This is a genomic window from Campylobacter sp. RM9333 (assembly GCF_020137705.1).
GTDB lineage: Bacteria > Campylobacterota > Campylobacteria > Campylobacterales > Campylobacteraceae > Campylobacter_E.
Genome location: NZ_JACGAY010000003.1, coordinates 57,672 through 115,342, shown reverse-complemented (window position 1 = coordinate 115,342; position 57,671 = coordinate 57,672). Strand labels below are relative to the sequence as shown.

The 57,671-nt window shown below is 28.5% G+C and carries 64 protein-coding genes, 4 tRNA genes and 1 pseudogene (2 of these 69 cut by a window edge); 37 read left to right on the top strand and 32 right to left on the bottom strand.

The genetic code is table 11. The features are described from left to right. On the top strand, window positions 1–197 hold the final stretch of the coding sequence (upp, locus tag AVBRAN9333_RS02465) for a uracil phosphoribosyltransferase (protein WP_214117776.1). The gene continues 427 nt to the left of window position 1, outside the view; only the last 197 of its 624 coding nucleotides appear in the window; its start codon lies beyond the left edge, outside the window; the stop codon is at window positions 195–197. Between the two features lie 2 nt (window positions 198–199). Then, entirely contained in the window at window positions 200–592 is a 393-nt protein-coding gene (locus tag AVBRAN9333_RS02460) for a rhodanese-like domain-containing protein (protein WP_214117775.1), read from the top strand. A 37-nt stretch (window positions 593–629) separates the two neighbouring features. Here the strand turns inward: AVBRAN9333_RS02460 and AVBRAN9333_RS02455 are convergent, their stop codons facing one another. From AVBRAN9333_RS02455 to AVBRAN9333_RS02445, 3 genes are read right to left on the bottom strand one after another with little or no spacing between them, the layout of a single operon-like run. After that, window positions 630–884, bottom strand: coding sequence for a heavy-metal-associated domain-containing protein (locus tag AVBRAN9333_RS02455; protein ID WP_239803081.1), 255 nt, complete (start codon window positions 882–884; stop codon window positions 630–632). Then, window positions 881–1,153 carry a hypothetical protein gene (locus AVBRAN9333_RS02450; protein ID WP_214117773.1) on the bottom strand — a complete coding sequence of 91 codons (273 nt, stop codon included), beginning with the start codon at window positions 1,151–1,153 and terminating at the stop codon, window positions 881–883. Before AVBRAN9333_RS02450 ends, AVBRAN9333_RS02455 begins: the two co-directional genes overlap by 4 nt. Beyond that, window positions 1,150–2,217: a transglutaminase-like domain-containing protein gene (locus tag AVBRAN9333_RS02445; protein ID WP_239803080.1), complete on the bottom strand. Its 1,068-nt coding sequence runs from the start codon at window positions 2,215–2,217 to the stop codon at window positions 1,150–1,152. The genes AVBRAN9333_RS02450 and AVBRAN9333_RS02445 overlap by 4 nt, the downstream gene beginning before the upstream one ends. 117 nt (window positions 2,218–2,334) lie before the next feature. Here AVBRAN9333_RS02445 and infA point away from each other — a divergent pair, with 117 nt between their 5' ends. The 12 genes from infA to AVBRAN9333_RS02385 all read left to right on the top strand — a co-directional run bounded on the left by infA (window position 2,335) and on the right by AVBRAN9333_RS02385 (window position 10,315). Continuing rightward, window positions 2,335–2,553, top strand: coding sequence for a translation initiation factor IF-1 (gene infA / locus AVBRAN9333_RS02440; protein WP_214117771.1), 219 nt, complete (start codon window positions 2,335–2,337; stop codon window positions 2,551–2,553). A 94-nt stretch (window positions 2,554–2,647) separates the two neighbouring features. Further along, window positions 2,648–3,496: a hypothetical protein gene (locus AVBRAN9333_RS02435; protein WP_336609366.1), complete on the top strand. Its 849-nt coding sequence runs from the start codon at window positions 2,648–2,650 to the stop codon at window positions 3,494–3,496. 1 nt (window position 3,497) lies between these two features. Continuing rightward, window positions 3,498–3,731: a hypothetical protein gene (locus AVBRAN9333_RS02430; RefSeq protein ID WP_336609365.1), complete on the top strand. Its 234-nt coding sequence runs from the start codon at window positions 3,498–3,500 to the stop codon at window positions 3,729–3,731. Between the two features lie 471 nt (window positions 3,732–4,202). Further along, complete coding sequence (gene rpmJ, locus AVBRAN9333_RS02425; RefSeq protein ID WP_214117768.1) at window positions 4,203–4,316, top strand: 50S ribosomal protein L36; 114 nt, start codon at window positions 4,203–4,205, stop codon at window positions 4,314–4,316. 3 nt (window positions 4,317–4,319) lie between these two features. Continuing rightward, complete coding sequence (gene rpsM / locus AVBRAN9333_RS02420) at window positions 4,320–4,685, top strand: 30S ribosomal protein S13 (protein WP_214117767.1); 366 nt, start codon at window positions 4,320–4,322, stop codon at window positions 4,683–4,685. A gap of 9 nt (window positions 4,686–4,694) precedes the next feature. After that, window positions 4,695–5,087, top strand: coding sequence for a 30S ribosomal protein S11 (gene rpsK, locus AVBRAN9333_RS02415; protein WP_214117766.1), 393 nt, complete (start codon window positions 4,695–4,697; stop codon window positions 5,085–5,087). A 29-nt stretch (window positions 5,088–5,116) separates the two neighbouring features. Then, a complete protein-coding gene (rpsD, locus tag AVBRAN9333_RS02410; protein WP_214117765.1) occupies window positions 5,117–5,743 on the top strand; it encodes a 30S ribosomal protein S4 in 627 nt (208 codons plus the stop codon). Between the two features lie 13 nt (window positions 5,744–5,756). Then, window positions 5,757–6,758, top strand: a complete 1,002-nt coding sequence (locus tag AVBRAN9333_RS02405; protein WP_214117764.1) for a DNA-directed RNA polymerase subunit alpha — start codon at window positions 5,757–5,759, stop codon at window positions 6,756–6,758. A 3-nt stretch (window positions 6,759–6,761) separates the two neighbouring features. Then, window positions 6,762–7,112: a 50S ribosomal protein L17 gene (gene rplQ, locus AVBRAN9333_RS02400; RefSeq protein WP_214117763.1), complete on the top strand. Its 351-nt coding sequence runs from the start codon at window positions 6,762–6,764 to the stop codon at window positions 7,110–7,112. Between the two features lie 29 nt (window positions 7,113–7,141). Beyond that, a complete protein-coding gene (locus tag AVBRAN9333_RS02395; protein WP_214117762.1) occupies window positions 7,142–7,618 on the top strand; it encodes a cysteine permease in 477 nt (158 codons plus the stop codon). Between the two features lie 9 nt (window positions 7,619–7,627). Next, the gene (locus AVBRAN9333_RS02390) at window positions 7,628–9,334 is read left to right on the top strand and encodes a M24 family metallopeptidase (protein WP_336609364.1); all 1,707 of its coding nucleotides are present in this window, start codon (window positions 7,628–7,630) and stop codon (window positions 9,332–9,334) included. A 48-nt stretch (window positions 9,335–9,382) separates the two neighbouring features. After that, window positions 9,383–10,315, top strand: a complete 933-nt coding sequence (locus AVBRAN9333_RS02385; RefSeq protein ID WP_336609363.1) for a Cj0814 family flagellar-dependent secreted protein — start codon at window positions 9,383–9,385, stop codon at window positions 10,313–10,315. Here AVBRAN9333_RS02385 and AVBRAN9333_RS02380 read toward each other — a convergent pair whose 3' ends face one another. Next, a complete protein-coding gene (locus AVBRAN9333_RS02380; RefSeq protein WP_214119561.1) occupies window positions 10,316–10,966 on the bottom strand; it encodes a DNA alkylation repair protein in 651 nt (216 codons plus the stop codon). A 177-nt stretch (window positions 10,967–11,143) separates the two neighbouring features. Between AVBRAN9333_RS02380 and AVBRAN9333_RS02375 the strand changes: the two genes are divergently transcribed. Continuing rightward, window positions 11,144–16,675 (top strand): hypothetical protein, encoded by a 5,532-nt coding sequence (locus AVBRAN9333_RS02375; protein WP_336609362.1) that lies wholly within the window; start codon window positions 11,144–11,146, stop codon window positions 16,673–16,675. Window positions 16,676–17,065: 390 nt separating this feature from the next. On the opposite strand, the gene AVBRAN9333_RS09545 is transcribed toward AVBRAN9333_RS02375, so the two are convergent. The 5 genes and pseudogenes from AVBRAN9333_RS09545 to rpmB form a co-directional block, all read right to left on the bottom strand. Beyond that, window positions 17,066–17,380, bottom strand: a complete 315-nt coding sequence (locus AVBRAN9333_RS09545; protein ID WP_239803735.1) for a CZB domain-containing protein — start codon at window positions 17,378–17,380, stop codon at window positions 17,066–17,068. A gap of 126 nt (window positions 17,381–17,506) precedes the next feature. Continuing rightward, window positions 17,507–17,770: pseudogene (locus tag AVBRAN9333_RS09540) on the bottom strand (methyl-accepting chemotaxis protein); the annotation flags it as partial. Between the two features lie 395 nt (window positions 17,771–18,165). After that, window positions 18,166–18,387, bottom strand: coding sequence for a YdcH family protein (locus tag AVBRAN9333_RS02365; RefSeq protein WP_214117038.1), 222 nt, complete (start codon window positions 18,385–18,387; stop codon window positions 18,166–18,168). A gap of 75 nt (window positions 18,388–18,462) precedes the next feature. Continuing rightward, a complete protein-coding gene (locus AVBRAN9333_RS02360; protein WP_214117036.1) occupies window positions 18,463–19,587 on the bottom strand; it encodes a potassium channel family protein in 1,125 nt (374 codons plus the stop codon). A gap of 18 nt (window positions 19,588–19,605) precedes the next feature. After that, entirely contained in the window at window positions 19,606–19,800 is a 195-nt protein-coding gene (gene rpmB / locus AVBRAN9333_RS02355; RefSeq protein ID WP_214117022.1) for a 50S ribosomal protein L28, read from the bottom strand. Window positions 19,801–19,918: 118 nt separating this feature from the next. Here rpmB and rpe point away from each other — a divergent pair, with 118 nt between their 5' ends. Both rpe and AVBRAN9333_RS02345 read left to right on the top strand, forming a co-directional pair. After that, the gene (gene rpe / locus AVBRAN9333_RS02350) at window positions 19,919–20,566 is read left to right on the top strand and encodes a ribulose-phosphate 3-epimerase (protein ID WP_214117019.1); all 648 of its coding nucleotides are present in this window, start codon (window positions 19,919–19,921) and stop codon (window positions 20,564–20,566) included. Then, window positions 20,566–21,339: a 3'-5' exonuclease gene (locus tag AVBRAN9333_RS02345; protein ID WP_214119567.1), complete on the top strand. Its 774-nt coding sequence runs from the start codon at window positions 20,566–20,568 to the stop codon at window positions 21,337–21,339. The genes rpe and AVBRAN9333_RS02345 overlap by 1 nt, the downstream gene beginning before the upstream one ends. A gap of 32 nt (window positions 21,340–21,371) precedes the next feature. Here AVBRAN9333_RS02345 and AVBRAN9333_RS02340 read toward each other — a convergent pair whose 3' ends face one another. From AVBRAN9333_RS02340 to coaE, 7 genes are all read right to left on the bottom strand, one after another. Next, window positions 21,372–21,539, bottom strand: coding sequence for a hypothetical protein (locus AVBRAN9333_RS02340; protein ID WP_336606730.1), 168 nt, complete (start codon window positions 21,537–21,539; stop codon window positions 21,372–21,374). 147 nt (window positions 21,540–21,686) lie between these two features. Beyond that, window positions 21,687–24,344 (bottom strand): autotransporter outer membrane beta-barrel domain-containing protein, encoded by a 2,658-nt coding sequence (locus AVBRAN9333_RS02335; RefSeq protein ID WP_336609361.1) that lies wholly within the window; start codon window positions 24,342–24,344, stop codon window positions 21,687–21,689. Window positions 24,345–24,838: 494 nt separating this feature from the next. Then, a complete protein-coding gene (infC, locus tag AVBRAN9333_RS02330; RefSeq protein ID WP_214117012.1) occupies window positions 24,839–25,363 on the bottom strand; it encodes a translation initiation factor IF-3 in 525 nt (174 codons plus the stop codon). Then, window positions 25,360–27,162, bottom strand: coding sequence for a threonine--tRNA ligase (thrS, locus tag AVBRAN9333_RS02325; RefSeq protein WP_214117010.1), 1,803 nt, complete (start codon window positions 27,160–27,162; stop codon window positions 25,360–25,362). The genes infC and thrS overlap by 4 nt, the downstream gene beginning before the upstream one ends. Window positions 27,163–27,164: 2 nt before the next feature. Next, the gene (locus tag AVBRAN9333_RS02320) at window positions 27,165–27,866 is read right to left on the bottom strand and encodes a dUTP diphosphatase (RefSeq protein WP_420707988.1); all 702 of its coding nucleotides are present in this window, start codon (window positions 27,864–27,866) and stop codon (window positions 27,165–27,167) included. Continuing rightward, window positions 27,860–28,609, bottom strand: a complete 750-nt coding sequence (dapF, locus tag AVBRAN9333_RS02315; protein WP_214119573.1) for a diaminopimelate epimerase — start codon at window positions 28,607–28,609, stop codon at window positions 27,860–27,862. The genes AVBRAN9333_RS02320 and dapF overlap by 7 nt, the downstream gene beginning before the upstream one ends. Next, window positions 28,596–29,228 carry a dephospho-CoA kinase gene (coaE, locus tag AVBRAN9333_RS02310; protein WP_239803072.1) on the bottom strand — a complete coding sequence of 211 codons (633 nt, stop codon included), beginning with the start codon at window positions 29,226–29,228 and terminating at the stop codon, window positions 28,596–28,598. Before coaE ends, dapF begins: the two co-directional genes overlap by 14 nt. 127 nt (window positions 29,229–29,355) lie before the next feature. Between coaE and AVBRAN9333_RS02305 the strand changes: the two genes are divergently transcribed. The 6 genes from AVBRAN9333_RS02305 to AVBRAN9333_RS02280 all read left to right on the top strand — a co-directional run bounded on the left by AVBRAN9333_RS02305 (window position 29,356) and on the right by AVBRAN9333_RS02280 (window position 38,325). Continuing rightward, window positions 29,356–29,553: a twin-arginine translocation signal domain-containing protein gene (locus AVBRAN9333_RS02305; RefSeq protein ID WP_214116989.1), complete on the top strand. Its 198-nt coding sequence runs from the start codon at window positions 29,356–29,358 to the stop codon at window positions 29,551–29,553. An 18-nt stretch (window positions 29,554–29,571) separates the two neighbouring features. Beyond that, window positions 29,572–32,424: a formate dehydrogenase subunit alpha gene (locus AVBRAN9333_RS02300; RefSeq protein ID WP_336609360.1), complete on the top strand. Its 2,853-nt coding sequence runs from the start codon at window positions 29,572–29,574 to the stop codon at window positions 32,422–32,424. A 2-nt stretch (window positions 32,425–32,426) separates the two neighbouring features. Then, on the top strand, window positions 32,427–33,002 hold the full coding sequence (fdh3B, locus tag AVBRAN9333_RS02295; protein ID WP_214116984.1) for a formate dehydrogenase FDH3 subunit beta: 576 nt from the start codon (window positions 32,427–32,429) through the stop codon (window positions 33,000–33,002). A 15-nt stretch (window positions 33,003–33,017) separates the two neighbouring features. Beyond that, complete coding sequence (locus AVBRAN9333_RS02290) at window positions 33,018–33,920, top strand: SPFH domain-containing protein (protein ID WP_336609359.1); 903 nt, start codon at window positions 33,018–33,020, stop codon at window positions 33,918–33,920. Beyond that, a complete protein-coding gene (locus AVBRAN9333_RS02285) occupies window positions 33,917–34,309 on the top strand; it encodes an NfeD family protein (RefSeq protein WP_214120579.1) in 393 nt (130 codons plus the stop codon). The genes AVBRAN9333_RS02290 and AVBRAN9333_RS02285 overlap by 4 nt, the downstream gene beginning before the upstream one ends. 647 nt (window positions 34,310–34,956) lie before the next feature. Then, window positions 34,957–38,325, top strand: coding sequence for an autotransporter outer membrane beta-barrel domain-containing protein (locus AVBRAN9333_RS02280; RefSeq protein ID WP_336609358.1), 3,369 nt, complete (start codon window positions 34,957–34,959; stop codon window positions 38,323–38,325). A gap of 22 nt (window positions 38,326–38,347) precedes the next feature. On the opposite strand, the gene AVBRAN9333_RS02275 is transcribed toward AVBRAN9333_RS02280, so the two are convergent. From AVBRAN9333_RS02275 to AVBRAN9333_RS02205, 15 genes are all read right to left on the bottom strand, one after another. Next, window positions 38,348–38,785, bottom strand: coding sequence for a PH domain-containing protein (locus tag AVBRAN9333_RS02275; protein WP_214120264.1), 438 nt, complete (start codon window positions 38,783–38,785; stop codon window positions 38,348–38,350). A gap of 300 nt (window positions 38,786–39,085) precedes the next feature. Further along, window positions 39,086–39,162 (bottom strand) — tRNA-Asp (locus AVBRAN9333_RS02270). A 16-nt stretch (window positions 39,163–39,178) separates the two neighbouring features. After that, a tRNA-Val gene (locus AVBRAN9333_RS02265) sits at window positions 39,179–39,254 on the bottom strand. A gap of 1 nt (window position 39,255) precedes the next feature. Then, window positions 39,256–39,331 (bottom strand) — tRNA-Glu (locus AVBRAN9333_RS02260). A 21-nt stretch (window positions 39,332–39,352) separates the two neighbouring features. Then, a tRNA-Lys gene (locus AVBRAN9333_RS02255) sits at window positions 39,353–39,428 on the bottom strand. A gap of 234 nt (window positions 39,429–39,662) precedes the next feature. Further along, on the bottom strand, window positions 39,663–40,649 hold the full coding sequence (locus tag AVBRAN9333_RS02250; protein WP_336609357.1) for a beta-ketoacyl-ACP synthase III: 987 nt from the start codon (window positions 40,647–40,649) through the stop codon (window positions 39,663–39,665). Further along, window positions 40,627–41,616: a phosphate acyltransferase PlsX gene (gene plsX, locus AVBRAN9333_RS02245; RefSeq protein ID WP_214150181.1), complete on the bottom strand. Its 990-nt coding sequence runs from the start codon at window positions 41,614–41,616 to the stop codon at window positions 40,627–40,629. Before plsX ends, AVBRAN9333_RS02250 begins: the two co-directional genes overlap by 23 nt. Window positions 41,617–41,621: 5 nt before the next feature. Continuing rightward, the gene (gene rpmF / locus AVBRAN9333_RS02240) at window positions 41,622–41,768 is read right to left on the bottom strand and encodes a 50S ribosomal protein L32 (RefSeq protein WP_214116941.1); all 147 of its coding nucleotides are present in this window, start codon (window positions 41,766–41,768) and stop codon (window positions 41,622–41,624) included. Between the two features lie 10 nt (window positions 41,769–41,778). Then, complete coding sequence (locus tag AVBRAN9333_RS02235; RefSeq protein WP_336609356.1) at window positions 41,779–42,129, bottom strand: hypothetical protein; 351 nt, start codon at window positions 42,127–42,129, stop codon at window positions 41,779–41,781. Between the two features lies 1 nt (window position 42,130). Beyond that, a complete protein-coding gene (gene ndk / locus AVBRAN9333_RS02230; protein ID WP_214116937.1) occupies window positions 42,131–42,544 on the bottom strand; it encodes a nucleoside-diphosphate kinase in 414 nt (137 codons plus the stop codon). Window positions 42,545–42,598: 54 nt separating this feature from the next. Next, entirely contained in the window at window positions 42,599–44,209 is a 1,611-nt protein-coding gene (gene dsbD, locus AVBRAN9333_RS02225) for a protein-disulfide reductase DsbD (RefSeq protein ID WP_336609355.1), read from the bottom strand. After that, window positions 44,206–44,868: a hypothetical protein gene (locus AVBRAN9333_RS02220; RefSeq protein ID WP_214116933.1), complete on the bottom strand. Its 663-nt coding sequence runs from the start codon at window positions 44,866–44,868 to the stop codon at window positions 44,206–44,208. The genes dsbD and AVBRAN9333_RS02220 overlap by 4 nt, the downstream gene beginning before the upstream one ends. Next, a complete protein-coding gene (locus tag AVBRAN9333_RS02215; protein WP_214120267.1) occupies window positions 44,858–45,421 on the bottom strand; it encodes a recombination protein RecR in 564 nt (187 codons plus the stop codon). The genes AVBRAN9333_RS02220 and AVBRAN9333_RS02215 overlap by 11 nt, the downstream gene beginning before the upstream one ends. Continuing rightward, entirely contained in the window at window positions 45,418–46,638 is a 1,221-nt protein-coding gene (locus AVBRAN9333_RS02210) for an ArsS family sensor histidine kinase (protein ID WP_214116929.1), read from the bottom strand. Before AVBRAN9333_RS02210 ends, AVBRAN9333_RS02215 begins: the two co-directional genes overlap by 4 nt. Continuing rightward, entirely contained in the window at window positions 46,638–47,309 is a 672-nt protein-coding gene (locus AVBRAN9333_RS02205) for a response regulator transcription factor (protein ID WP_214116928.1), read from the bottom strand. Before AVBRAN9333_RS02205 ends, AVBRAN9333_RS02210 begins: the two co-directional genes overlap by 1 nt. A gap of 78 nt (window positions 47,310–47,387) precedes the next feature. Here AVBRAN9333_RS02205 and dnaJ point away from each other — a divergent pair, with 78 nt between their 5' ends. Beyond that, window positions 47,388–48,479, top strand: coding sequence for a molecular chaperone DnaJ (gene dnaJ, locus AVBRAN9333_RS02200; protein ID WP_214116926.1), 1,092 nt, complete (start codon window positions 47,388–47,390; stop codon window positions 48,477–48,479). 52 nt (window positions 48,480–48,531) lie between these two features. On the opposite strand, the gene miaA is transcribed toward dnaJ, so the two are convergent. Beyond that, window positions 48,532–49,401 (bottom strand): tRNA (adenosine(37)-N6)-dimethylallyltransferase MiaA, encoded by an 870-nt coding sequence (gene miaA, locus AVBRAN9333_RS02195; protein WP_336609354.1) that lies wholly within the window; start codon window positions 49,399–49,401, stop codon window positions 48,532–48,534. Between the two features lie 56 nt (window positions 49,402–49,457). On the opposite strand from miaA, the gene AVBRAN9333_RS02190 reads away from it, so the two are divergent. The 13 genes in view from AVBRAN9333_RS02190 to AVBRAN9333_RS02130 are tightly spaced (at most 57 nt apart) and all read left to right on the top strand, a layout consistent with a single transcriptional unit that may run on beyond the window. Beyond that, window positions 49,458–50,321, top strand: coding sequence for a UbiA-like polyprenyltransferase (locus AVBRAN9333_RS02190; RefSeq protein WP_336609353.1), 864 nt, complete (start codon window positions 49,458–49,460; stop codon window positions 50,319–50,321). Beyond that, window positions 50,321–50,809: a hypothetical protein gene (locus AVBRAN9333_RS02185; protein ID WP_336606709.1), complete on the top strand. Its 489-nt coding sequence runs from the start codon at window positions 50,321–50,323 to the stop codon at window positions 50,807–50,809. The genes AVBRAN9333_RS02190 and AVBRAN9333_RS02185 overlap by 1 nt, the downstream gene beginning before the upstream one ends. Next, window positions 50,799–51,311, top strand: a complete 513-nt coding sequence (locus tag AVBRAN9333_RS02180; protein ID WP_214116919.1) for a helix-turn-helix domain-containing protein — start codon at window positions 50,799–50,801, stop codon at window positions 51,309–51,311. Before AVBRAN9333_RS02185 ends, AVBRAN9333_RS02180 begins: the two co-directional genes overlap by 11 nt. 9 nt (window positions 51,312–51,320) lie before the next feature. Next, on the top strand, window positions 51,321–52,289 hold the full coding sequence (gene moaA / locus AVBRAN9333_RS02175; protein ID WP_214149883.1) for a GTP 3',8-cyclase MoaA: 969 nt from the start codon (window positions 51,321–51,323) through the stop codon (window positions 52,287–52,289). Beyond that, on the top strand, window positions 52,286–53,020 hold the full coding sequence (locus tag AVBRAN9333_RS02170) for a 7-carboxy-7-deazaguanine synthase QueE (RefSeq protein WP_336609352.1): 735 nt from the start codon (window positions 52,286–52,288) through the stop codon (window positions 53,018–53,020). The genes moaA and AVBRAN9333_RS02170 overlap by 4 nt, the downstream gene beginning before the upstream one ends. After that, the gene (locus tag AVBRAN9333_RS02165; RefSeq protein WP_214149885.1) at window positions 53,017–53,595 is read left to right on the top strand and encodes a 6-pyruvoyl trahydropterin synthase family protein; all 579 of its coding nucleotides are present in this window, start codon (window positions 53,017–53,019) and stop codon (window positions 53,593–53,595) included. The genes AVBRAN9333_RS02170 and AVBRAN9333_RS02165 overlap by 4 nt, the downstream gene beginning before the upstream one ends. Continuing rightward, window positions 53,595–53,981: a hypothetical protein gene (locus AVBRAN9333_RS02160; RefSeq protein WP_336606707.1), complete on the top strand. Its 387-nt coding sequence runs from the start codon at window positions 53,595–53,597 to the stop codon at window positions 53,979–53,981. Before AVBRAN9333_RS02165 ends, AVBRAN9333_RS02160 begins: the two co-directional genes overlap by 1 nt. Before the next feature lie 12 nt (window positions 53,982–53,993). Beyond that, complete coding sequence (locus AVBRAN9333_RS02155; RefSeq protein WP_214116907.1) at window positions 53,994–54,383, top strand: hypothetical protein; 390 nt, start codon at window positions 53,994–53,996, stop codon at window positions 54,381–54,383. Next, window positions 54,367–55,026: a 16S rRNA (uracil(1498)-N(3))-methyltransferase gene (locus AVBRAN9333_RS02150; protein WP_214116905.1), complete on the top strand. Its 660-nt coding sequence runs from the start codon at window positions 54,367–54,369 to the stop codon at window positions 55,024–55,026. The genes AVBRAN9333_RS02155 and AVBRAN9333_RS02150 overlap by 17 nt, the downstream gene beginning before the upstream one ends. Window positions 55,027–55,083: 57 nt before the next feature. Continuing rightward, window positions 55,084–55,284 (top strand): 50S ribosomal protein L31, encoded by a 201-nt coding sequence (rpmE, locus tag AVBRAN9333_RS02145; protein WP_214116903.1) that lies wholly within the window; start codon window positions 55,084–55,086, stop codon window positions 55,282–55,284. Beyond that, window positions 55,284–56,096, top strand: coding sequence for a 16S rRNA (cytidine(1402)-2'-O)-methyltransferase (rsmI, locus tag AVBRAN9333_RS02140; protein ID WP_214116901.1), 813 nt, complete (start codon window positions 55,284–55,286; stop codon window positions 56,094–56,096). Before rpmE ends, rsmI begins: the two co-directional genes overlap by 1 nt. Continuing rightward, complete coding sequence (locus tag AVBRAN9333_RS02135; protein WP_214116899.1) at window positions 56,093–56,779, top strand: TrmH family RNA methyltransferase; 687 nt, start codon at window positions 56,093–56,095, stop codon at window positions 56,777–56,779. Before rsmI ends, AVBRAN9333_RS02135 begins: the two co-directional genes overlap by 4 nt. Next, window positions 56,772–57,671, top strand: the 5' portion of a protein-coding gene (locus tag AVBRAN9333_RS02130; RefSeq protein WP_336609351.1) for a hypothetical protein. Its footprint extends 126 nt past the window's final position; only the first 900 of its 1,026 coding nucleotides appear in the window; it begins with the start codon at window positions 56,772–56,774; the stop codon falls past the right edge of the window. Before AVBRAN9333_RS02135 ends, AVBRAN9333_RS02130 begins: the two co-directional genes overlap by 8 nt.

Genomic DNA, 57,671 nt, shown 5'->3' with positions numbered 1-57,671 from the left:
TAAAATCAATTGGTGTCAAAAAAATAATTTTTGCAAGTATCATTGCAACTCCTGAAGCAAGAGATAGAATGAAAAAAGCTCATCCTGATGTAGCATTAATTACTGCTTGTTTGGATAAAGGGCTGAATGAAAAAGGATATATTATCCCAGGTCTTGGAGATGCTGGAGATAGGATATTTAATACTTTAAAGGCTTAAAAATGAAAAAAATATTATTGGGTTTAAGTTTATTTGTTTGTTTAAATGCTGAGGTAATCACACAAAATATCAAGGAATTTGATTTTACTAATAGTGATTATGCTGTAATTGATGTTAGAATGCCTAGTGAATACGCTGCAACAGGTGTTGTAAATAAAGCAAAATTGATAACATTTCTAAACGAAAATGGAAGTATTAATCCTGATTTTTTGAATGAAATTAGTAAAAATTATTCAAAAGATAGCAAAATAGCAATTATGTGTAGAAGTGGTAAAAGAAGTGCAATGGTAACTAAAATGCTTGAGCAAAACGGCTTTACTAATATAATAAATCTTGATGGTGGAATGAACGAATTATTAAAGACAGATATTAAATTAGTTCCATATCAAAATTAATTTTTAATCCTATTTTAAATTCTTTTTAAAATAGGATTTATTTAAGTATTCCTTGATAGCCTGTATTAAAAAGCGCTTGATTTATTATGCTTTCGTTAAGTTCTTTATCGCTTTTAATTATCGCTGTTTTATTTTCTAAACTAACATTTACTTTATTTACTCCATCAATTTTTAGTAGTGCCTTTCTAACAATTGCCGTGCATAATGGACAATGTATTTTAGGAATTTCTAAAGTGTATTCATAAGCATTTAAAACACTTAAAAATAAGCTTAACAATAATACTTTTTTCAAATCATTGCTCCTATAATTTCAGGATAAAATACGATAAATAATAATGCAAGTCCTATTAAAAATAATCTGATTTTATTTTTTTGATTTAGTTTTTTATAGACGAATATGCAATATAAAATACAGGTTGCAATCCCTAAATATACTCTAAAAGGTGCTAAAAAATCAAAATTAACAAGGCTTACTCCAAATATCAAAAAGCTAATAGCTCCAACACAACAAAGGCTAGAGCTAATAGCTAAGATAAACATTGATATTAAATATTTTTTCATATTTGTTTTGAAGTGTATTCATATACAAATTCATTAGGTGAATAATAATCAATAGTATTTGAATCAACTTCAGCATATACATAGCCAAAATTATTAAGCGGTGCTTGAGCTGGGCGTGGAATTAGCACGAAATCTCTTTTGGTATTAAACTCGCACCAACACATTTCCCAATTACCGAATTGAAATTCTCTTAATTTTTGTATACCACTATCATTATTATCTAGGTTTAAAGATAATTTAACTTTAGCTACATCAGCAGGATCGCAAGGAATCCACCCATAGCCTTTTAGATAAAACTCCGCCCTACAATGTTGAGCTTTTGTTATATTTTCTTTACTACCCATTGCAGCATAAAATCTACTCGCACCTAAACGAATTCCAAAGCACTCTCTAGCAGGAATATTAATACTTCTTAAAAGTGCTACAAAAACAGAGCTAATATCAGTGCATTTGCCATAAAGTTTTTTACTTTCTAAAATAGCCTTAGCATCACCAATTCCACACCCAATTACACTCTCATCACGAGTAAAATTAAGTACTACCCAATCATAAATAGCTTTTGCTTTTTCTAAATCGCCTTTTATACCTTTTGTAATTTTTAGTGCATATTCTTTTACTATTCCACTAGTAAAAATATGTTCGCTTGGTTTTAAATATTGTGCGATACTTTCGTCTAATTTCTCGTTTTCATTAAAATTAACTTTAGAAAAATCAGTAATTCTATCGTGAGTTTTAATGCTAAATTGTGTTATTAATTCAGCTTTTACATTAGAAAAACTTGCATATAAACTATTAGTTTCAAAATCACTTAAATAAATTTCATTGTAATTTCCACTATTTACAATATCACTTGTAAGGTATTGATATGAGCGTGATTTTGGTAATGGAAGCCATATTTTGCTAACTTCGCCTAATTCGCTTAAATTATGTTTTAAGCTTACAATGTATTCTTTACTATCGTCTTTTGTTGCTTGAGTATTATTTACTAAAGGTGTTTCATTCGCACTTAGTAAAGTGTTTGCTGCAACTGCAGACGACAAAGTTAAAAATGTTCTTCTTTTCATAACTTTATCCTTGTGTGAAATAAACTTTTATTTTAAATTATTTTATTTAATAATAAATTTAGTTTTTTAATAGTTTTTATGTTATTATTGACCTTTACATTTTTACAAAGGAAAATTATGGCTAAAGATGATGTAATAGAAATTGACGGCGAAGTTATTGAAGCTTTACCAAATGCAACTTTTAAAGTTGAGCTTGATAACAAACACGTAATTTTATGCCACATTGCGGGTAAAATGAGAATGCACTATATTAAAATTATGCCAGGAGATAGAGTAAGAGTTGAGCTAACTCCTTATAGTCTTGATAAAGGACGCATTACTTATAGACACAAATAATTTAGCACTTTTTATGGTGCTAAACTTCTAAATTATTTTTTACCATTCATTTATCTTGGGGGGGGGTATAATCACTCTTTTGAAAGGAGATTAAATGAGTGATTTAACAACAAATGAAAATCAAAATGAAGACAAATATGATTTGTTTAATGGAGTTTTATTAGTAGATGTTGGTGCCGTAACGCAATATAGCTTAATTCATATGAGTGAATACGAAATAACTGCCGAGTCTAGTATTAATTATGAAGATGCAGAAAAGTCATTAAAAAATTTAGCTAGTTCTTTAGGCTTTAACTGTGTTTTAAATGTAGTAAGAAGCAATTATACTACAGGCAGTAGAACTACGGAGACTATGTATACAGAAGGTAGTTCAACAGGTAGTATTAATAAGGGTTTTTTTAACACTTATAATACTACATCTACAACTAATTCTACAACTACAGTCAATTCAAACACTAAGGTATATAATACTTTTATTATAAAGGGTATTCTTGCAATCATCGGTAAGCTAAGTCCTAGTGGAGAAATAATTAGTATAAATGCTATTTTAGAAAGAGAAAAAATGGCTCATGAATATATCAATGTTGTTAAAAATATCTACAATGCTAATTATAAGATGAATGATATACCTCGTGATGAATCTAAGATGATGTTATTTAGTTTTATATTTGTAGTACTTCTTTTACAATTAACTCCATATGTCGGACACTTGTTTTTTGCAATGGCTATATATGGTTTGTTTTATTATCCTAGTGTGTATAATGATGGTAGCATTGATATGGTTAAAAAAAATATTAAAGAATCAAACGATATTTATAATATTTATGAATCAAAACTTAAAAATCTTGTATCAATATATGGTTATGATGGTGTTTTAAATATTTATAGATTAACAAGAACCGGTGCAATTTACAACACATCAATTAAACACATAGGGGCATAAAATGAATAATTTAGAAAAAATAAATAATTTAGACAATCTTAAATGTGGTGAATTTTCAAGAGCATTACATAAAATTGCTGTGGATAATACATCAGATATTAATGAAATATTAAAGTATGCACAAAATGACCCACTTGAAGTAGTAACAAAAAGAGCAAGAGATAATATACCTTTTTATCGTTTAATATTAATAATAGTTGTTATAGTTGATATATGGTATTATATTTTTTATTAATACCTAATAGTAATTATAGACATTGCTTTTGTGAGTTTTGAGTAAATCATCTTAATATTAAAAGGAATTTTAAAATTTCTTTTAATAAATTCTTAAATAATTTTTATAATATGTTCTATTTTATTTTTATCTAGTATTTTTGAAACTTCGCTTATATTGGGATATTTCACATACTTTAAAAGTTATCTAAAACTTTATGAATTAAAAAAGTAAAATCTATAAATTAATTCTTAAATAATAGTTTGAGATTAGATTGCTAAGAAATTTTTAGAATTATCAAAGACAAATAAATTTAATATTTAAACCTATATTAATTTTGTTTTGATAATATTAGCACTTTTGCAATTTATCTGTGTGAAGAAGTAATATTTGAGTGAATTTTCCACCATTTAAATATTAGTTGGTAATTCGTGATACCTAAAAATGCAGATTGTAAAAAAGTGGAAAGCAAATTATTTTTTAGGAGACAAGATGAAAGTAAGACCATCTGTTAAGAAAATGTGCGACAAATGTAAAGTCGTTATGAGAAAAGGCGTTGTTCGTATTATTTGCGAAAATCCAAAACACAAACAAAGACAAGGATAAGGTATGGCTCGTATTGCAGGTGTTGATTTACCAAAGAAAAAAAGAATTGAATATGGCTTAACTTATATCTATGGTATAGGTTTATTTACTTCACGCAAAATTTTAGCAGCAGTTGGAATAGATCCAAACAAGCGTGTATATGAATTAAGCGAAGATGAAGCAGCAAATATTCGTAAAGAAATCCAAGAACATTATTTAGTTGAGGGTGATTTAAGAAAACAAGTTGCTATGGACATTAAAGCTTTAATGGATTTAGGTTCATATCGTGGTTTAAGACATAGAAAAGGTTTACCAGTGCGTGGTCAAAAAACTAAAACAAATGCTAGAACTCGCAAAGGTAAGAGAAAAACCGTTGGTGCAAAAGCGTAAGGATAGATAATGGCTAAGAGAAAAGTAGTTAAGAAAAAAGTAGTTAAAAAGAATATTGCTAAAGGTGTAGTATATATTAGTGCAACTTTTAACAATACAATGGTAACAGTTACAGATGAAATGGGAAATGCAATTGCATGGAGTAGTGCAGGTGGTTTAGGATTTAAAGGTTCTAAAAAATCAACTCCATTTGCTGCTCAACAAGCGGTTGAAGATGCTTTAAATAAAGCTAAAGAACACGGAATTAAAGAAGTTGGTATTCGTGTTCAAGGTCCTGGTAGCGGTAGAGAAACTGCTGTTAAGAGTGTTGGTGCAGTTGAAGGTATTAAAGTTACTTTCTTAAAAGATATTACACCATTAGCACATAATGGTTGCAGACCACCAAAACGCCGTCGTGTATAATATAAGTATAGGAATATAGGAGAAATAGTATGGCAAGATATACTGGACCAGTAGAGAAAATTGAAAGAAGATTAGGCGTTAGCCTTGCAATGAAGGGTGAAAGAAGACTAGCTGGTAAGAGTGCTTTAGATAAAAGACCTTATGCACCAGGTCAGCATGGTCAAAGAAGAGGTAAAATTAGCGAATACGGCTTACAATTAAGAGAAAAGCAAAAAGCTAAATTTATGTATGGTGTAAGCGAAAAGCAATTTAGAAAATTATTCCAAGAAGCTGCTAGAAAAGATGGAAATACAGGTTCTATTTTAATTCAATTCTTAGAACAAAGACTTGATAATGTTGTTTATAGAATGGGTTTTGCTACAACTCGCCGTTTTGCAAGACAACTTGTAACTCACGGACATATTTTAGTAAATGGTAAAAGAGTAGATGTTCCAAGTTATAGAGTATTACCAGGCGCTAAAATTGAAGTTGTAGAAAAAAGCAAAAACAATCCTCAAATAGTAAGAGCAGTTGAACTTACAAATCAAACAGGTATTGTTGAGTGGGTTGATGTTGAAAAAGATAAAAAATATGGAATTTTCACAAGAAAACCTGAGAGAGAAGAAGTTGTCATTCCTGTTGAGGAAAGATTCATAGTAGAGCTATACTCTAAGTAATAAGGAGTAGCAAATGAGAAAAGTAGTTACAACAGCTCATATGCCAAATGATTTTACTATTGAAAATATCGGCGAAAATAAAGCACGCATTAGTGCTTGGCCTTTTGAAATTGGTTTTGGCATTACATTAGCACATCCACTGCACAGGCTTTTACGCCTTAGTGCAATTGGCTATGCAGCAACTGCTATTAAAATTGATGGAGTAAGTCATGAATTTGATAGCAAAAGAGGTATGGTAGAAGATATTTCTTTATTTATTATTAATATCAAAAATATGCGTTTTAAAATTAAAAACGAAGATAGTAAAAGAGAAGAAGTAAGCTTTAGCTTTAAAGGGCCAAGAGAAATTAAAGGTAGTGATTTAGCTAATAATGTAATTGAAGTTGTAAATCCTGATAACTACATTGCTACTATAAATGAAGACACTGAATTAGACTTCACATTAATTATTGAAAAAGGTATTGGCTATGTAGCAAGCGAAGATTTAAGAGAAAAAACTGATAGTAGTTTTATAGCTCTTGATGCGTTTTTTACACCAGTTAGAAATGCAAATTATTCAATAGAAAAGGTATTACACGAAGATAATCCTGATTATGAAAAAATTGTATTTGAAATAACAACTGATGGTCAAATTACACCTGAAGATGCGTTTAAAAATGCTTTAGATGCTATGTATCAACAAATGATGGTATTTAATAAAATTGCAACTACAAGTCCTAGATTAATAGGGGAAGAAACAACTGAAGAAATTGATTTATCTCCTTTATTAAAAAGCGTTAAGGAACTTGGTTTAAGCGTAAGAAGTAATAATGGTTTAGAAAAAGCTGGCATTGAATTTATAGGCGAATTAGCTTTAATGAGTGAAAGCGATGTAAATAATTTAAAAAATGTTGGTAAAAAATCAGTGGATGAAATTACTACTGCTATGAAAGAAATAGGCTATCCGATAGGTTCAAATTCTGTAGATGCTTATAAAGATAAACTTATTGAAAAAATAAAAGAAATTAAAGGATAATAAATGAGACACGGACATGGATATAGAAAGCTAGGTCGTACTAGCACTCATCGTGCAGCTTTACTAAAGAATTTAAGCATTGCAATTATCAAAAATGGTAAGATTGAAACAACTTTAGAAAAAGCTAAAGAATTAAGATCATACATTGAAAAACTAATCACTCGTGCAAGAGTTGGAGATTTTAATGCTCATAGAGCAGTATTTGCAGCTTTACAAGACAAAGAATGCACAAATAAATTAGTAAATGAAATAGCTCCAAATTACAAAGAAAGAAATGGTGGCTATACAAGAATTATTAAAACAAGAACTCGCCGTGGTGATGCGGCTACTTTAGCTTATATTGAGCTAGTATAATAATTGAGTGCTTCGGCACTCAAAATATTATGAATAAAATAACACTTCCAAATAATCAAACTTTAGAAAACTATATATTAAACAAAGAACTTTTTACCCTAGCTGATATTTCTCAAAATGCTTATAAATTTTGGAAAAATATAAAATACGCACAATATCCAAATTCTAGAATTGTATTTTTAGATAAAAATACAATAGCTAAAAAATATGAGAATTTAATCCCTAAATGCTCTAATTTAAGTGGATTAGTATTAGCTAGTGCATTTTGTTCTATGAGTAATCTAGCGCCATCACATTTAAATCCAAATAATAATTCAAATCTTTTAAATGTAATAAAATTAGTAGAGATTGCAGGGATAAAATTTATTGATTTAAATGATTTTTTTACAAAGTTAAAAATACCTTTAAATTCTCATATTTATATAGAAAAATGTTGTTATTTTGCACCCGAGCCTTTTGAGAAAAAAATCAAACTCACAAACACTTTATGTTTAGGATATTACTAAGGAGATAAAATGCTTACGAAAATAAGAGATATTTTAAAAATCAATAATGCTGATTTTGCTTTAATACTAACGGCTGATTATCACTTGAGTGAGTATATTCCTGAGTATTTTAAACTTAGAGAATTTATAAGTGGATTTAGCGGTTCTGCGGGCTCGCTTTTGATTAGCCTTGATGATGCAATTTTATTTACTGATGGTAGATATTTTTTACAAGCTGAAAATGAGTTAAAAGATAGCATTAGATTAATCAAAAGCCCTGATTACATAGACTATATTAAAAACAATCTAAGTACCAAAAAGGCTTTAATTGATTTAAAAACCATATCTCAAAATAATTATGAAAAGCTAAAAAACCTTGTTAATATAATAGATTATGATAATTTTTATAAAGATTTTTACGATAAACAACTCCCGCAAGAGCCAATCTATAAGCAAAACGAAAAATTCATAAGTGATTTAAGTGCTAATAAAATAAAAAAAGTCCAAGATGAATTAAAAAATAAAAACATTGATTATTGTGTAATCTCAAGCCTTAGCGACATAGCTTATCTTACAAATTATCGTGGTAAAGATGTGGAATTTAACCCCGTATTTTTAAGTTATATGATAATCTCACAAACTAATGCGATTTGTTATATAGAGCCAACAAAGCTTAAAAATATTCAAAAAGATTTAAATATAATTTATAAAAATTACGATGAGTTTTATTCGGATTTATCTAGTTTAAGTGGTAATGTATTGTGTGATTTTGCCAATACGAATGCAAAAATTATTAGCTTAATAAATGCAAATTTAGTAAATGAAATCTTGCCTAGCACCATACATAAAGCTTGTAAAAATGATATAGAAATAAAGCACATAAAACAAGCTCATATAATTGATGCCATTGCATTAACTAAGTTTAATTATTACTTAGAAAATACTAATTTAGACTTGGTTGATGAGCTAAAAATTGATGAAGTTCTAACGCAATTTAGACAAGAAAATGAGTATTTTATCAGTAATTCTTTTGATACTATCGCAGCATTTAATGAAAACGCCGCAATAATTCATTATAAAGCAAATGCAAAAACTTCAAAATTACTTAATAAATCAGGCTTATTATTACTTGATAGTGGGGCTCAATATGAGTGCGGCACTACTGATATTACGAGAGTTTTTAAGATAAAAAACGCAAGTTTAGAGCAAATTAGAGATTATACTTTGGTTTTAAAAGCACATATTGCAATATCAAAAACCATAGCACCCGAAAATATAAAAATGCCTTTATTAGATAGTATTGCAAGAAAAGAATTATGGCAATACGGATTTGATTATTTGCACGGCACAGGACATGGGGTAGGGTATTTTTTAAATGTTCATGAAGGTCCACAAGTTTTATCGCTAAATGCTAATATTAGCGAACATACTAAATTAAAAAGGGGTATGCTAACATCAATTGAGCCAGGTTTGTATCATAATAACAAATACGGAATTAGACTTGAGAATTTAGCAATTAGTAAGCATTGTTTTAGCAGTGAATACGGAGATTTTTTGAGCTTTGATATAGTTACGCTTTATCCTTTTGAGCTTGATTTGATTGATAAAAAATTATTAAATCAAGATGAGATTAATTGGTTAAATGATTATCATAAAAGGGTTTTTGATACCATAAGTGTATTTTTAGATGATGAGTTAAAGCAGTTTTTGGAATTTAAAACGAGAGCATTAAACTAAACTTTAGGAATATTATTTGCTATTAAACAAATAATTAAAGGAGTTTTAATGAAAGTAGAAAATATTGTATTATTTAATGATACTAAAATCAAAAAAAGCAAACAAATATCATCTGAATTTTTTACAAATGAATTAGCCAAAGTTACGACAAAAACTATATCAAATAATACGCCAACTTTACTAAGCATTTTAAATAATAGTATAAAAAATGAGTTTGATTATAAAAACGAATTAAATAAAGCAAAATCTAGCATTCAGTTTGGCTATAGCGTAGATAATGATGGCTTTATGGGTGCTGATTTTAACAAGGCTTCAGGGTTACCAGATGATTTTAAAATCCACTCAAGCACACTAAAAGAAATAGTTAGATTTAATGAAAAAATGAATGTATATTCGGTGATGAAAGATTCGGGCAAGACATTTAGCAATATTGATTTAGCTGATACTATTAAGTATTATTATGATTTATTTACGCAAATTACTCACAACAATCAAGATTATCCAAGTGGTATTAGCATAGATTTTGGTTATAGTAAGGTTAGTTTTGATTATATAAATGATGTTAGCAAATACAAAATCACGAATATTTATAAAAATAACGAAGAATTAGAATATGCAAAAAGCATAAAAGCAGATGGCTTTAGCGTAATAGAACTTAGTTTCGAGCCAAAAAATATTAGCGTTGATAAAGAACTTGCTTTTAGCCCTGATTTTTCTATGTATAATGAAAAAGAAAAGAAATTTATAGGATTTTTACAAAGCATAAATCCATTTGCAAGTGATAGCGGGACAACAAGGCTAAGTAAAGATGCTTTAAAATATGCTTTAGCTATGCAAGATGATTACAATAATATAAATAAAGATATTAACAAGCATAAAGATTTATTAAAAATGGCTGATGAGATTAAGCATTTAGGCATTGATGAATTGCTAAAAACTAATACCGAAGTGGCTAAGTTTTTAGACAAAACTAAGGCTTGATTAGACTAAAATCTGCATTAGTTTTGCTTTATTCTCTTGGCTAATTTGGTAACTATCTTTACATTTTTGTAAAGTCATTTTAAGTGTTTTAGCGTCTAATTTGTGCGAACTTAAAAACGAAATGCCTAATTCAAATTCTTTAGCTAAAACTACTTGAAAATACCAAGCTCTAGCCATATTTATATAATATTCATCACTTTTTATACTAAATATAGCTTTTAACCCATCTTTATAAGCGATAAATTTCATATAACAAATTATCCCAAAACGAATTTTGTATATATGGTTTTCGCAAATTAATTCATTTGCAAAAGCTTTTATATCTTGATTTTTAAAGCTTTTAGGCACTAAAGTATCACAATTAGCCCAATTATCAACGAAATCTAAATAAAGCTTAGTGTATTTTAGTGCTTTTGAGAAGTCTTTTTCATAATTAATCCCATAGGCAATTATTTGTAGATATTCATAAAATTTCTCATCTTTTAAAAACTTATTAAAAAATTCATCAAAGGTATTTTCTTTTTGAAGTTTTTTTGCGTAGTCTTTTAATATATTTGAGCGAACTCCTAAAATTTCATATTTGCTAAAAACTAATTTTTTATGAAATTCTTTATAATTGTTATCAATAAATTTTGTTAAATACTCTTTCAACCTAGCTCCTTTTAAATGCTAATATAAATAATTGGAATTTAAAGATTATATTTTAAATTCTAAAACTAAACTTAAAAAGAAATTACTAATTAACAAATATTTACAAATTTTTATTATTTTCATAGATTTAAAGTTAAATTTTGATAATATTAAAAGATTTTAATTCAAGGAATAATTATGAGAAATAAACTAAGTTTATCTTTATTAACTTGTTTAGCAATCAGCGGGGGGGGGTATTTACACGCTGAAGAATTAAACACTGTATGTAACGACAAGAACCCTTGTAATATTGATGGTAAAACTATAGAAGTTAAAACTCCATACAATACAACTCAAGATATTATTGGTAATGGAGCAACTCTTGATATTACTGGAAGTCTAACTTCTACTGGAAAAGTTGATTTAGTTAATAGTACTTTTAAAAGCAGCAGTGCAAATAGTAAAACTGATGTAGATACTATTATAGGAGATAAGTTAAAATTTAATTTAAGTTCAGCTAACAGCAACTCTTTTAAAGTAAATAATATGATTTTAAAAAATAATTCTACAATAGATGTTGTTGATGGGACACAAGCGATTAAAATAGGTAATTTATCATTAGATAATTCAATTATTAGAAAAAATGGAATAATGGATATTGATGTTTTTGAGTTATCTAATAAATCTAGTTTTACAAATACTTTTCGCAATGCTATTGTTGGTGAATTAAAAATAGATGAAACTTCTACTTTTCATAATTGGCAAGGTGGTTCTACTATAAAAAAAGTTACAAATAATAGCACGAATGGTTCAAATGTTACATTAAAATCTGAGGGTAGTGGTATTACTATAGGAGATTCTTCTAGTAATTTGCAAGGTAATATATCAAAAGTTAATATAGAGGGAACAACTGTTATATTTAGTAATTTATTATTAGATAATACTAGCAAAATAGATGTTAGTGGTAATATAGTTTTGGATAATAAAATTAATATTAATAATATGGATTTATCAAAAACGACTTCCACTCCAACTTCACATAAGATTGTTATAAAAGATGGTGCAAATGTTATAATTACCGATACAAATCTTACTAATCAATCTATAAATGCTAATAGTAAAAGCGATAAAAATGGTTCTTTAACAATTATTGGTGGAATATTCAAAGATGTTAGTATAGGTGGGGCAACGGGAGCTACCAATCTTGCAAATGTTACTTTAGATAAAGTAAATATTGAAAATAGCGGATTAAATAAAGATAACAATATAATAGCTCAAAATGTTACTCTTAATAATATTACAACTTCAAATAATGCAAATATTAATGCAAAAACAAAATTAGATATAAAAAATTCTAAAATAGATAATACAAACAAACTTACAGCAACTAATGCAGAAATAGGAACTTCTACAATAGGTGCAGATATTAATGTAACTAATGAGTTAAAGGCAACAAATGGTGCGAATTTAAACGGCAGTATAACTTCAGGCACTATTATTGCTGAAAATGGTTCTATATTTAATGGGAATACAAAGGCTAATGACAGCATAACTGCTAATAGTGGCTCAAAATTTGTAGGGAATGTAAATGCAACTAACAAAATTACTTCAAGTGGTGCTATATTTAATGGAGAAGTTACAGCAAAAGATTTAGAAAGTTCTAAAAATTCTATATTTAATAACACTATAACAGCAAGTAATTCAATTACTTCAAGTGATACAACATTCGCAAAAAATGTAAGTGCAAATACAATTACTGCAAATAGTGGTTCAGTATTTAACGGCACAACCACTGCAACCGATAGCATAACTGCTAATAGTGGCTCAAAATTTGTAGGAACTACTACAGCAACTAACAAAATTACTTCAAATGGTGCTACATTTGATGGGTTGGTAAATACAAAAGATTTAGAAAGTTCTAAAAATTCTATATTCAATAACAATATAACAGCAAGTAATTCAATCACTTCAAGTGATACAACATTTGCAAAAAATGTAAGTGCAAATACAATCACTTCTACTAATTCAGTGTTTAACGGCACAACCACTGCAACTGATAGTATAACTGCTAATAGTGGCTCAAAATTTGTAGGAAATGTAAATGCAACTAACAAAATTACTTCAAATGGTGCTACATTTGAAAAAGAAGTAAAAACTGCATTCTTAGACGCTCAAAAAGGCTCTATATTTGATACTACAAGCATAGTCAATGCAACAGATATTAATGCAGTAGGTTCTACATTTAATGGAAGCATAGTTAAGAATAATTCAATTACAGCTGATAGTTCAATTTTTGCTAATGCAATTGATACAGCTACTCTAACAGCTAAAAATAATTCAAGCTTTGCAAATGTTACAGCAAATACTATCACTTCTACTAATTCAGTGTTTAACGGCACAACCACTGCAACCGATAGTATAACTGCTAATAGTGGCTCAAAATTTGTAGGAAATGTAAATGCAACTAATAAAATTACTTCAAATGGTGCTACATTTGATGGAGTAGTGGAAGCAAAAGATTTAGAAAGTTCTAAAAATTCTATATTCAATAAAAACATAACAGCAAGTAATTCAATCACTTCAAGTGATACAACATTTAAAGCTATAGTAAATACAGCTACATTAAATGCTAATTCAAATTCTATATTTGATACCACGAGCACAATAAATGCAACAGATATTAATGCAGTAGGTTCTACATTTAATGGAAGCATAGTTAAGAATAATTCAATTACAGCTGATAGTTCAACATTTGCTAATGCAATTGATACAGCTACTCTAACAGCTACAAACAATTCAAGCTTTGCAAATGTTACAGCAAATACAATCACTTCTACTAATTCAATTTTTAGCGGTAGTGTAAATGCAAGTAATTCTATAAACTCTACAAGCTCAACCTTTAAAGCTTTAGTAAATACTTCTAGTTTAACTACTGATACTAATAGTGTTTTTAGTGCTACATCTAAAGTAAATGTAGAGAAATTAATGGCTAATAACACTAATTTTCAAGGTTTAGTGGATATTAATTGTAAAAATGCTGATTGCACTTCAAGTCTTAATAATAGTAAGTTTAATGAATTAAGCATTACAAATGCAACCATAAGCGATACATTTACAGCACACAAACTAACAGCAAATGATAAAGCTACATTTGAAAAAGATATAAAATCAGATTTTATCACGGCAAATAGCGGTTCAGTATTTAACGGCACAACCACTGCAACTGATAGCATAATTGCAAATAGCGGCTCAACTTTTAATGGTTTTGTATCGGCAAATAATATAACTTCAGAAAAATCAGTATTTAATAAAGAAGTTAATGTAAAAGATACTTTAAAGTCTAATAATTCTACATTTAATTCTATAGTTAATGCCAATACAATTGAAGCAGTTTTAGATACTACATTCTCTAAAGATTCAAAAGTTAATGCTAACACTATTAATACGAGTAAATCTATTTTTGATGGCGAAGTTGTAGTAAGCAATCTTAACGCACTTAATACAAAATTTAATGGAGCTACTACAATTGATTGTAAGGATAATACAAATTGTAAGTCAGATATTAAAGCTAGTTATTTTAATGATTTGACTTTAAAAAATAATGCAAAAATTACTCTTGATGAGGGAAGTTCGGCAAATAATTTAACATTACTTGATGATACTACCTACCTAGCACTTAATGGCAAATCTCAAATCACAGGCGATATTAAAAATGAAGGTATTATTGAGATAGTTGATGGGACGATTTCATCAAAAATCACAGGTAATGGGGACTTAATTAGTAATAAAGTTGTTTATACAAACGATGTTGAATTGAGTGATATTAAAGGTAGTGGGGGTAAATTTGGTGGAATAACAACTACTACAAATGATGTAAGCGTAGATAATACAACATTTGAAAAAGATTTAAATGTAGGTAAAACTTTATATGCTAATCAAGGAAATCAGTTCAGTGGTAAAGTTAGTGCTACTGATGCAATCTTTAGCCTTGATACAAGTAAATCTATGGAAAAAGGTAATGTAATTACGGCAAATCAAGTTGATATTACTAAGGATTTAAATATAAAAGATTTAAATGTTACAGCAGAAAATATCAAATCAAATTCTGCACGCATTACAAACTCTACTATCAACTCATCAAATATCAATTCTAATTTAGTAAATATTGCAAACTCTACTATTAATTCTAAGCTTTTAGGCAAAGATGATAGCTCAAGTAATGTATATGACGCTAATATACAAAAAGATAGCGGAACTTACACTACAAAACAATCAGAATTAAATGGCGGCGTAAGGGTTGATAAGCTAGATACAACAAATACTCATATAAAAGGTCAAGTAGCAGTAAATACTTTAGTAGCTAATAATTCTAAGTTTTATATTTATGGTGGTGGAATTGATACTTCATTCCACGATATTTATAGTGGAGCTATAATAGTAAGAGAAGCTATAAGTGGTGCTAACAATACAATACAACTTGCGAATACAAACCTTACTATGCTAAAAGATAAAGAAGGTTTTATCCCTATAGCAATAGTTAATAACACTACTAATTCACAAAGAAGTGATGCAAATTCTCAATCAGGAATTAGCAAGGACTTTTTTAAAGTAACTTATCAAACAAAAGTGGCAAATTATGAATTAGCCGATAGATTTACGCATTTTAATCCTAATGCTAAAGGAAATGCTATTTGGAGCATTGGTATTAAAGGCGATGATTTAATAGATGAGAGTAATGTTGATAGTGTTATTTCGGGTCAAGATTTAGGCAATATAGCAAATGGTGCTAATAGCAATAATGTTAATACTTCTAGTTTAGAAGTTGTTTTAGGTGATATGTTTGATTTAATAGATTTTGATAAAGACGCTGTTGGGACGGCTAATTTCATTCTAACAAGCCCTGATTACATAGCAAATACTAAAAACAATACATTAAACAATAGATTAAGATTGGTAAAAAATCAAAAAGTAGGTAATGGATTTTGGCTAGATAATCAAATGGGATATAACAAATACGAATATAGTTCAATTCGTTATAAGAATTTTAATGTTGGTGCTGATAAGACAAATGAACTTAGCAATTCTAATTTAACTTTAGGTGTGGCTGCTAGTTTTGGAACGGCTGAAACTAAAGGAAATGTAAATGCTAATAGCGATTCAAAAGGCATTGGTTTATATGCTATGAATGTATTTAATAATGGAGTGTTTATAGGTGCTAATGCTTTTTACCACAATATATCAAGCTCTTATGAGGCAGATAAATTAGGAATTAAAGCTGATAAAAGTCATAATGTTTATACAGCTAGTTTTGAAAGTGGGGTTAGATTTGGGGATAAATATTATTTTGAGCCAAGTTTAAGATATGATTTGACTTCTTATAAGCCGACTGCAATTAGCACAAATGGTCTTAGTATAAGTGGGGATAGCCAATTAAAGCATACTTTATCAGCTAAATTAGAAGGTGGAGTTTCTATGCTAGATAGCCTTGAAGGATTTTTATCTGTTGCACTTAGCAAAGAACTAACTAAAAAGCCTGATATGTTGTTAATAGATGAAGTTAAAGAAAATATCATTGAAGGTAAAAAGGGCGATACAAGTGTGAATTTAAATTTTGGTGTAGATTATAAAATCAACCCTAATGCTAGTTTTAATATCAATTTAGGAAGCAATCTTTACACAAATTCTGATAAAGAATTAAAAGGTAGCTTGGGCTTTAGCTATAAATTCTAATGAAGAATTCTAATTCGTAATTGTTATTACGAATTAGAATTTATTTTTACTATCACAATTATTTTCTTTTTTATTTGATATAACTAATAAAGATTTTATTGCTTTAAAATATTTTCAATTAATATATTTTTGAGTTTGTTGGTTGGATATTTTTTTATGTAATTAATTTTTAAATTCTGCTAATTATGTCAAAATGTATATTTTAAACTAAGATATTTTGCCGATAATTTCTAGGAGTAGATAGAACTATAAAAGTTATTTTTAGCTTTATATTGGTATTTTAAAGGGTTGTTAAAATAAAAAATAAAAGTTGATTTTAGTATTAGATGAAGTATAAATTTTGTAAATATACAAGCTTATTAGGGTTAAAACCCTAATAAGATTAGTGAATTATTTTTTAATAAATTCGCCTAATAAATGTCTAAAAATCATAAATAATTCAAGACTTGATTTTTCTGCTTCTTTATAAAGCTCAACAATTTCTTTGCTATTAGACTGCTTGCTTGCAATATATCCAAGTGCTTGATTAATGCTTTCATGAACATTTTTATGCGGAGTATCAATTTTAGAATATAAAGGAAGATGTCCGAACATTTCTTTACCTTCATTTTGATACCATTTACCAAGACGGCAACTAAAATGGTCGCTTAATTTTGTCGGATTTTCACTTAGTGCATTTGCATATCCATTTGCTTTAAATAAGATATGGTCAAGTTTTACTAAAGATGTAAATACTTCGTATTTGATAGCACTCGCATTAAATTTAATATCTTTAGATATATGCGATAATCTATCAAATTGCTCCGAAAATGTTCCAATGTGTGCGTTTGAATCTTGTGATATTTGCTCTACCGATTCGCTTTGCGTAAACATTTCATTAGCGTTTTGTTTTAATAAATTGATATTCATTTCTACTTCAGCTGTTGCTTTTTGGGTTTTTTCTGCTAGTTTTCTAACTTCATCAGCAACCACAGCAAAACCACGACCATGCTCACCAGCACGAGCTGCTTCAATAGCTGCATTTAAAGCTAGCAAATTGGTTTGGTCTGATACATCTTTGATTAAATTAATTACATTTGTAATTTCATCAACGCTTCTATGGAGATTTTGTGCAGTATCACGAGATTTACTTGATGATTCAGTGATTTTTTCAAGTGATGTTATGATACTTTCAGATACTTTTTTAAGATTTACTATCATATCTACACAATCTGCTGAAAGAGTTTCTATTTCTTGAGCTCTTGATAAATCACCCTCAATATCTTTTTGAACAAAAGAAACGCTTTCTTTCATACCTTTTACCATAATGTCAAATAGTGAGAATTTGATTTTATCTTCTTCTTCGTTATTTGCCTTTGCAGTAATTTCATTTTTTAATTTCGCAATTTCAGCTTCTAACTTTTCTTTTTCTGCTATTGCTCTATTTAATTTTTCCTGCAATTCATTTTGGAGGGTGTTATCTTTGTTAAAAAACATAAATACCCCCCCCATCAAGCTTTATTTTTAATAGAATTTAAATAATTATTTAAATCATCTTTTAATTTTAATTTTTCCTTTTTCATTCTAGCTATTTCTAAATCATCTAAATGAATTCTACCTTCTTCAGCATCTTTTATCTTATGATCTAAATCATTATGAGCTTCAAAAAGCTTATCAAAATGTGCGTCTTTACCTTTTAAATTCGTGATTAACTCTCTATGTTCGTGTAACATAACTTCTCCTTAATTTTTAGTAATGTGTATTAATATGGTAACTAAAATAAATTACAAACAGATAACATTTATATTTTATTTTAAACTTTCAGGAGTTTGCTTATTTTTAATAATTTTTTTAACTTCTTTAATACTTTCTGGAGTTCCTATTAACAATAATTTAGTCCCCGTTCCAATCATTGCATCACCTTTTGGCATAGGTAAAAAATTATTATTTGCATCTTTTATTCCGATTACGCTAACATTTGCTAATTGTCTAAAAGCTACATCTTTTAATCTTCTAAATCTAACCCAACTTTCATCAGGAACTTTAACTTCTTCAATATCAATACTTTGGTCTCTTGTGTATAAATATTGCTCTAATAGATTTTCCATTTCAGGTCTTACACTTACAACGCTAAGTCTTTGAGCTGCTAATTTCGTAGCTAATACAACCGTGTTTGCCCCTAGTTTTTTAAGTCTTGCTGCGTCGTGTTCGGAATTTGAAATCGTTATTATAGAATAAGGACTAATTCTTTTTATATCTTTTTCATATAGTCTAGCACTAGCAATTATTGCTATATTATCAGCAGAATTTGGGCTAAGAGAAATAATTCCTTTCGCACTTGATAAATGTGTTTTTAAAAATGCCAAATCACTATGTGGTGGGCATTTAATATAGAATGGATATTTATTTGCTTCAGCAATTTTTTCAAAATCTGGTATATCATCTACTACTACAAAAGGTGTATATGTTTGTTTAAATTGTTTTGCTAATTCTTGGGTAAATTCGTTGTGATAACATATAACATAATGATTTTTTAATCTTGCTATTTTGTATAGCATTCGTTTTTCCTTAATAATTCTTGTTAATTCGCCTTTTTTTAGAACTTCAATCACAATACCTATTGAAAAAGTAAAAGTAACAAAGCCTAATAATACATAGCAAATCGTAAAAAATCTACCAGCAGGAGTGATTGTAGCTACTTCAGTATAACCTAAAGTTGTAAAAGTCATACCTGCTTGATAAATCCCATCAAGTAATGAAAAATTACTAGTAAGCATATAACCAATCGCCCCAAATAGCATCATTACAACAACTGCTATTAATGGGAGACGAAAAGGTTTTAATTGTTCGTAAAACTCGGTATTTATATCAACTTCAGGTTTTCCACTTTCAGCCCAACCGAGCAATTTGCCTAGCTTTTTAAAAAAGCTCATAAAAATTCTTTATAAAAATTAGTTAGCTCTTCTTTTTTTTAGTGTGCGTAATGTTGAAGCTGCAACTCTAATTTTTTTAGTTGTGCCATCGCCTAAATCAATGCGAATAGTGCGTAAATTAGGTAAAAATCTTCTTTTTGTTTTATTGTTAGCGTGGCTAACATTATTTCCTACCATAGGACCTTTACCTGTTAATTGACAAAATTTTGACATCGTAAATCCTTTTTTTGTGTTCTTGTAAAAATAAAAGTATTAATCATAGCATCTTAAGCTTAATTTTTTTTTTAAGTTTTAATGATATTCTATAAAAAATAATTTTAAGGATTAAAAAATGTATGTTGCTCCTAGTTTATTGTCTGCTGATTTTTTAAATTTAGCTGAAGATATTAAAAAAGTTGAGGCTGCTGGTGCTGATTTATTGCATATTGATGTAATGGACGGACATTATGTTCCAAATCTAAGCATTGGAACTTGCACTACAAAAGCTATTGCTAAAGTTGCTACTATTCCTTTAGATGTGCATTTGATGGTAAGAGAAGTTGATAAATTTGTTGATTTATTTTTAGATATAAAACCTAAATTCTTAAGCTTTCATATAGATGCTACTACTCATCCTTTAAGATTGATTGATTATATTAAAAAACACGGCGTAAATCCTTCAATAGTATTAAATCCACACCAGAATTTAAATGAGATTGAATATGTTTTAAGTGAAGTTTCTATGGTGCTTTTAATGAGTGTAAATCCTGGTTTTGGTGGTCAAAGCTTCATACCAAGCACTCTTAGAAAAATCAGTGCCTTAAGAGAAATGATTGATAAGAATAATTATAAATGCTTCATTGAAGTTGATGGCGGAGTAAATGGCTTAAATATTGCAGATATTGAAAGAGCAGGGGCTGATATAGTTGTGGCTGGAAATTATGTGTTTAGTAGTAATGATTACAAGGTCGCAATTAATTCTTTAAAAATGGAATTTTGATGGATTATAACGAGCTTTATAAAAAACAAATTGCTAATTGTGATAAGATTTTAGAAAGGCTACTTACAAGTAGTATTAATTATAAAGATTTAAAAAACCAATACGAAAATGCCTTAAATTTTGAGATAACCTATGAAACTCTTTTAATGCTAGGGCTTGATATTACGCTAAAACAAAATCAAGAAGTATTTTTAAACTCAAGAAATAAATTAATTCAAGATGAGATTTTTTGTGTTGTTGATATTGAAAGCACAGGCTCAATTAGTAACGGGCAAATCATAGAAATTGGTGCTGTTAAGATAAAAAATGGCGAGATTTTAGATGAATTTGAAAGCTTTATTTATGCAAACGAAGTGCCTGAAAATATAGTTGAGCTTACAGGAATTACAACGCAAATGCTAAAAAATGCTCCTAGAAGTGCTAGGGTTTTAGCTGATTTTAGATTGTTTTTAGGTAATGCTATTTTTGTAGCTCATAATGTATCTTTTGATTATGGTTTTATCGCAAAAGAAAGTCTTGAATACTTAAATGCTCCATTGATTAATAGAAAGCTTTGCACGATTATGTTAGCAAGGCGTTGTATTGAATGTGATAAATATGGTCTTGATAGTTTAAAAAATGAATTAGGTATCATTAGCACTCATCATAGGGCTTTAAGTGATGCGAAAGCTTGTGCTGATATTTTGAATTATTGTATTAATTCTTTAAAAGGTTCGCAAATTAAAACAAGTAATGATTTGATTTTATATTCACGCTCTAAGATGAAAAAATAAGAATTTAAAAGTGGCTATTAAAAGCCACTTTATTATTTTTTAGTGCTTTTTGGGGTGCAAAGCATATTAATGTAGCGACCTTCAAATAAAGGTGCTTTATCCATATTTGCAATATCGCTAATTTCTTCATAAATTTTTAAAAGTAATTCTTCGCCTGATTGTGGATTGCTTAATTCACGACCTTTTAAAAATATTGACACAATTGTAATATTTAAACATTTTATGCTTTTTATTAAGCACTTAAAAGATAGCATATTTTTTATTATTAAATTAGAATATAAAGTCAATGTAATTTTTGATGAAAATATTTAAAGAAATCTTTAGCACTAAGGCTAAAGATTTTGTAATTAGAATGTATATCTTACAACAGCGTTAATTTGATTGTCAATATTAAAATCAGCTCCGAAAGTTCTTTCGTAACCTAAGTTTAATCTTAAATTATCATTAAACTTATAATCACCTGTTAGATTTAAGTAAAATTTATTATCTCTTTTACCTTTTATTGTTTCACTTGCTTTGCTTGATTTTGCGATTATTATAGAATCACTTGGCTTATTAACATCTATAATATAACCAGTACCTAGTCTTATATTAGCATTATCATTTACTTTAAATCCTGAGAATACTGCAGGTTTTATATGTAAATTAGAATTAGTCTTACTTGTAATGCTTATAGCGTTATTTTCTAAGTTAGTTTTAGGTGTATAATCAAATATAGCTTCTATGCTAGGCTCAATATAAAATCTATTTAAATCAAATCTTTTACCAAGTTCAAAACTTGCAATAAATCCTGTCTTGCTATCTTTTAAACCTTTTAAAAGCTCTGAATTGTATTTAACATTATAATGATTTGCTTTAATTACTAAATCAGCATATAAATCATTGTTTGAAATATAGCTTGTATATAGACCAAACCCGTAATTATTTCCTTTTAAAACATCACTAGATTTAGAATTAGAAATATTAGCCATAATTCCTGTAATTACATTGCCATCTGCAAAATCATTAGCTTTATCAGCTCCAAATTGAACTTCAAATGAATTAAGTTTTACATCATCTATACTTGCGTTTGTATAATAAGCTCTAGCCCAAACGCCTAATTCCTTATCTAAACATCTAATTTCGCCTAATCTTTTATTCATATTATTCCAAGCAAAAGTATTGATTAGATTTATTCCCTTTGAAATAACTTGAGCTTGAGCTTTAGCGTTTTTGTTGATTTTAATATCTTTTATAAAATCATCTGCTATTTGGTTTTTATCAATTGGATTTGTTACGCCAGTATCAGGTTTGTTATCTGGTTTATTTTCAGGATTTGTTACACCTGTATCAGGATTTGTTACACCAGTATCAGGTTGATTTGGAATTTCATCTGTAGTATTTGATACATAATTGCTATTTGCAAGGTTGTTTAAATATAAGTCTAATACTTCACTATCCATATCACTTGAACTTTGATTTACTAATTTACCTAAAGCACTTGTCTTATCGCCGTTTGCAATGCTAACAATATTATCTGCATTAAGCCCTGTATCACTTACTTTACCATTCTTATTAGTAGTTATCGCATAGGTTAGATAATCTCCTAGCATTGCATTAGCAACATAATCATTATTAATCACATAATCACTTATTCCATCGCTAATCTTATAATCTTTAAAGAAAGTGTTTAGCTCTGCTGTTCCTGTTCCTTTTTTAAGTATTGCTAAGGGTAGATTTGCGTTTATTTTACTTGTATCAAGTTTATTATCACTCATAACATTAAGTAATACTAATTCATTGTTTGCTCCGCTTGTGTTTTCTCTTGAGATTATTGCACCTGTGTAGCTTTCTTTGTTTGCTCCTAGATAATAAGCTGTGTTATTTGAAGTAAGGCTATTTGCTAGAACTCTTTTTGCTACTTTTGAATTTTTTATGTTTAAAATTCCTGCTCTAGCATTATTTGTAGCTACTACATTATCTAATGTTACATTACTATCATTTAAAGCACCATAAAAAGTAGTAGTATTAATAGGCGATACTTTTGTATAATCATCATCTAACAATGATTTTTTTCTAAAGCCTGATATTTGCATATTGATTAAAGAATTACTAATACTACCTTCACCTATAATACTTCCACTTGTATTGTAGTCTTTGCCTGTATCAAGGCTATCAATCTCATATTTTTTAGTTCTAATTGTATTTGATGAATTAAACTCACTTTTTTTACCATTTGCATCTGCTTTAAGTACTAAAGACTCTGTAATAATACTATTTTTAAATTTACTTGCATAAGCTTCTAAATTAGTATAATCGGTCATAAAGCCTTGAACTTCGGTATTATTTAGTATAAATCTATTAAATCTATTGGTAAGTGAACTATCACTACTAGCTTTTATTACTGAATTAGATATGTTTATAACATTATTATTGCCAGAAGTTTCCTTACTTCCTGAAGAATAAATGTTATCTATAATCGCATGATCTACTATACCACTATCGACATATTTAATATTATTTATGGTAATTTTACTATCCACTGTCCCCTTAAGGTCAATATTTTTAGCGTAAGATATTCCACCTATTGTACCCCCATTAGCTATGACATTGTCAACAAAAAATGTGCCATCAATATCACTATTTGTAGAAATTACACTACTAGCATTACTAACCATATTAACCACTTTACTATCATTAAGAACAACTTCATCTATACCAGAAATATTTGATATTTCACTATTTTGTGCTTCAAATTTATCCCCAGCAATACCACCAGCTGCTCCTGAATTAGTCTCGCTAACATAAACTATTTTAGAATTAATTGCTAAAGTGTTAAGATTGCTATATATCTTATCTACATAACTATTTGTAAGAGTAACTTTGCTTTTATTTGCATTAATTGTATCTACAATAGAATTAGTTACATTTACTAAGCCATTATTAGTTAAGGTTGTTACATAGCTATTGGTAATTGTGGTTTTTTTATTGTTTTCTATCGTTAAATTACCAAAAGATTTATCCACACTTACATTATTACTATTTTTAATACTTGCATTTGTATCAAAATATGTATTATTAAAGCTTATATCAAATGCTTTTTGATTGCTTTCAATATTGTAATAAGCATCTTTTATATTAGGAGCGTTTAATTCAATAGAATTAATATTTGTAAGATTGGTTTTAAAATAATTAGCATCTTGATTTGTTCTAAATGGGTTTGTTAAGCCATTATGAGTTTTTGAATTAAATGAATTGACTGCATCAAGATTAACTACGCTAGTAGCACCAAATAAGTTTGAAGAGATACATAGACTTGCAATTAATGAGAGTTTAAATACCCCCCCCCGTGTAAGTAAAATTTTGTTTCATAACATTCCTTTAAAAAAAATTGAAATGCTATTATCTTAAAATCTAACTTAAAGATTAATAAATATAAATGATTTTTTTTAAAAATATCAATAAATTTCAATAATTATTATAAAGATTAAGGCAAATTAATTGCCTTAATGATAAGTTTTTATTTTTTAGTGCTTTTTGGGGTGCAAAGCATATTAATGTAGCGACCTTCAAATAAAGGTGCTTTATCCATATTTGCAATATCGCTAATTTCTTCATAAATTTTTAAAAGCAGTTCTTCACCTGATTGTGGATTGCTTAATTCACGACCTTTTAAAAATACTCTAAATCTAACATGCTTTCCTGATTTTAAAAACTCAATAGCGTGTTTAACTTTATAGTTAATATCATTTTGAGCAATTTTTACAGAAAGTTTGATTTCTTTAACTTCTACTACCTTTTGCTTTTTCTTAGCATCTTTTAGCTTTTTTTCTTGCTGATAGCAAAACTTGCCATAGTCCATAATCTTACAAACAGGTGGCTTAGCATCTTTTGCGATTAATACCAAATCAAGCCCTAAACGATTAGCAAGTGCATTAGCTTCATCGCTACTAATTATGCCATATTGTGCTCCATCATCACCTATACATCTAACCTCTGCTAAATCTATTTCTTCATTTAACAATACATCTTTTTCTTTACTCAAAATACTACCTCGTTTTGTTTTTCTTTAATTAGTTTCAAAAATTCCTCCATTGTAAGTGTTGATTGTTGTTTAGCTCTTCTATCTCTTAAAGCTACTTGATTATTATTTATTTCTTCATCTCCGATTACTGCTATATAAGGCACTTTTAACATTTCTGCATTTCTTATTTTTTTACCTAAAGTATCGTTTTTCTCATTAATATCAGCATCAACTCCAAGCTCTAATAATTCTTTTTGTAATGCTTTTGAATACTCAATATGCTTTTCACCTACTGGTAAAATCATAACTTGAATTGGAGCTATAAAGAATGGTAATTCTCCTGCTGTATGTTCAAGCAATATGCCTAAAAATCTTTCAAAACTTCCAAGTAAAGCACGATGAAGCATTACAGGGCGTTTTTTCTCATTGTTTTCGTCTGTATATTCAAGCTCAAATCTTTCAGGTAGGTTAAAATCTACTTGAATAGTTCCACATTGCCATTTGCGTTTAAGTGCGTCTAGGATTTTAATATCAATTTTTGGACCATAGAAAGCTCCACCACCTTCATCAACTCCGTATTTAATACCTTCTTCATCTAAAGCTTCCATTAAAGCTTTTGTAGCAACTTCCCAAATCTCATCACTTCCTATTGATTTTTCAGGTTTTGTTGAGATTTCTAGTTCCCATTCAAATCCAAAAGTTACCATAATTTTTTTAGCAAAATCTAAAATCTCTTTTACTAAGGTTTTTATTTGACTTGGCATACAGAAAATATGGCTATCGTCTTGAGTAAATTCACGAACTCTTAAAAGTCCGTGTAAAGCCCCACTCATCTCGTGGCGATGAACCATTCCGTATTCAAAGAATTTAATAGGCAAATCTTTATAACTTCTACCTTCACTTTTATAGCAGAATACATGTCCTACGCAGTTCATTGGTTTTATTCCGTATTCTTGCTCATCAATTCTAGTAAAATACATATTTTCTTTATAGTTTGCATAATGTCCGCTTGTTTTCCAAACGCTAGAATTTAGTAATTCAGGGCCACGAACAGGCTCATAAAATCTAACCCTATGAGCTTTATATAAAATATGCTCTAATTTATTTCTAACTCTTGCACCATTTTTAAGCCATAATGGTAAGCCGCCACCAATTTGTTCGCTAAATGTGAATAATTTTAAATCATTTCCTAGTTTTCTATGGTCTCTTTTTTTAGCTTCTTCTATCATTGTTAGATAGTCTTTTAAAGCTTCTTTTGTTGCAAATGCGATACCATAAATTCTAACTAGCATTTCATTTTTTTCATCGCCGCCTAAATAAGCACCTGCTAATTTTGTTAATTTAAAATTCTTAAGCATTTTAGTGTGTGGTAAATGTGGCCCACGACATAAGTCGGTAAATTCACCTTGAGAATATGTGCTAATTTCTCCACTTAAACGACTTAAAACTGCTTGTTTTAATTCATCATTTTTAAACTTTTCACAAGCAGCTTCATAGCTCATCGTATTTTTTATCATAGGAGAGCCTTTTTTTGCAAGCTCTTTCATTTTATCTTCAATTACTTTTAAATCTTCTTCGCTGATTTTTTCATCTACTTTAAAATCATAATAAAAACCTTCATCAACGCAAGGTCCTACGAAAAATTTAGCATTTTTATATAATTGTGTAATAGCTTCAGCTAAAAGGTGAGCACAGCTATGGCGAATGATTTCAAGTGCCATAGGACTATCATCATAGAAAATTGGCTCAAGTCCTGCTCCATCAGTGCTTAAAGTATCATAAATATTTTTATCTTTATCGTAATATCCTATTATTTCCATTATTAATCCTTTAAATTTTTATAAATTTCATTAAGATTTTTATACAAACTATCATAGTTTATATCATTTTGCTCTAGTAGTTCATATAAGATTACATTGTCTTCTTTACCATTCCAAAGTTTTTTATAAGTTCCATTTTTATAGCCGTTATCTTGGCGGAATTTATTTAAGACATTTTTACCAATGTAGATTTTATAAAGTCTTGTAAATTCTAACTCACAACTACACATTAGCTTTAAAAATATTTCTGTAATTTGCGTTATGTTTAGCTCTTTTGCACTACTTGTGTGAATTAATTCTCTTGAAAGTTCTAAAATATCATTTAAATTTTTATTTGTTTTATTGAATTTAAATTCTGAAATCGTGTTTATAAGTTCTTTTTGTTGATTTTGCATAATTGCAAGGCTTAAAATAAAATGCCAAATATCAACTAATTCAATTTGAATATTTTCTAAATCCCAACTAGCATCTATGCTTTTCCAATGTTTCCAAGGCATAGAATCAACGAGTTCAGCACATTCCATATAAATACAACGAGCAAAATCAATCAAGCGATTTTCCTTTGTATAACCTTTTTCCCAACCAATTCCGCAAGTTGCGTTATTTAAAGCTTGTTGTAAGCTTAACATATCATTAGTATATTGTAATTTCATCATCCCTTCTACATCAAAAAATATCAAAATACTAGCAAAATTATTTAACAATCAAGCGTAGTGCTAAAAATTTTTTTAACTTGTGCTTTAAAATATAAATAATCATCTTTAAAACTCACTTCGCAAATATCATTGCTTTTTGGATAAATAGTAGCCTTTTCATCAACTAATTTAAGCATTCTAGCGTAATAAAAACAAGCGTTCATTCCAGTTCCACAAGCTAAAGTTTCTCCAACTCCACGCTCATAAGTTCTAACATACAAAACCCCATCTTTAAAAGTTGCGTAATTTACATTTGCGTCATATTTTTCTCTTAAATATTTAGCATTTTCTTCGTTGTAGTTTTGTACTCCATCAAGAGTTACTAGGTGTGGCACACCTGTATCAATTAGGCAAAATACATTTTGAAATTCCACTAAATTTTCGTGTATAACCTTAGCTTTAGTTAATCTAATTTCTACAAAATCATCATCAAAAATTGTCGCCTTAATAATCCCTGCACCAGTTAAAAAACTCATATTTTTATTTGCTAAATTTTGAGTGTAAGCAAAATGTGCCGCAGCTCTTGCACCATTACCACACATATTAGCTTTTGAACCATCTTGATTGTAAAATCCCCAAGTAAAATCATAATCTTTATCATTTTTTTTGATTGCAATAAGTCCATCAGCACCTATTCCACTATGTCTATTGCATAATTTTATGGCTAATTTACTTAAATAATTTTCATCTAAATTATCAGTTTGAAAAATAATAAAATCATTTCCATTTGCGTAGTATTTATGAAATTCCATGTTTTTCCTTTAGTTTTTGAATAAGTTTTAGCGAGTTATCTTTAAAATCTTCTAAATTACCATCGTTTTTGATTAAATAACTTGCAAATTTTATTTTTTTGTCTATATGTAATTGAGAATTTAATCTTAGTTTTGCTTCAAATTCTGTTAAATTATTTCTATTCATAAGTCTTGTTAAAGATAATTCATAAGGGCAATAAATCACAATTTTATTAAGCAAAAAATTATAATTGCTATTTTCAAAAAACAAGGGAATTTCTACAAAAATTATTTTATTTTTATTTTGTTTGATTTTTTTGAGAATTTCTTTTTTGATTTTTGAGTGCATTATTTTTTCTAATTTTTTCTTAGCTGTTTTGTCATTAAAAATCACATTTGCTACTGCTTGTTTTTTTTCTTTTAAGAATTTGAAATAGGAATTTGAAATATTTAATTTTTTACGAATTTGTTTCCATTTGTAGCAAAAAACTTTTGAAGAAATTTCATCAGCACTAATGCAAAATATTTCATTTTCTTTAGCAATATTTAAAAATGTAGATTTACCACAAGCAATGCTAGATGTTATTACATAAATATTTTTAAAAAATAGGTGTTTTTTTATCTTAATTTTTCTTATCAAAACCGACTCTTTTTATCATTATCATAATATTATTTTTTAGATAATTTTGTTTATTTTCTTAAGCCTAATTTTAAGGCAATAATGTATTATTTAGGTTACTTTTTAAAATTTTAGTAAGGAGGCAGCCATGGAGAACAAAAGAAGAGCTTTTCTTAAAAAAGCATTAAGTGCTGGAGCTACCTGTGCTGTTGCTAGCGTAGGTTTAAATGCAGCAACAAGTAGCGAAAATAATAGCTCTGGTGTAGTATCTGGTCGTGCAAAGAAAAAAGAAGTGTTATATAAAAAGACCCTTCACTGGGAAAAATTTTATAAAATTGCATATTAATTTATAGAAAGGATTTAAATGCGTAATTTAGGTAGAAGAAGCTTTTTAAAACTTGCAGCAGTTGCAGGTGCAAGCACTACCGCATTTGGTGCGACAAACGCAACCTTAAAGGCAGATGAAAAAGTTAAAATGCCTTATGAAGGTAGTAAAAGTGTTCGCACAGTTTGCTCTATTTGTAGTGCTGGTTGTGGTATAGAAGCTGAAGTAGTAAATGGTGTTTGGGTTAGACAAAATAACGCAATAGACCATCCAATTTCACTTGGAAGTCATTGCTGTAAGGGAATTGACCAAATTGATTTAACCAAATCAAAATGTCGTGTTAAATACCCATTAAAAAGAGTTAATGGTAAATGGGAAAGAATTAGCTGGGAACAAGCTGTAAATGAAATCGGCGATAAAATGCTAGATATTAGAAAAGAAAGCGGTCCTGATAGCGTAATGTTTTTAGGTTCAGCTAAGTTTAACAATCAACAAGCATATTATTTTAGAAAATTTGCTGCATTTTGGGGAACAAACTCAATAGATCACGTAGCTAGAATTTGACACAGCGCAACAGTAGCCGGTGTGGCTAATACTTGGGGATATGGCGCTATGACAAATCACTTTGGTGATGTTGTAGGTAATACAAAATGTATGATTATGTTTGGTGCAAACTCAGCAGTTGCAAACCCTATTGGATTTAAGCATATTTTACAAGCTAAAGATAGAAATAATGCTCCTTTAATCGTAGTTGATCCTATTTTTACAAGAAGTGCAGCTCATGCTGATATTTATGTAAGAATTCGTCCAGGAACTGACATTGCATTTGTATATGGAATGTTAAATCTTATTTTTGAAAATGGTTGGGAAGACAAAGAAATAATCAAAAATAGGTCTTATGGAGTTGATTTAATTCGTGAAGAAGCTAAAAAATATACTCCTAGCGAAGTTGCTGATATTTGCGGATGTAGTGAAGAAATTCTAATTCAAGTTACAAAATTATTTGCGACTACAAAACCTGCTACACTATTTTGGTCATTAGGTATTACTCAACATTCAGTTGGTAGTTCAAATACTCGTATTTTAGCTATTTTACAATTAGTGTTAGGAAATATTGGAAAACCTGGTGGCGGAACTAATATTATTCGTGGTCACGATAATGTTCAAGGTGCAACAGATATGGGATGTTTAGCAGACACACTTCCTGCTTATTATGGCTTAGCTGAAGGTGCTTGGAAACATTTTTGCAATTTTTGGGGAGTTAGCTATGAAGATATGCAAAAACGCTTCGTAGATGATAGTGCAAATGGTGGCAAAAAATGGATGCACGAAAAAGGATTTAGTTTATCTCGCTGGTGGCAAGGTGTTAAAGGCGTAGTTCCTTATGGCACGGATACAACTCATTCAAATGCTCCTGTTAGAGTTCTTTGGGTTCAAGGAACTGGAATTACTTCTATGGCTCACACTGTTAAAATTCAAGAAGCACTTAAAAAACTTGATTTAATAGTAGTTGCTGAACCATTTGTAAATGAAGTTGCAGTTTTAGCAGATCGCCCTGATGGAATTTATATACTTCCTGCTTCAACTCAATTTGAAACAGAAGGATATGTAACAGCTACAAATCGTTCTATGCAATGGAGAAGCCAAGTAGTAAAACCAATTTATGAAAGTAAAGAAGACCAAGAGATTATGTTTATGTTTGCTAAGAAATTTGGCTTTTATACAGAATATACTCGTGGTATGAAACTTGAACTTCAAAATCATAAATTAGTTCAGGTAATTCCTGATGATGTTGATGCGAAATGGCCTGATGATGCTACAAGAGAAATGAGTAATGGTTTATTATCAATTGGTCTTCGTGGTATTAGTGCAGAGCGTTTAAGAAAACATCAAGCAAATTGGGCTAATTTTGACCCTGATACTTTAATGGGTATTGGTGGAGATGTAAAAGGCGAATATTATGGCTTACCTTGGCCTGTATGGGATGCAAAACACCCTGGAACTGCTATTTTATGGAACCCAAATGTTCCTTATGAAAAAGGTGGAATGGGCTTTAGAAATAGATTTGGACTTGAGCATAATGGAGTTAGTCAGTTAGCTGATAATTCATTCACTCCTGTTGGTTCTAAGGTTAAAGGTGGTTATCCTGAAATTAAAAAAGATAATATTGAGCAAGTATTTGGTATTACATTAAGTGATGAAGAAAAAGAATTAATGGGTAGTTCTTGGAGCACAGATATTTCAGGAATTATATTAGAAAAATGCCGTGAAAAAAGTGCTTGTTGCTTAGGAAATGCAAGAGCTAGAACTATAGTTTGGGAATTTAGCGACCAAATTCCAAAACATAGAGAGCCAGTGCATTCACCAAGATGGGATTTGGTGCAAAAATATCCAACATTTGACGACCAAACAACTCCAAATTTCCGTGTTACTACAATGTTTAAGAGTGAGCAACAAAAACAAGACTGGAGTAAGGATTTTCCTATTATCATTAGCTCAATGCGTTTAGTAAATCTAAGTGGTGCTGGTATGCTTGAGAGAACTAGTAAATATTTAGCTGATATTACACCTGAAATGTTTGCTAATGTTCATCCAGAGCTTGCAATGCAACACAATATTGGCGATGGAGAAATGATGTGGATACATAGCCCGCAAGGAACTAAGATTAAAGTAAAATGTATTCACAATAGAAGTGTAACTCCAGATAGAATTTGCTTACCTTACAACTTCGCTGGTGTTTTACAAGGAGTTGATTTAAGTCATAACTATCCAGAAGGCACTAAACCTTATACAATAGGCGAAATGTCAAATACGGTTACAAACTATGGTTTTGATCCAAATACACAAATTAGCGAATTTAACGCTGGACTTTGCAAGATAGAAAGGGCATAAAAATGGCTAGAATGAAGTTTTTTGTTGATAAAAATCGTTGTATTGGTTGTTTTGCTTGTCAAGTTGCGTGTTCAAGCGGACATGAAGTTCCTGTTGGTATTAAAAGAAGAAAAGTAATTACTTTAAATGATGGTATTGAAGGCAAAGAAGTGTCAATGACAATAGCATGCCAGCATTGCACTGACGCACCTTGTGCTCAAGTTTGCCCTGTTAAATGCTTTTATATTCGTGAAGATGGTATCGTATTACACGATAAAAAAGAATGTATTGGTTGTGGTTATTGCTTATATGCTTGTCCATTTGGTGCTCCACAATTTCCAAGAGATGGAGCATTTGGAATTAAAGGCGAAATGGATAAATGTACAATGTGTGCAGGAGGCCCTGAAGAGACAAATAGTGATGAAGAAAGAGAGCTTTACGGACAAAACCGCATAAGCGAAGGAAGAGTGCCTATTTGTGCTGCTGTATGTGCTACAAATGCACTTTTAGTTGGAGATGAGAGCGAAGTTTCTAATGTATATAGAAAGCGTGTTTTAACTAAAAATGCAAATGTTAATTTAAGTAATATGTTTATTTAATTTAAATTAGGAGAGATGATGGAATTTTTAATTTTTGTTGGAGTTTTACTAGCTTTAATAATAGTCATTTTAATAAAGTCTATAATTATAGTATCGCAAAGCGATATTGTAATAGTTGAGCGATTAGGTAAATTTCACAAAGAATTAAGCGGAGGATTTCATTTAATCTTTCCTTTTATTGATATGGTTAAATCAGTAATTACTATTAAAGAGCAACTAATAGATATAGAAAAACAACAAGTTATTACAAAAGATAATGTAAATATTTTAGTTGATGGGATAGTTTTTCTAAAAGTAACAAATGGAAAAATGGCATTTTATAATGTTGAAAATTATAAAAAAGCTATATCAAATTTAGCTATGACAACTCTTAGGGGCGAGATTGGCGGTATGTATCTTGATGATACTTTAAGTAGTCGTGATAGTTTAAATAGTGCTTTACAAATTGCACTTGGAGATGCTGCTGATAACTGGGGTGTAAAAATTATGAGAGTAGAAATTTCTGAAATTTCAGTTCCTAGTGGCATAGAAGAAGCAATGAATTTACAAATGAAAGCTGAAAGAGAAAAAAGAGCTATAGAATTAAACGCTGAAGCACAAAAAGTAGCACTTATAAAAAATGCTGAAGCATTAAAGCAAGAGCAAGTTTTAAACGCTGAAGCAATAGAAAGAATGGCTGATGCTAAAAAATACGAACAAATTGCATTAGCTCAAGGTCAAAAAGAAGCTATGAATAACATAAATGAAGCAATGGCACAAAACATTAATGCAGCTGAGTTTTTATTAGCTAAAGGCAGAGTAGAAGCATTTTTAGCTTTAGCAAAAAGTGAAAATAAAGATAAAATATTAGTTCCTTATGAAAGCACTGAATTAATAGGAGCTTTAAGTGTATTAAAAGAATTTGTAGGCAAAAAATGAGTAGCCTATATTTACTTTGTATAGGAATATTTTTAGGAATTTTAGAATTATTAGTCGGTAGTTTTTATATAATATTTTTTGCTATAGGATTTATTATTGTCGGTGCAATTAATTTAATAAAGCCATTAGATTTAGAATTACAAATAATATTAATTGCTGTTATATCTCTTGTTTTACTTATAATTTTTAAATTTTTTGTTAAAACTAAAAAAGTAGAGAATTATGACGATGATTTTTTAAATACTCAAGGCGAAGGCGTTGTTAAAAATGGTATGATTTATTATAAAGGCTCATTTTGGCAAACAACTGATAATTTAACCTTAAGAGAAGGTGAAATTGTAAAAATTGAAAAAATCCACAACAATAAAGTAAAAATCAAACAAGATTAATTTTTATAACTTTCAATAATATTTTTTAATTTATAAAATACAACTACAAACAATAATATTACATAACTTAAACCATAAATGCCGCATAAATTACATAATAATGCAAATTGAAATTCTATGTTTGATTATTTTTTATAATCAAACATAATTTAAGTTATATTTAATTTATATAAATTATCATCACGACTTGCTTAGGCAAAATTATTTTTTTAAGGAGATGTCATGGCTAGACACATTACGGGGGGGGGGTATTTAAGCTCTCATTAGTTGCGAGTGCATTAATTCTTAGCACTAGCTTAAACGCTTTAGAGTTAAACAAAGCTACTCACGCAGAAGCTGAGAAAGACTACTACAAAATTACAAGTGATATTGCTGAAAATATTACTATTAAAAACTACGGAAAAGCAACTTTTCAAGAAGATATAGGTCTTAAAACAATTACAGGTGATATTGTAAATAATGGAGCATTTTTATTAGACCATGAAGGTGGTGGTGTTCATAAAGAACACATTTTAAAAGGTAGTTTTACAAATAATAAAAGCCTAGTTGATTTTAATCGCGCTTTAATTGACCCAGAATTTACAGAAGAGAAAGTAGGTTTTTTTAAAAAACTTTTAAATACCAATAAAAACTACAAAATCAATGGTTTGATTGATGGAATTCAAATAGATCTTGCAGAAGGTAAAAAAATTACAAACAATAGTGGTTTGCATGTATCAAATATAGAAATTAAATCTGTAGGAACTACAATTGAGAATAATGATTTATTTGTTTTAGATGAAGGTGCTATTGAAAGTAGCAGTGGTGTAGCTATTAGTGGCAATGGAGATGTAATTTTACTTGAAGCTGATGTAAATGGTAGCGTAAGTGCTAAAGATTTATATGTAATGGGAACACCAGTTGGAAATGATAAACCATACATAGCAAGAGAGCCTAGTATCCAACATGGCGAACAAACAAGTGATTTATATGGTGGAGATATAACAAGTTCTAATTTAGCTAAATTTGAAACAGCAGTAATCGGTGGTAAAGTTACAGCAAATACTAAAGCAAGTGCAAATAATTCATTCTATGGCTTTAACACAACTTTTCAAGGTGCTATTGATAATCAGAACGGCAAAGCTAGATTTATCCTTTCGGACATTAAAAAGGGAGTTAAGAGTAAAGGCGATATAGAAATTTATGGAACAAAAATAAATGGTAATGTAGAAACTGATGGAAAATTCATAAGTGGAGCTCATCAAAAAGAATTATTAAATAAGCATTTCGCAAGTCTTTTGAATGGTGAAAAAATAGCAAATATCGAAGATATGAAGAAAATTGATGGCTTAAGCGAAGAATATTTCTTACCACTGATTAAAGCAGCAACTTCAAATTCTCATGATATTGATAGCACTACATTTTATAAAGACGCTTTAAAATATGTAGATAGTGAAGAGATGGAAACTGGCGATTTGATAGCTAATGGTGGTATTGATGCAACTGGTTTTGAAATGAGTGGAGATGGGGTTGTAAAAGTTACTAAAGGCGATATAAATACTATTGTTAGTAGTTTTGAAAATACAGGCGGTGTTTATATTACAGAAGGTAATTTAAATGCTAATAACTCAAGTTTTACAAGTGATGTAAATATTGCTAAGGGCGATTTAAAAGCTTTAGGGAATTTGTTAGAAGAAAAAAGAGATGAAAGTGGCGAAAGAGTAAAAGATAAAAACGGCAATCAAGAGTATAATCCTGCATTTTCTTATATTGACAATGATGATGCAATTAATACAATGTCAAGATTTGCAAATATCAATGTAAATGATGGAAATATAAGCCTAACAAATACTTATGCAGAAAATATTATAGCAAACGATAAAGCTACAAGTTCTAAAACAATTACTCTTAAAAATGCAGTTATAAATAAGCTTACACACGGAACAAACTTAAAAGACGCAGAGTTTAACGTAAATGCTAATAAAGCTTTATTTAGAGAAAGCGTTACAAACTACGGCTCAATCAATGCTGTTAGTTCATCATTTGATAAAGATGTTAAGGCTAAAAATCTAAGCTTAAGTGGTATCGTTGAAGATGTAGAAAGGCTAGATAAAAAAGCGGGAGAGTATCACGGAGAGATTAGCTATGACGCTAATATCGCAGCTTCAAATAATCTAAGCTTAACAGGTATAGAGAGTGCTTATAAATTAGATAAGAGTGCTAATACAACTCTTTTACAAGCAAAAGATATAAATATCAATAGTTCAGCTATCAAAGCTCAAGTTATAGGTAATGCTGATATTAGCGATGATTTAACTACTGGTGTATTGGCAAGTCAAGTTAGTGCTGCGAATTTTTATAAAGACCCTATTTCAAAAGGTTCAAGCATTAATTTAAATAACGCTATTGTATTTGGCGATATGAAAGCTGATAAATTAAATGTGAATAATTCTAAGATTACAGGTAGAATTTTAGCAAATGATTTAAATGCAAGTAATAATACATTTATTATGGGTGGCACAAACAATACATTCTTAGGCACAATGATTGCAAGAAATAGCACAAGTGGTAAGGCAAATGAAATAGGATTACTTGGTTTAAGTGTAAATAATGGCAAAGCTGATGCAAGTAATCTAGCAAATCTTCCACTAGCTTTATTAAAGATTGGAAATGGAAATGCAACAGCAGAAGACTTCGTTACAAAAATCGGAGTTTATGATGGTCTAAGTGTATATTCATTAGATAAGAAAAATATATTAAGCGGGACATTAAAGCAAGGAGATGAGGATTATATTTATTATTCAGTTGTAGCAAATCCTATTAATGCGGCTGCAAGTAGGGCTGATGCTAGTAAGACAAGTGATAATTTTAGTGCTGATAGCAAAAGTGGTGCTGATAAGAGTATCTTAGATAATGCAAGCTCAAGCGTAGGTGCAATCGCTCAAAAAGCAAATGAAGTTGCAAAAGGAACTGCAAGTGATGAGGTAATGGCAAATGCTAATAAAGTTGCAAATGATACAAGCAAGATTGTAGCAAGTGAAACTAGCCTTGATAAAGCAATTGAAGAAGCGCAAACAGATATTAAAAACGCTGCAATTGAAGAAGCTATTAAAGTAGGGTCTAACATTAATGGTAATGAGATTGAACTTACTTTAAAAGGTGCTAATACTAAGGCTTTAACAGATGCAAAAAATATGCTAAATCAGACTTATTATTCTTATGTTAGTGAATGGAACAATCTAAACAAAAGAATGGGCGAACTAAGAAATAATGATGGCAAAAATGCTGGAATTTGGATTAGAAGTTTTGGTGGCGAAGGCAAGATTGATAGTGCTAAAATAAAATACTATGAAGTGCAATTTGGTGCAGATAAGCAAACTAGCACAAATTATGGCGAATTATATTCAGGTGTAATGGCAAATATAGGTCAAAGCACAAGTAATTCAAGTAGTTCTAAGGTGAAAAATCACGGCATTGGTGCTTATGTTAGCTTAGTTGGTAATGATGGCTTATTTATTGACGCTACAGCTAGATACACCAATCATAAATCAACATTTAAAGATAATGTTTGGTTAGGTGATTTAAAAGATAGCGGAAGTGGATTTTTAGGTAGCGTTGAGGCTGGATATAGAATGGGAAGTGATTTTTATCTTGAGCCTAGTGCTGAATTAATCCTTGGCTATGTTCCTATGGCTAGTTTAAAGGGTAATGATAAAGTTACTTTAAAAAGCGAAGGTAAATTTATGGGAGCAGCAAAAGTTGCTTTAAGTGCTGGTGCGAATATTAATGATACTTTTGGTTTAAGAGCTAGTGTTGGCGGGGCATTTGATTTAAATAACACTCCTACTATAACTTTAAGCGATGGCACAACTACAAGAGTTGAAAAAGGCTTTAAAGATAGTCGTGGATTTGCAAGTGTAGGAGCTAATTTTAACTTAGGTAAAAATACTAAGTTTAGCTTAGATGCTGAAAAATCATTTAGTGGAAAATATAATACAAACTACAATATAAACGGAACTTTAAGATATTCGTTTTAAAAAATAGCCCTAGAAATAGGGCTTATTTTGATAATTTATTTTCTATATATTCATCTACACTTTTTTTGAATTTTATTGGTTCACCAATAAAAGGAACAGGTGCAGAAGAACCAGCACCATTTATAAATATTGTGCCAAAATTAAAAATCCTACCAAGAATTCCTTGACCAACTCTGATACTTTCTATTTTTTCTAATCTTAGCTCTATTGTATCTCTTCTAATAAAGCCAAATTTAGCTATAACTTTTCTATTTGTTAAAGCAAGTTCTGTTGTTGTAATGATAACGAACATACGAAGTAAAAGAAAGATGATAAATATAGCAATAAAAGGATGAATAGCAATACTTAAAATTGCTAAAATTAAAATAGCAAATAAATCACCTATAAAAGCAAAAATACTAACTTTGGCTTTTAAAACAACGCTTTCATCTGCACCTAAAACTTGTTCTACATAAGACATAAAAACTCCTTTTAAAAAATTAAAAAAAGTATTATACCCCCCCCCATTTTTAATTCTAGCTTAAATGATAAATATATTTTGCGTTTAAATTTATAAAGAATTTGAATTAATAATTTTAATATTTTTAAAAGTTTTATAATAACTTGAATTTAGGTTTTTATAAGTATATTTTATTGTTGCTTTTAACAATGTATTTTTAAAATATTTGTAGTTATTATTGAGTTAGAAAATATTTATACAAAAATTAATTTGACTTATTAAAAAACTTGGGAAAATTGATTTATCTTAAGCGAAATTAAATGGCGCGGCGGACGGGGCTCGAACCCGCGACCTCCGGCGTGACAGGCCGATATTCTAACCAGCTGAACTACCGCCGCAACCGAATTTAATGAATGGTGGTCGCTATAAGACTCGAACTTATGACATCCACCTTGTAAGGGTGGCGCTCTACCAACTGAGCTAAGCGACCATGGCGACCCTTGAAAGATTTGAACTCTCGTTTCCAAACGGAGAGAATGGCGTCCTGAGCCACTAGACGAAAGGGTCTCAAACCTGGATCAAAAAAAATGGTGTCCTGTGCTGGATTCGAACCAGCGGCCCCCTCATTAAAAGTGAGATGCTCTACCTGCTGAGCTAACAAGACTTAAAATAAAAATAAGTTTGGATTATACATTTTAAAACTTAAATTAAAATTAATATTAAAATAATTTATAATATTTATACTAAATCTCTTGAAAATAAAGAAGATTTGAATAATAAAGTTTATAAAAATATTGCAAAAATTTTAATTAATAAGTTAAATAAATATACTTTCAAGATTTTATAACAAAAATATACTTAATTAAATTTTTTTATAAATAGTAATATGATTTGAAATTTATAAATTCTTATAATCAATCCCATCAAAATAAGCTAAAGCACTACCCCAAGTAAATCCGCCGCCAAATGCATCTAAAAGCATTAATTTGCCATTTGTTAAACGACCTTGTTCGTAAGCTTCATTGATAGCTATTGGAATTGACGCAGCTGAAGTATTACCAAATTTATCAACACATACAACACATTGCTCATCGCTTAAGCCAAGTTTTTCTTGAACATAAGAGATAATTCTAAGATTTGCTTGATGCGGTATAAATAAATCTATATCACTTGTTTTAAGTTTGTTTTTATCTAATAAATACGACACATCATCTGATAATGTTTTAACAGCTACTTTAAATACTTCATTGCCTTTCATTTCAAGTTTAATAGGCTCTAATTGTTTTGTTTGATTTGAACGCTTAGTGCATAATAAATCTTTAAATTCTCCATCGCTTCCTGTATGAATATCTATAATTCCTTTACCTTCACTTGCACTTACAACGCAAGCTCCAGCACCATCTCCAAATAAAACACAAGTAGTTCTATCTGTATAATCAAGAATTGAAGATATTTTTTCAGCTCCTATTATTAATACATTTTTTTTAGCACCACTTTCAACCATAGAACGAGCAAGCTCAAGCATATAAATAAATCCAGAACAAGCAGCACTTATATCAAATGCACTTACACCTTTTAATCCAAGTTTATTTGCTACAACTACCGCAGTTGATGGCATAGTAAAATAATCAGGACTTAATGTAGCTACTATTATTAAATCTATTTCATTAGTTTGAATTTTAGCTCTTTGTATAGCTTTGATAGCTGCTTTATATGCTAAATCGCTAGTGTTTTCAGTTTCACTAGCAATATATCTTTGCCTAATTCCTGTTCTTTTTAATATCCATTCATCACTTGTATCTAAAAAACTTTCAAAATCTTTATTTGTTAGTGTTTTTTCTGGTAAATACGAAGCAATACTTTTAATGCAAGCTTTTAATTTCATCTTCAATCACTTTATTTACATTTGAATTAGCAAATTTTAAAGCTTGAAAAATTGCATTTTTTATAGCTTCTTCATTGCTTTTTCCGTGGCTAATGATAGCACATCCATCAATTCCTAATAATGGAGCTCCACCATATTGGTCGTAGTCTAAATGCTGTTTTAAAGCATTAAATGCACCTTTGCTAAGCATATAACCAAGTTTTGACAATGATGATTTTTTAATCTCATTTTTTAACAACTTAGCAAAAATGCCTACAGCACCTTCTGCAGTTTTTAATAATATATTTCCAGTAAATCCATCGCAAACTACCACATCACATTCTCCAGCAAATATATGTCCGCCTTCAACATTGCCCATAAAATTGCTTAAATGTTCTCTTAATAATTTATGTGTGTCTTTTGTAAGTTTGTTTCCTTTGCAATCTTCTTCTCCGTTTGAAAGTAGTGCAATTTTAGGATTTTTTATATTCATTACTTCTTTTGCATAAGCTTCGCCCATTATTGCAAATTGTAATAAATTTTCTTCTTCGCAATCAACATTAGCACCTACATCTAATACCAAAACCCTGCCGTTAAAAGTAGGCATTAAAGTTGCGATAGCAGGTCTTAAAACACCTTTTACTCTACCTATTCTAAGGGTTGCAAGGCTCATTGTAGCACCACTATGCCCAGCCGAAACAACTGCATTTGCTTCGTGGTTTCTTACTAATTCAACTGCTTTATAAATACTGCTGTCTTTGCGTTTTAAAACATCTGTAGAATTTTCATCCATATCAAAAACATCGGTAGTATGAACAAATTCAACTCTATTTGATAATTCTGATGGAATTTGACTTTTTATTTTTTCTTCATCTCCAACTAGAATAACGCTAAAATTATCTTTTTCTTTTAACGCTTTTATAACTCCACTAATTATTGGGGGGAAAGAAAAATCTCCACCCATAGCATCAACAGCAACTTTTATCATAGGTATTAATATTCGCCAGTTGTTGGATTAATTCTATGAGGTAATTTCCAACTACCATCTTTATCTTTAATTGGTCTTACTAGCTCAATTTTGTAATGAGTGCGTCTTTTTGCTGCTCTTGTTTTACTAACTCTTCTCTTTGGAACTGCCATGTTATTCTCCTTATTTACATTTTTGACAATAAAAATAATCGCTTAAATATAAAGCTAATTCGCTTTTTAATACTTCAATTAAGTCTATTTCACCATCATAAAATTCCATAGTGTCGCTTAATTCGTTTTCTTCATCTTTAAATACACCATCGCTTAAATCTAAATTAATTTTTTCATTAATTTCAATCTCAATTTCAGCAGCACAACTATCACAATAATGAATTACATTGCCTACTAAAACTGCGTCTAGCGTAACTATTTTATTATCTTTTTTCTTTAAAAAGCCTTCTAATATTAAATTATCAAAATCTAATTTAAAAGGGTATTTTACCGAATTAATTTTACTAAAAGCAATTTTCATTTTAATTTATTTCAAGTTTATTAAAGAAAAACTCTATTTCTATTTTAGCATTTTCTAAACTATCACTACCATGCACTGCGTTTGCGTCAATACTTTCAGCAAAATCAGCTCTTATTGTTCCCTTAGCTGCCTCTTTTGGATTAGTTGCTCCCATTAATTCACGATTTTTAGCAACTGCATTTTCGCCTTCTAAAACAGATACTACAACAGGACCACTAGTCATAAATTCAACTAAATCTTTATAAAATGGTCTTTCTTTATGAACTGCGTAAAATTCTCCTGCTTGTTCTTTTGTTAAATAAAGCTTTTTAATAGCTGCAATTCTTAAGCCATTTGCTTCAAAACGACTTAAAATTTGACCTATAACACCTTTCTTAACAGCGTCAGGTTTAATGATTGATAAAGTTCTTTGCATTAAATCTCCTTAAAATAAAAGCTCATATTATACAAAAATAAATTAATTTAAGCTTTAAAAATTAAGTTCTTTTAATAAAGTTTTTGCATCAACTAATCCTATTATTTGTTTTAGCACTTCGCCTTTATCGTTTAAAACAAGTAAAACTGGTGGTCCAAAAACCTTATAAGTCTCTGCCATTTCTTGTTCAAATTGGTTTGGGTTAGTTAAATCTATTTTGATTAAATTGTAATTTTTCAACTCATTTATAACTTCTTCATTTTTAAAAGTAGTATTTTGCATAACTTTGCAGTTCTCACACCAGCTAGCTGTAAAATACACAATATTTTTTGAACTTAGATTTAATTTTTCTTTTGCTTGTGTGAATTCTAAATTCTGTTGAGAAATATTATTACTTGGATTAAAAGTTTTGTTTAATAATATAAAACTATAAGCTAATATTAAAACTAAAATAATTTTAAAAAATAAAAAGAATTTATTTTTAGTATTTTCAAATAAGCCAAAAAATACTACAAAACTAATACCAAGTAAGGCATATAAGACATTTGTAATATTCTCATTTATTATTCTTTCTAAGAAAAATATTGCTATTCCTAATAAAATAAATCCAAAAAATTTATTAACATATTGCATCCAAGAGCCAGTTATAAATTTAAAACCAAAACCAATTGCTATTAGTGGAATTCCCATACCTATACTCATAAAAAATAATGAAAAAGCTCCAAGCAATACATCATTGCTATTTGCTATATAAATTAAAATTCCAGCAAGTGGTGCAGCTACACAAGGTCCTACTATTAAAGCACTTAAGACCCCCATTAAAAATACTCCGATAATTCCACTATATTTTGAGCTTTTTTTATTTACGCTATTTACAATAAAGTTAGGCATTTTTAGTTCAAATAAGCCAAACATTGATAATGATAAAATTACAAAAATTAAAGAAAATAGAATGATTACAATTGGATTTTGAAAAAATACTTGAACTCCACTTCCTACTAAAGCTGCTATTATTCCTGCTATTGTATAGCTAATAGCCATTCCTAATACATAAATAATGCTTGAAATTATTGGATTTTTACCACTACTTTTTGCCAAAATACTAGATATTATAGGTATCATTGGTAGGGTGCAAGGTGTTAAAGATAATAATATTCCTGATACAAAAAAAGTTAAAATATTTATTAAAAATGAAGAATTTAAAAGCTTGCTTTCATATTCGTTTTGTGTAGATTGTTTTTCTTTTTTTAGTTTTAAAGCTTCTTTGTTATCGTATTCTAAAACCAATTTATCATTTTGATAATTAAAAGACGCTACAAGTGGTTGATAACATAATCCTTCAGTAGAACAACCTAAATAAAAAATTTTAATATTGTCATTATTTTTTAATGTAAAATTTGGGAAATCAAATTCTAAAGTATTGTAAAAGACTTCAACATTATCCTTTAATACCGCATTGCTTAAGTCAAATTTATTTGTGATATTTTCGTTGTTTAATAAGACTTTTATTTCGTTTTTATATAAATAAATATCAGGATTTAGATTAAGTTTTATAAAATTTGCTTGAGAATTATTTTCAAGTTGGAATTTAAATGCTTCATTTGGTGGTAGTGGATTTGCAATTGCTAATACGCAAAATATTAAAATATTTATAATAAATTTCATTGTTTTTTCCTTGTTTTTTTATATTGTATAAGAGTAAAACATATGATTGTAAAAATAATAAATAATGTGCTAAAAATAATTAGTATTTTTTCTTTATCGTTATAACTTGCCTTTATTTTTTTAAAGTTTTTAATTTTATCTAAATCAATAGTGCAACCATAATATACATTTAAATTTTTATCTTTTTTGATATAAGTTATTATATGTCTTATTGAGTAGTTAGTCCAAAAAATATTAGCTTTCGTATATCCTTCATCTTTTATTTTTGCTAGCAGTTCTTTTATATAAAATTTATTATTTGTGTCTTTTTCTAAAAAAATATTTTGATGCTCATAGTCCTTAGAATAATGAGCTATATAAAATCCTAACTCATTAAAAGCATAGGCTTTTTCTTGATAATTATCAAAATTAATCGTATTAATTTCTTTTTTGATTAGATTAATTTTTTCTTTATAATTTAAAGAATTTGGAAGATTTTTTGCATAATTATCTATTTTATCTACTATTGCTTTTGCTTGTTTTGCGATGATATTTTTAGTGCCTTCATTGTCTTTTAGTTGATAGTTTTTATCAAGTGTAATATAAACATCTATGCTATTTAATATTACGCTAATACAGGCTAATAATGAAAATAATATAATAGTTTTTTTACCCATCAATACTTACCCTATTTAAAATTGCACTACTTAAAGAGTGAATATCAATATCTTGAATTTTAATACCATTTGGAACGCCTTGAGCGATTTTGCTTACTTTTACATTGTAGTGTTTAAAATAATCTTCTAAATAAAAGCACACCGTATCCGTGCTAACGCTTGGTGTGTAGGCTAAAACCAGTTCTATTGTATTGTATTTGCAAATCATTTTTTCTAATTTTTTTAAATAGTATTCATTGGTTTTTGAAAGTATAAAATATCTACCTTCATATACTTTACATTCATCTATAAAAAATACATCTTTTGGGCTTTCTACTAAGCAAATTGTATTATCTAATTCATCATTTATGCAATAATCACAAAGTTCATTTTCACTTAAGCAACCACAAATAGAACATTCTTTTATATTTTTTTTAGCATTTTCTAAAGAATTCATTAGTTCTTCTAATAAATTTTTATTTTCATAACACAAATAATAAGCCATTTTTAAAGAAGTTTTTTTGCCAATTCCTTGAATTTTTCCTATGCTTTTGCATAAATTATCAAAATGTATCACAATATAATCCTAAAGTTATGATAGCCATCATCGTAAAAATATTTAAGCTCAAATCCTTGAGTATCACAAATATATTTTATTAAATAAAGTCCTAATCCAAATCCACTTTGCTCTGCATTACCCCTTGCAAATGGTTTAAAATACTCTTCTGTATTAAAGTCTTTTTCTTCTCCTATGTTTTTTACATTAATATAGTCTTTTTGAAATTCAATTATACACTTATGGTTGCTTGAGTATTTAATAGCATTATCTAATAGATTTTTAATTAATATTATAAATAAAGCTCCATCTACTATTATTGTTCTATCTTCGTTCATTTTTACATCAATAATTTGTAAATTATCTAAATATAAAGCACTGATTGATTGCTCTAATAAATATGAATACGAATATTCTTTTAAGACTACTTCATGGTTTTTAGATAATATTTCTTCTACTTGCTTAAATTCATTTACTAAAGCATTCATACCTTTAAATACACTTATTAAGATTTTTTTATTTTTTTCGCTTTCTGGCATAGTTGCTGCAAACATTCCTTTAGCAATAGGTGTTTTTAACTCGTGCATAATTGCTCTTAAAAAAAATCTTCTTGCCAATACCAATTCATTATTTTTTTTAGTAGCTTTATTAAATTCTTTAGTTAATAATCCTATTTCATCATTTTTATAATAAGAAAAATTGCTATTTTTTCCGTTTGATAAATCCCTAATATGTCTTGTAAGACCCTTTAATGGTTGAATTAAATTATAACAATATATTAAAGAAGCAAAAAACATCATAATAATTAATGATATTAATAATTTAATTAAACCATCATTTATATTATTATTGTGGGTGTTTTCATAAACTTTTAATGAATTATTTTTTTGATTTATGAGTTTTAAATAATATTTGTCTTTATAAACAATTCCTTGAATTAGTCCAAAATTAGTTTTATGGTCTATTGGCTTATCATTGCTTGTGCAAAGCTCACGCATAAAACGCTTATCTGTGATTTCTTGAAAATCAATATCTTGTAAGTATTTATCAATTTCTACACCAGCACCACTAGCATACAATTTATTAATAGCTAATATTGCAAAATAAAGCCTACTTATACTTTCAGCTCTTAAAGCCTTATTGGAGTATTGAGTTATTTGTATAATAGCTGTAATAGTAAGTATAATGCTAATAGCAAAAACTGCTATTAGCTTACTAAGAATAGAGTGTAACAGCATTAGCCAAGAAGCTTATAACCAATACCACGAACAGAGAATATATGTTTAGGGTCTTTTGAACTATCGCCTATCTTACTTCTTAATCTTCCTATAATTACATCTAAGCTTTTGCTATCTTTTTCTCTTAATGACCTACAGCTATTAGCTAGCTCATCTCTTGATACTGAATAGCTATGTCTTTTCACTAGATAACTTAATATATCATATTCAGCTGGTGTTAAGCTTAGTGGTTTTTTATCATAGTAAATTTCATGTTTTTCATGCTCAACTTTGAATAATGTGCTTACTTCTTCTTCAGGTGGTAGTAAGCTTTTTTTGTATCTTCTAACAAGTGATGATACCCTTGCTTGTAATTCAGTTGGCTCATAAGGTTTTGGTAAATAATCATCAGCCCCTAATCCAAGTCCTAAAACCTTATCACTTGTATCCCCTCTAGCGCTTGAAATGATAATAGGAATATCATACTTCTTGCGAATTTCCTTGCATACTTCTAATCCATCCATTCCAGGTAGAGTTAAGTCTAAAATTAGACAATCATAATTACTAAAGTTAGCAGTTAAACCTTCAGCAGGAGTGCTGTAATTTGTAACTTTTATGTTAAACCTTGCTAAAAACTCTGTAATCAACTCAGCGAATTCCACTTCGTCTTCAATCATAATTACATTAATCATTTTTTCACCTTTATTTATTAAAGTCTTTCCATTCTAACAATAATTAATTTATAAATGATAAATTGCAAAAGGAAAAAGATGCGTGACTTTTATGAAATTCTAGGAGTTAGTAAAAATGCTAGTTCTGAAGAAATTAAAAAAGCTTATAGAAAATTGGCATTGAAATATCATCCTGACAGAAATCAAGGCGATAAAGATGCTGAAGAAAAGTTTAAAGAAATCAATGTAGCTTATGAAACCTTAAGTGATGACACTAAAAGAGCTAGATATGATAGATACGGCGAAGCTGGTCTTAATGGTGGTTCAGGTGCTGGTGGCTTTGGATTTGAAGGATTTTCAAATTTTAGTGATATTTTTAGTGATATTTTTGGTGGCTTTGGCGATAGTGATGATGAAGAAATTGATGAAGATTTATTTATTACTCTTGAATTAGGTTTTAAAGAAGCTATTTTTGGTTGTAAAAAGAAAGTTAATTATTCTTATAAAGCAAATTGTATTAAGTGCGATGGAACAGGCTCGGCAAGTAAAACTACAACTACTTGCTCAAGATGTAATGGCAAGGGCAAAATAGCTATTAGAAAAGGCTTTTTCCAAATGGTTAGCACTTGTGATGTGTGTGGCGGTAAAGGTAAAGTAGTAAAAGATAAATGTTCATCTTGTCAAGGTAGTGGAAAAGAAAATAAAAAAGAAGAATTAGAAGTAACTATTCCTGAAGGAGTTGATAACGGAGTAACTTTAAAATGCTCTAATAAAGGAAATGAGATTAACTCTAATGAGCGTTCTGATTTGTATATAAAACTTCGTGTAGCAAGAGATGATAGGTTTGTTAGAAAAGGTGATGATATTTATATAGATGTTCCAATCTTATTTACCCAAGCAGCATTAGGTTCTACTATCATTGTTCCTACTATTAGAGGAGAAGCTAGTATTCAAATTCCATTTGGCTTAAGCGATAAACAACTTGTAAAAATTAGTGGCGAAGGTGTTAAAAACCATCATACAAGAAGAACAGGGGATCAATTTGTCCAACTTAGTATTATGTATCCAAAACATATAAATGCAGAACAAAAAGAATTATTAGAAAAATTAAATGAGAGTTTTGGTATCAAAAATGATGCTAAAGAGCAACAACACGGGATATTTGATACTATTAAATCTTGGTTTAAATAATTTTTATTTTAATTCAAATTCTTTTTTAGAATTTGGATTAAAAATATTTTTATTAAAGTGAGCTTAAAATACTTTCATATGCGTTTTGCAAATCTTCTTCGCTTTTTATATTAAAAACTTTTGCATTAAATTTTTTATTAAAAGTTCTTTGTCTTTTTGCTAGTTGTCTTGTATGAATTGTGATTAAATCTTCTAATTCATCTTTAGATATTTTTTGATTAAAACAATCAATTATTTCTTTAGCTCCAATAGAGTTTAATGCTTTTGTATCGCCATAAATCTTATATAAATTTATAACTTCATCATAAGCATTTAAGCTAAGCATTTGTTTAGTCCTTAGCCTAATTCTTTCGTTTAAAATATCTTTATCCCATAAAATATCGTATATTTTAAGCTCTTTAATAAGTGCTTCTTGAGTATTTGCTTTTAGCCAAAGGCTAGGAATTTCATTTGTACTTTTATAAATGCTATACCATTTATTTAGCCTATAAGTATCATTTGCTGATATGTTTGAGTTTTTATCAATTTTTAGCATTAGATTATAGATTTCATCAAGGCTTAAATTATGATTAATATCATTAATTTTAGGGCTTAATCCATCAAGCATTGCTTTTAGATAAAATCCACTTCCACCTGTTATGATTAGATTTTTTTCATTATTTTTTGCAAATTCTAAAGCCTTTTTGTATTCATCAAAATAAAGCCCTACATTATAATTTTCATTTACGCTAATTAGATTTATTCCAAAGTATTTAATCTCTTCTAGCATTTTATTATCTGGCTTGGCATTTATAATATTTAATTCTTTATAAAGACATAAACTATCAAGGCTTAAAATTATAGAATTTGAAGCTTTAGCAAGTTTATGAGCTAGGTTTGTTTTGCCACTTGCAGTTGTTCCTATGAGAGCAATTTTTTTCATCTTTATCCTTAAATCTTAATTAAAATATTATAAACTAGATTAAAAACGGAAGAGTTATGAATAAATTAAAAAACATTTTAGAATTAATCGTATTTAAGCATAGTATTTTTGCTTTACCTTTCTTAATTATTTCAATGCTTAGCGCTATAAAATTATATGAATTAAGTTTATCATCAATTTGGCTTAATTTTATCTTAGCTATTTTTTGTGCTGTTTGTGCTAGAAATTACGCAATGGCACTTAATAGATTGCTTGATGCTGATATTGATATTTTAAACGAAAGGACAAAAAATCGTCCTAGTGTAGATGGTAGAGTAGGGCGTGGGAATTTGCTTTTATTTATAATCGCAAATGCTGTAATTTTCGTGCTTTTAGCGTATTTTATAAATACTATTTGCTTTTATCTTAGCTTTTTTGCCTTAGCTTTACTTGGTTCTTATTCTTTATTTAAGAGATTTTCTTATTTAGCTCATATTATTTTAGGCTTATCTTTAGGATTTGCTTGTGTAGCGGGTGAAATTGTGCTTACAAATTCTATTAGTGCTTATTCTATTGCTTTATGTTTTGCGGTTTGTTTTTGGACTGCTGGGTTTGATTGTTTGTATGCTTTGCAAGATTTAGAATTTGATAAAGCAAATAATTTATTTTCTATACCATCTTGTTTTGGTAAAACGGCTACTTTATTTATAGCTGCGATTTTTCATTTGATTGCATTTTTGTTTTGGTTTGTTTTTTTAGTTAGTGTAAATGCTGGATTTTATGGATTTTTAGGATTATTAATAGTAGGAATTTTATTAATAATAGAGCATTTTATAGTGAGAAAAAATACAGAAAAAATAGAAAGAGCTTTTTTTGATATAAACGCTATTGTTAGCATAGTGTTTTTGATATTTTTTATAATAGATTTAAAGGTTGGCTAATGATTATGTATGAAGCAAGATTTAGGATTGATTATCAAGAATGTGAAGAATTAGAAGATAGATTTTTACAAGAATATAATGCTATTAATTATCATAAATCTTTACAAGATTATAGGCACAGAGCTAGTAAAATGGATATGTATCCTGAAGATAAATTGTTTTTTGAAATGCTTTGTGATATTAAAAAAGATTTATTAGAAATTAAAAATCTTAAAAAAGATGAATTTATAAAATTAGATAATAGCACCTTTTCAAATTCAATAAATTATGAATATATTCGTGTTGAAGATAGTTTAAAACCTAATCAAACATATTACGCAAGGCTTGTTTTAGTTGATAGAACTATATCTTGTTTTGTTAGTGCAATTGATGAGTATACTTTTAAAATCACTCAAATTAAAAGATATGATACAGAAGGGCTTAATTTATTTGTAGCTGATATTCAAAGGAATTTAATTAATATTAAAAAGGAAAAAAATGGGGATTGATTTATTAATTTATATTGTATTTATAATTTTTATAGTTTTATTATTTGTTTATGTAAGACTTAGTTTTAGAGATTTAAATGATAAATTAGATGGGGTTTTAAAGGCTATTGATGAGAATTATAAATCTATTCATAGACTTGAAAAAGATGTAGAAAAATTAAAACTAGCAGAGATAAATAACGCTAAACAAAATGATTTTAATGATAATATTATGCAAAATTGTGAGTTTTTAATACATTCAATTATTGATGAAAGAATTAATGAGCTAAATAGTGATTTAGGTATTATTCAAGAAAGTATTCAAGAAGTTACAAAAAACCAAGATAGTAGAATTGCAAATTTAGAACTTGCAAACGAGCCAATCACTAGGCTAAGTCCTAATGAAGACGCTGAAAGAATGCAGATTTTAAAACTTTTTGGAGATGGTAAAAGTGTAGAAGAAATAGCATTACTTCTAAACAAAAGCCCACAAGCAATTAATATTATTTTAAAAAGCTTATAAGGACTAAAAATGTTAATTGATTCGTATGGAAGAAGGATAAATTATTTAAGAATTTCACTTACTCAAAGATGTAATTTCCGTTGTCTTTATTGTATGCCAAAAGTTCCTTTTAATTGGGTTCCTAAAGAAAATTTATTAAGCTATGAAGAATTATTTTTATTTGCAAAATTATGTATGGATAAGGGTGTAGATAAAATCCGTTTAACTGGTGGAGAACCACTTGTAAGAGCTGATTTAGATAAATTCATAAAAATGCTAATTGATTATAAGAGCGATTTGGATTTAGCACTTACAACTAATGGATTTTTATTAAAAGAACAAGCGGCAAAATTAAAAGCAGCAGGACTTGTAAGAATAAATGTATCTCTTGATACTTTAGTGCCACAAAGAGCAAAATTAATCTCTCAAAAAGATATTTTAAAAGAAGTTTTAGAAGGTATAGAAGAAGCCTTAAAAGTAGGGTTAAAAGTAAAGATTAATTGCGTTCCTTTAAAGGGTATTAATGAAGATGAATTAATTGATTTGATTATGTTTTGCAAAGAAAAAAATATTCAAATAAGATTTATTGAATTTATGGAAAACGAACACGCTTATGGGCAATTATGTGGATTAAGAGAAGCTGAAATACTAGATAAAATCAAGCAAAGATTTAGCATAAATGCACTTGAGAAAGAGCCAAATTCTCCTGCTAGTTTATATAAAATTGATGAGTTAGATTATGTATTTGGTGTGATTAATCCACACAAGCACGATTTTTGTGATAGCTGCAATCGTTTAAGACTTAGTGCGGAAGGATTTTTGATACCTTGCCTTTATTTTGATGAAGCTATGAGTATTAAAAAGGCTTTAAGAAATAAAGATATTAATAAGGCTTTAGAGATTTTAAATACGGTTTTAGAAAACAAACCTGAGAAAAATAAGTGGAGCGAAGAAGATAATAAAAGCTCTGCTAGGTCGTTTTCACAAACGGGTGGATGATGAAATTAGTTGAAGAATTTTTAAGTATTCAAGGCGAAGGGATATTTGCAGGAAGGCTTGCTTATTTTATCCGTTTTGCAGGGTGCAATTTCTCTTGCTATGGATTTGGAGTTGTTAAGAGCAAAAATAATAAAACATTAATTGGTTGCGATACTTTAAGAGCTGTTTATACTAATGAATTTAGTGATGAGTATAAGGAATTTAAATTAGAAAATATAATCAATAAATTAAACTCATTTAGCTATAAACCTATGATAGTAATTACTGGTGGAGAGCCTTTAATTCATCAAGAAAATCCTAAATTTATAGAGCTTTTAGAATATTTGGTAAAAAATGAATATTTAGTGCAGTTTGAGACTAATGCTAGTATTTGTTTAAAAGAATACGATTTTTATAAAAATTGTTATTTTGCAATGGGAGTAAAACTTGCAAATAGCAAAATGCCAAAGGAAAAAAGAATAAATTATGAAGCAATTAATTCAATTTTAAAGCAATCAAAACAAGCATTTTTTAAAATCGTTTTAGATAAAGCGGATTTAGAAGATAATCAAGAATTATTTGAATTAAGAAATGCTTATAAAGACGCTAATTTTTATCTAATGCCAAAAGGTGCTACGAATGATGAATTAAGAGCGAATGCTAAGAGCGTTTTAGAATTTGCTATTAAAAATGGCTTTAATTATACAGATAGGATACATATTAGAATTTATGATGATTTGGAGGGTGTATGAGAATAGGTAAATTATTTGAGTTTGAAAATGCTCATATAGTTAGGTTTTGTAGTTCAAAAAGATGTAAAACTAGCATTCACGGACATTCTTATAAATTAGAATTAATTTTATATGCAAATACTCTTGATAAAGCGGGAATGGTTTATGATTTCGGGCTTTTAAAAGGAAATATTAAGCAAATAATAGATGCGTTTGACCATAGCACTTGTATTTATAAATACGATGATTTAGAGTATGTAAATGATATTAAAAAGCATTCAGCTAGGTGGGTTGAATTACCTTGTAATATCAGTGCCGAAAATCTTAGCATAGTGTTTTTTATATTAATTTCTAAGATTTTACAAAATTCAAAAATGCACAATGATGAGAATGTAAGAGTAGATAAAATCAGACTAAATGAGACTAGAACAGGCTGGGCTGAATGTGAATATGATGATGCTTTTTATAATGATGAGCCTAGAATTAATTTAAATGAAATAACTTTTTCTAAGGCAATTTTAGAAGATTTTAGTGATATAAATTTATTTGAAAAAATTAAAAATAATGAGATTTTTATAAATCCAAAGGAAGTTTAATGAGTATTATTGGCATTCATATGTTTTTTGTGTATTGCTTGGTAGCTTTAGAATTTTCTTATTTGTTTATTTCTCAATGTTGTAAGGATATTAATAAATTTATTTCAAGAATTTCAATTATTAGTCCAATACAAATTATAGCCTTAGTTTTGGTGTTATTAAGTGGTATGTTTATTGAAGCTACTAAGGCATTTTTTAATTTTAAGATTTTTTTATTTTTAAGTTGGATTTTGATTTTTTATCTTAGCATTAGACAGCTTGTAATTTTTAATAAGATAAAAAAAGCAAAAAAAAGCTTTAATTTTAAATTATTCAGTATTGTTTTTGAGATATTAAAAATATTTTTAATCATATTTGCTGGTGTTACAAATTCTTTATTATTTTAATCGGAGTTTTTAATGAGTGATTTTATAAGTGTGCATTTGTTTTTTGTATATATTTTAATAATTTTAGAACTTTTATATTTTGTTTTTTCACAATATTTAAAGGACATTCATAAATATATTTTTAGAATTAGAGTGCTTTTGCCTGCTTATTATACGATAATTGTTTGTGTGTTTTTTACAGGCATTATTATTGAAGCTATGAAAGGCTTTAATGATTTTAGATTTTTAATGCTATTTGCTGTTATTTTAATTTTAGGAATTTCTATATTTCAATTTATTAAATTTAAAAAATATAGAAAAAGCAAAGAATATTTAAAATTTAAAAAATTAAGTTTATTTTTAGAGCTTATAAAATTATTTGCTATTTTAATTGCAGGATTTAACAATGTTTTATTATTTTAATGATTTAGCAGGTAGTGAAGAAATTGTTTTAGATAGTGAATTAGTATCTCATTTTAAAGCTAGGCGAGAACAAATAGGAAATATAGTAAATATAAGTAGATTAGATGGGTTTTTATACAAATATGAAATAATATTTATGCAAAGAAATAAAATCATTTTAAAAATGCTAGAACAATGTGAATTTAAAGCAAATAAAAGTGGTGTAAAAATTGCACTTGCTATGATAGAAATTGATAGTATTTTTGAAATTGCACCTTATTTAAATGAATTAGGATTAGAAGAATTATTTTTAGTTTATACAGATTTTTCTCAAAAATCTTATAAATTTGATGATAAAAAACTAGCTAAACTTGAAAAGATTTTGCATAATTCAAGCTCACAATGTGCTAGGGCTGATATTTTAAAAATCACAATTTTAAATAATTTAGCCGAACTTAAAAAACTTTATAATGATTTTGTTTTAATTGATTTTAATAAAAATGATTTATGCGAGTTTAATAAAGATTGTTTATATGTAATTGGTCCTGAAGGTGGTTTTAGTGAAAAAGAAAGGAATTTATTTAAAACTCAAGGTTTAAAAATTACAAATATTTTAAAAGCAAAAACGGCTATTATAAGCATAAGTTCAAAAATTTTAATGTAGATTTAATGTAATTTAAGATACAATCACAGCTTTATTTATGCCAAAAAGGAAAATATTATGAAAAAAGACATTCATCCAGATTATAAAAAATGCACTGTAACTTGTGCTTGTGGAAATACTTTTGTAACTAAATCAAATAAAGAAGAATTAAGAGTAGATATATGCTCAAGTTGTCATCCATTTTTCACAGGAAGTGAAAAAATCGTAGATGCTGCAGGTAGAGTTGAGAAGTTTAAGAAAAAATATTCAATGCAATAATGCTTTATTTCGTTCCTACACCAATAGGAAATCTAGGCGATATTTCATATCGTGCTTTAGAAGTCTTACAAGTTTGCGAGTTAATTTTTTGTGAAGATGTGCGAGTTTGTAAGGCTTTACTTAATTTATTAAGTAGTAAATATAATATAGAATTTAATATAAATAATTTCATATCACTACATTCACACAATGAAAAAGATTTTGATTTTTCTAAAATTGATTTTTCTAAAAATATAGCTTATTTGAGTGATGCAGGTATGCCTTGCATAAGCGATCCTGGAATTTCACTAGTAAAATATGCTCAAGAAAATGATATAAAATATAGTGTTTTGCCTGGTGCAAATGCTGCTATTACTGCACTTGTTGCAAGTGGGTTTTCTGATAAGGAATTTATATTTTTAGGATTTTTAAATATCAAAAAAAATCGTCAAGCTCAAATAGAAAATGCTCTAAACCAAAGCTATCCAACTATTATATATGAAGCTCCTACAAGGATTTTGGATTTAGTATTAGATATTGCAAAAATTGATGAAGATAAAGAATTATTTTTAATTAAAGAAATATCAAAAATGTATGAAAAAACCTATAAAGATACTGCTAAAAATCTAGCAAATATTTTAAAAAATGAGAATTTAAAAGGCGAATGGGTAGTAGTTATAAATAATGAAAATTCTATTTCAAATTCTAATATAAATTCTCAAGATATTTTAAATCTTAATATAAGTTTAAAAGATAAAGCGAAATTATTGAGTAAATTAAATGGGCTTAGCCCAAAACAAAATTATGAAAATTTATTAAAGAGTGAAAAATGATAATTTACGGCAAACAAGTGCTAATGCACTATATTACAAAACATCCTGAAAAAATAGAAGAAATATATTTAGCAAAAGATTTAGATAAAGATAGCTTTAGACAAATTACAAAATTAGGCAAAAAAATCCATAAGTTAGATTTTATTAAAGCTCAAGCAATGGCAAAGGGTGGAAATCATCAAGGCTATTTAGCAAAAGTTAGCGAATACGAATTAGCAAATATAAATGAGTTTAAAAAATTTGAAAAAATTGTTTTATTGCACGAATTAAGCGATGTTGGAAATATAGGTTCAATTGCTAGAAGTGCTTATGCTTTAGGGTTTGATGGGATTATTCATTCAGGAAATAATATTAATATAGAAGCAGTTATGCGTTCTAGTGCTGGTGCTTTACTTGAATTAAAATTAGCATTTACTAAGGATATTTTAAGCTTGGTTAATGAATTTAAGCAAGTTGGTTTTAGCTTTTATGCTGCAAATAATTCAGAAAACGCTAAAGAGCATAATAAAATAAAATATGCTACAAAATCGGTTTTAGTTATGGGTAGCGAAGGTAATGGACTTAGTTCTAAGATTATTAAATCTTGTAATGAAGAAGTAAAAATTACTATGAAAAATAATTTTGATAGCCTAAATGTTAGTAATGCTTTTGCTATTTTAGGCGATAGGATGATAAATGAATGAAGTAGATTATTTAAAAAGTTTTTCTGTTAAAGAAATAGCTTTAAAAACTCACTTAGATGAAGCTAGAATTAAAGCAATAATTAATAAAGATTATGAGAATTTAAGTAGTGTTAATATTGCAATGAATATAAAGATTTTAGAGCGTGAATATAATATTGATTTTAGCGAATGGTTAAATGAATATAATGAATATAAAAACAATCATTTTAAGGACAAAAAAAATTCTTTAAAAGTAAAACCTAAAGTAATGGGTTATAACTCTGATAAGGAATCAAATAGTAATTTAGCTTATTTTATATATCTTAGTTTAGCTACTATTATTGTAATAGCTGGGGTTTTTTATTATTTTAATTATTATGATGAAAATTCTCAAGAAGTAGTAGAAAATACCACAACTCAAGAAAAACCAATAGAAGAATTGCAAGTAAATCAGCAAGAAAATTCTACACAAACCAAAACTCAAATAGAACCTATTAAAGAAGTAAAAGAAGAAATAAAACCAGCTACTCCTTTAGTAGAGAAAAAGCCTGAAGAAGTAAAAGAAGATAAAAAGCCTGAAAATTTAGAAGAGAGTAAAATCAATACAAAAGAAGAAACAATTCAAATTCCAGCACAAGTAGAGCTTATTCCTGAAATAAAACCACAAGAGATTAAAACTCAAGAAGTTAAAGTTCAAGAAGTAAAATCTAATGAAATTAAAGAAGAAAAAGCAGAGATTATAGAGCCTAAAGTAGAGATTAAAAAAGATAATAAATTATTATTAAGTCCAAATTCTAAGGTTTGGGTTAGTGTTAAGAATTTAAAAACAAAAGAAACTAAAAATTATATGATAGTAAAAAGTGCTAGTTTTACTCAAGACTCTTTAATTTTTGTTGGTAATAACTTATTCACT

Bases quoted from the DNA above. Each gene is read 5' to 3' on its own strand.
- AVBRAN9333_RS02460 (WP_214117775.1), top strand. From the start codon at position 200: ATGAAAAAAATATTATTGGGTTTAAGTTTATTTGTTTGTTTAAATGCT.
- AVBRAN9333_RS02450 (WP_214117773.1), bottom strand. From the start codon at position 1,153: ATGAAAAAATATTTAATATCAATGTTTATCTTAGCTATTAGCTCTAGC.
- AVBRAN9333_RS02445 (WP_239803080.1), bottom strand. From the start codon at position 2,217: ATGAAAAGAAGAACATTTTTAACTTTGTCGTCTGCAGTTGCAGCAAAC.
- infA (WP_214117771.1), top strand. From the start codon at position 2,335: ATGGCTAAAGATGATGTAATAGAAATTGACGGCGAAGTTATTGAAGCT.
- AVBRAN9333_RS02435 (WP_336609366.1), top strand. From the start codon at position 2,648: ATGAGTGATTTAACAACAAATGAAAATCAAAATGAAGACAAATATGAT.
- AVBRAN9333_RS02430 (WP_336609365.1), top strand. From the start codon at position 3,498: ATGAATAATTTAGAAAAAATAAATAATTTAGACAATCTTAAATGTGGT.
- rpmJ (WP_214117768.1), top strand. From the start codon at position 4,203: ATGAAAGTAAGACCATCTGTTAAGAAAATGTGCGACAAATGTAAAGTC.
- rpsM (WP_214117767.1), top strand. From the start codon at position 4,320: ATGGCTCGTATTGCAGGTGTTGATTTACCAAAGAAAAAAAGAATTGAA.
- rpsK (WP_214117766.1), top strand. From the start codon at position 4,695: ATGGCTAAGAGAAAAGTAGTTAAGAAAAAAGTAGTTAAAAAGAATATT.
- rpsD (WP_214117765.1), top strand. From the start codon at position 5,117: ATGGCAAGATATACTGGACCAGTAGAGAAAATTGAAAGAAGATTAGGC.
- AVBRAN9333_RS02405 (WP_214117764.1), top strand. From the start codon at position 5,757: ATGAGAAAAGTAGTTACAACAGCTCATATGCCAAATGATTTTACTATT.
- rplQ (WP_214117763.1), top strand. From the start codon at position 6,762: ATGAGACACGGACATGGATATAGAAAGCTAGGTCGTACTAGCACTCAT.
- AVBRAN9333_RS02395 (WP_214117762.1), top strand. From the start codon at position 7,142: ATGAATAAAATAACACTTCCAAATAATCAAACTTTAGAAAACTATATA.
- AVBRAN9333_RS02390 (WP_336609364.1), top strand. From the start codon at position 7,628: ATGCTTACGAAAATAAGAGATATTTTAAAAATCAATAATGCTGATTTT.
- AVBRAN9333_RS02385 (WP_336609363.1), top strand. From the start codon at position 9,383: ATGAAAGTAGAAAATATTGTATTATTTAATGATACTAAAATCAAAAAA.
- AVBRAN9333_RS02375 (WP_336609362.1), top strand. From the start codon at position 11,144: ATGAGAAATAAACTAAGTTTATCTTTATTAACTTGTTTAGCAATCAGC.
- AVBRAN9333_RS02365 (WP_214117038.1), bottom strand. From the start codon at position 18,387: ATGTTACACGAACATAGAGAGTTAATCACGAATTTAAAAGGTAAAGAC.
- AVBRAN9333_RS02360 (WP_214117036.1), bottom strand. From the start codon at position 19,587: ATGAGCTTTTTTAAAAAGCTAGGCAAATTGCTCGGTTGGGCTGAAAGT.
- rpmB (WP_214117022.1), bottom strand. From the start codon at position 19,800: ATGTCAAAATTTTGTCAATTAACAGGTAAAGGTCCTATGGTAGGAAAT.
- rpe (WP_214117019.1), top strand. From the start codon at position 19,919: ATGTATGTTGCTCCTAGTTTATTGTCTGCTGATTTTTTAAATTTAGCT.
- AVBRAN9333_RS02345 (WP_214119567.1), top strand. From the start codon at position 20,566: ATGGATTATAACGAGCTTTATAAAAAACAAATTGCTAATTGTGATAAG.
- thrS (WP_214117010.1), bottom strand. From the start codon at position 27,162: ATGGAAATAATAGGATATTACGATAAAGATAAAAATATTTATGATACT.
- dapF (WP_214119573.1), bottom strand. From the start codon at position 28,609: ATGGAATTTCATAAATACTACGCAAATGGAAATGATTTTATTATTTTT.
- AVBRAN9333_RS02305 (WP_214116989.1), top strand. From the start codon at position 29,356: ATGGAGAACAAAAGAAGAGCTTTTCTTAAAAAAGCATTAAGTGCTGGA.
- fdh3B (WP_214116984.1), top strand. From the start codon at position 32,427: ATGGCTAGAATGAAGTTTTTTGTTGATAAAAATCGTTGTATTGGTTGT.
- AVBRAN9333_RS02290 (WP_336609359.1), top strand. From the start codon at position 33,018: ATGATGGAATTTTTAATTTTTGTTGGAGTTTTACTAGCTTTAATAATA.
- AVBRAN9333_RS02285 (WP_214120579.1), top strand. From the start codon at position 33,917: ATGAGTAGCCTATATTTACTTTGTATAGGAATATTTTTAGGAATTTTA.
- AVBRAN9333_RS02275 (WP_214120264.1), bottom strand. From the start codon at position 38,785: ATGTCTTATGTAGAACAAGTTTTAGGTGCAGATGAAAGCGTTGTTTTA.
- AVBRAN9333_RS02250 (WP_336609357.1), bottom strand. From the start codon at position 40,649: ATGAAATTAAAAGCTTGCATTAAAAGTATTGCTTCGTATTTACCAGAA.
- plsX (WP_214150181.1), bottom strand. From the start codon at position 41,616: ATGATAAAAGTTGCTGTTGATGCTATGGGTGGAGATTTTTCTTTCCCC.
- rpmF (WP_214116941.1), bottom strand. From the start codon at position 41,768: ATGGCAGTTCCAAAGAGAAGAGTTAGTAAAACAAGAGCAGCAAAAAGA.
- AVBRAN9333_RS02235 (WP_336609356.1), bottom strand. From the start codon at position 42,129: ATGAAAATTGCTTTTAGTAAAATTAATTCGGTAAAATACCCTTTTAAA.
- ndk (WP_214116937.1), bottom strand. From the start codon at position 42,544: ATGCAAAGAACTTTATCAATCATTAAACCTGACGCTGTTAAGAAAGGT.
- dsbD (WP_336609355.1), bottom strand. From the start codon at position 44,209: ATGAAATTTATTATAAATATTTTAATATTTTGCGTATTAGCAATTGCA.
- AVBRAN9333_RS02210 (WP_214116929.1), bottom strand. From the start codon at position 46,638: ATGCTGTTACACTCTATTCTTAGTAAGCTAATAGCAGTTTTTGCTATT.
- AVBRAN9333_RS02205 (WP_214116928.1), bottom strand. From the start codon at position 47,309: ATGATTAATGTAATTATGATTGAAGACGAAGTGGAATTCGCTGAGTTG.
- dnaJ (WP_214116926.1), top strand. From the start codon at position 47,388: ATGCGTGACTTTTATGAAATTCTAGGAGTTAGTAAAAATGCTAGTTCT.
- miaA (WP_336609354.1), bottom strand. From the start codon at position 49,401: ATGAAAAAAATTGCTCTCATAGGAACAACTGCAAGTGGCAAAACAAAC.
- AVBRAN9333_RS02190 (WP_336609353.1), top strand. From the start codon at position 49,458: ATGAATAAATTAAAAAACATTTTAGAATTAATCGTATTTAAGCATAGT.
- AVBRAN9333_RS02185 (WP_336606709.1), top strand. From the start codon at position 50,321: ATGATTATGTATGAAGCAAGATTTAGGATTGATTATCAAGAATGTGAA.
- AVBRAN9333_RS02180 (WP_214116919.1), top strand. From the start codon at position 50,799: ATGGGGATTGATTTATTAATTTATATTGTATTTATAATTTTTATAGTT.
- moaA (WP_214149883.1), top strand. From the start codon at position 51,321: ATGTTAATTGATTCGTATGGAAGAAGGATAAATTATTTAAGAATTTCA.
- AVBRAN9333_RS02170 (WP_336609352.1), top strand. From the start codon at position 52,286: ATGATGAAATTAGTTGAAGAATTTTTAAGTATTCAAGGCGAAGGGATA.
- AVBRAN9333_RS02165 (WP_214149885.1), top strand. From the start codon at position 53,017: ATGAGAATAGGTAAATTATTTGAGTTTGAAAATGCTCATATAGTTAGG.
- AVBRAN9333_RS02160 (WP_336606707.1), top strand. From the start codon at position 53,595: ATGAGTATTATTGGCATTCATATGTTTTTTGTGTATTGCTTGGTAGCT.
- AVBRAN9333_RS02155 (WP_214116907.1), top strand. From the start codon at position 53,994: ATGAGTGATTTTATAAGTGTGCATTTGTTTTTTGTATATATTTTAATA.
- AVBRAN9333_RS02150 (WP_214116905.1), top strand. From the start codon at position 54,367: ATGTTTTATTATTTTAATGATTTAGCAGGTAGTGAAGAAATTGTTTTA.
- rpmE (WP_214116903.1), top strand. From the start codon at position 55,084: ATGAAAAAAGACATTCATCCAGATTATAAAAAATGCACTGTAACTTGT.
- rsmI (WP_214116901.1), top strand. From the start codon at position 55,284: ATGCTTTATTTCGTTCCTACACCAATAGGAAATCTAGGCGATATTTCA.
- AVBRAN9333_RS02135 (WP_214116899.1), top strand. From the start codon at position 56,093: ATGATAATTTACGGCAAACAAGTGCTAATGCACTATATTACAAAACAT.